Source organism: Demequina sediminis (genome assembly GCF_039545075.1).
GTDB lineage: Bacteria > Actinomycetota > Actinomycetes > Actinomycetales > Demequinaceae > Demequina > Demequina sediminis.
In genome coordinates this window covers 1-57,671 of record NZ_BAABRR010000007.1, presented here as the reverse complement: position 1 = coordinate 57,671, position 57,671 = coordinate 1, and the positions used below count along the sequence as shown (strand labels likewise).

49 protein-coding genes (1 of these 49 running past the window's edge) are annotated in these 57,671 nt (G+C 70.4%); 12 read left to right on the top strand and 37 right to left on the bottom strand.

Annotated features, from left to right (window positions below):
• Positions 1–1,774 carry the 3' portion of a glycogen debranching protein GlgX gene (glgX, locus tag ABEA62_RS07720; protein ID WP_345379454.1) on the top strand. The gene continues 377 nt to the left of window position 1, outside the view, so the window shows 1,774 of its 2,151 coding nt (coding positions 378–2,151); its start codon lies off the left edge, out of view; the stop codon is at positions 1,772–1,774.
• Between the two features lie 101 nt (positions 1,775–1,875).
• Here the strand turns inward: glgX and ABEA62_RS07715 are convergent, their stop codons facing one another.
• From ABEA62_RS07715 to ABEA62_RS07695, 5 genes are all read right to left on the bottom strand, one after another.
• Positions 1,876–5,520 carry a glycosyl hydrolase 53 family protein gene (locus tag ABEA62_RS07715; protein WP_345379452.1) on the bottom strand — a complete coding sequence of 1,215 codons (3,645 nt, stop codon included), beginning with the start codon at positions 5,518–5,520 and terminating at the stop codon, positions 1,876–1,878.
• Positions 5,521–6,036: 516 nt separating this feature from the next.
• Positions 6,037–6,930 (bottom strand): sugar ABC transporter permease, encoded by an 894-nt coding sequence (locus ABEA62_RS07710; protein WP_286215315.1) that lies wholly within the window; start codon positions 6,928–6,930, stop codon positions 6,037–6,039.
• A complete protein-coding gene (locus ABEA62_RS07705) occupies positions 6,930–8,543 on the bottom strand; it encodes an ABC transporter permease subunit (protein WP_286215313.1) in 1,614 nt (537 codons plus the stop codon). The genes ABEA62_RS07710 and ABEA62_RS07705 overlap by 1 nt, the downstream gene beginning before the upstream one ends.
• Before the next feature lie 95 nt (positions 8,544–8,638).
• Positions 8,639–9,886: a sugar ABC transporter substrate-binding protein gene (locus tag ABEA62_RS07700; protein ID WP_286215312.1), complete on the bottom strand. Its 1,248-nt coding sequence runs from the start codon at positions 9,884–9,886 to the stop codon at positions 8,639–8,641.
• A gap of 163 nt (positions 9,887–10,049) precedes the next feature.
• Positions 10,050–12,083 (bottom strand): beta-galactosidase, encoded by a 2,034-nt coding sequence (locus ABEA62_RS07695; protein WP_345379447.1) that lies wholly within the window; start codon positions 12,081–12,083, stop codon positions 10,050–10,052.
• A 360-nt stretch (positions 12,084–12,443) separates the two neighbouring features.
• Between ABEA62_RS07695 and ABEA62_RS07690 the strand changes: the two genes are divergently transcribed.
• Positions 12,444–14,444: an alpha-1,4-glucan--maltose-1-phosphate maltosyltransferase gene (locus tag ABEA62_RS07690; protein ID WP_345379445.1), complete on the top strand. Its 2,001-nt coding sequence runs from the start codon at positions 12,444–12,446 to the stop codon at positions 14,442–14,444.
• A 38-nt stretch (positions 14,445–14,482) separates the two neighbouring features.
• Positions 14,483–16,651, top strand: a complete 2,169-nt coding sequence (gene glgB, locus ABEA62_RS07685) for a 1,4-alpha-glucan branching protein GlgB (protein ID WP_345379443.1) — start codon at positions 14,483–14,485, stop codon at positions 16,649–16,651.
• Between the two features lie 473 nt (positions 16,652–17,124).
• Here the strand turns inward: glgB and ABEA62_RS07680 are convergent, their stop codons facing one another.
• From ABEA62_RS07680 to ABEA62_RS07670, 3 genes are read right to left on the bottom strand one after another with little or no spacing between them, the layout of a single operon-like run.
• Positions 17,125–17,994: a co-chaperone YbbN gene (locus tag ABEA62_RS07680; RefSeq protein WP_286215311.1), complete on the bottom strand. Its 870-nt coding sequence runs from the start codon at positions 17,992–17,994 to the stop codon at positions 17,125–17,127.
• A 19-nt stretch (positions 17,995–18,013) separates the two neighbouring features.
• Positions 18,014–18,991 carry a DUF8094 domain-containing protein gene (locus ABEA62_RS07675; protein WP_286215310.1) on the bottom strand — a complete coding sequence of 326 codons (978 nt, stop codon included), beginning with the start codon at positions 18,989–18,991 and terminating at the stop codon, positions 18,014–18,016.
• Positions 18,988–19,959, bottom strand: a complete 972-nt coding sequence (locus tag ABEA62_RS07670) for a hypothetical protein (RefSeq protein WP_286215309.1) — start codon at positions 19,957–19,959, stop codon at positions 18,988–18,990. Before ABEA62_RS07670 ends, ABEA62_RS07675 begins: the two co-directional genes overlap by 4 nt.
• Before the next feature lie 145 nt (positions 19,960–20,104).
• On the opposite strand from ABEA62_RS07670, the gene ABEA62_RS07665 reads away from it, so the two are divergent.
• On the top strand, positions 20,105–23,047 hold the full coding sequence (locus ABEA62_RS07665; protein ID WP_345379440.1) for a hypothetical protein: 2,943 nt from the start codon (positions 20,105–20,107) through the stop codon (positions 23,045–23,047).
• Positions 23,044–23,454, top strand: a complete 411-nt coding sequence (locus ABEA62_RS07660) for a hypothetical protein (protein WP_286215307.1) — start codon at positions 23,044–23,046, stop codon at positions 23,452–23,454. The genes ABEA62_RS07665 and ABEA62_RS07660 overlap by 4 nt, the downstream gene beginning before the upstream one ends.
• A 172-nt stretch (positions 23,455–23,626) precedes the next feature.
• Here ABEA62_RS07660 and ABEA62_RS07655 read toward each other — a convergent pair whose 3' ends face one another.
• From ABEA62_RS07655 to rpmE, 19 genes are all read right to left on the bottom strand, one after another.
• Complete coding sequence (locus ABEA62_RS07655; RefSeq protein ID WP_286215306.1) at positions 23,627–24,391, bottom strand: alpha/beta fold hydrolase; 765 nt, start codon at positions 24,389–24,391, stop codon at positions 23,627–23,629.
• A 28-nt stretch (positions 24,392–24,419) separates the two neighbouring features.
• A complete protein-coding gene (locus tag ABEA62_RS07650; protein WP_286216793.1) occupies positions 24,420–25,127 on the bottom strand; it encodes an alpha/beta hydrolase in 708 nt (235 codons plus the stop codon).
• A 52-nt stretch (positions 25,128–25,179) separates the two neighbouring features.
• On the bottom strand, positions 25,180–25,491 hold the full coding sequence (locus tag ABEA62_RS07645; protein ID WP_345379437.1) for a hypothetical protein: 312 nt from the start codon (positions 25,489–25,491) through the stop codon (positions 25,180–25,182).
• A gap of 70 nt (positions 25,492–25,561) precedes the next feature.
• A complete protein-coding gene (locus tag ABEA62_RS07640) occupies positions 25,562–27,013 on the bottom strand; it encodes a glycoside hydrolase family 1 protein (RefSeq protein ID WP_286215304.1) in 1,452 nt (483 codons plus the stop codon).
• A gap of 202 nt (positions 27,014–27,215) precedes the next feature.
• Positions 27,216–27,911 (bottom strand): endonuclease NucS, encoded by a 696-nt coding sequence (gene nucS / locus ABEA62_RS07635; protein WP_286215301.1) that lies wholly within the window; start codon positions 27,909–27,911, stop codon positions 27,216–27,218.
• Complete coding sequence (locus tag ABEA62_RS07630; protein ID WP_286215299.1) at positions 27,911–28,198, bottom strand: F0F1 ATP synthase subunit epsilon; 288 nt, start codon at positions 28,196–28,198, stop codon at positions 27,911–27,913. The genes nucS and ABEA62_RS07630 overlap by 1 nt, the downstream gene beginning before the upstream one ends.
• Positions 28,199–28,200: 2 nt before the next feature.
• A complete protein-coding gene (gene atpD / locus ABEA62_RS07625) occupies positions 28,201–29,733 on the bottom strand; it encodes a F0F1 ATP synthase subunit beta (RefSeq protein WP_345379434.1) in 1,533 nt (510 codons plus the stop codon).
• A gap of 17 nt (positions 29,734–29,750) precedes the next feature.
• A complete protein-coding gene (locus ABEA62_RS07620; RefSeq protein ID WP_286215298.1) occupies positions 29,751–30,647 on the bottom strand; it encodes a F0F1 ATP synthase subunit gamma in 897 nt (298 codons plus the stop codon).
• 3 nt (positions 30,648–30,650) lie between these two features.
• A complete protein-coding gene (gene atpA / locus ABEA62_RS07615) occupies positions 30,651–32,288 on the bottom strand; it encodes a F0F1 ATP synthase subunit alpha (protein WP_286215297.1) in 1,638 nt (545 codons plus the stop codon).
• A 46-nt stretch (positions 32,289–32,334) separates the two neighbouring features.
• Positions 32,335–33,147 (bottom strand): F0F1 ATP synthase subunit delta, encoded by an 813-nt coding sequence (locus tag ABEA62_RS07610; protein ID WP_286215295.1) that lies wholly within the window; start codon positions 33,145–33,147, stop codon positions 32,335–32,337.
• Positions 33,148–33,151: 4 nt separating this feature from the next.
• On the bottom strand, positions 33,152–33,709 hold the full coding sequence (locus tag ABEA62_RS07605; RefSeq protein ID WP_286215294.1) for a F0F1 ATP synthase subunit B: 558 nt from the start codon (positions 33,707–33,709) through the stop codon (positions 33,152–33,154).
• A gap of 9 nt (positions 33,710–33,718) precedes the next feature.
• The gene (locus ABEA62_RS07600) at positions 33,719–33,925 is read right to left on the bottom strand and encodes an ATP synthase F0 subunit C (RefSeq protein ID WP_234989227.1); all 207 of its coding nucleotides are present in this window, start codon (positions 33,923–33,925) and stop codon (positions 33,719–33,721) included.
• Between the two features lie 60 nt (positions 33,926–33,985).
• Entirely contained in the window at positions 33,986–34,732 is a 747-nt protein-coding gene (atpB, locus tag ABEA62_RS07595) for a F0F1 ATP synthase subunit A (protein ID WP_286216790.1), read from the bottom strand.
• Between the two features lie 189 nt (positions 34,733–34,921).
• The gene (locus ABEA62_RS07590; protein WP_286215293.1) at positions 34,922–35,329 is read right to left on the bottom strand and encodes a Cg1360 family ATP-synthase-associated protein; all 408 of its coding nucleotides are present in this window, start codon (positions 35,327–35,329) and stop codon (positions 34,922–34,924) included.
• Positions 35,326–36,537: an MraY family glycosyltransferase gene (locus ABEA62_RS07585; RefSeq protein ID WP_345379429.1), complete on the bottom strand. Its 1,212-nt coding sequence runs from the start codon at positions 36,535–36,537 to the stop codon at positions 35,326–35,328. The genes ABEA62_RS07590 and ABEA62_RS07585 overlap by 4 nt, the downstream gene beginning before the upstream one ends.
• Complete coding sequence (locus tag ABEA62_RS07580) at positions 36,534–37,178, bottom strand: L-threonylcarbamoyladenylate synthase (RefSeq protein ID WP_286216788.1); 645 nt, start codon at positions 37,176–37,178, stop codon at positions 36,534–36,536. Before ABEA62_RS07580 ends, ABEA62_RS07585 begins: the two co-directional genes overlap by 4 nt.
• A gap of 15 nt (positions 37,179–37,193) precedes the next feature.
• Positions 37,194–38,084: a peptide chain release factor N(5)-glutamine methyltransferase gene (gene prmC / locus ABEA62_RS07575; protein ID WP_345379427.1), complete on the bottom strand. Its 891-nt coding sequence runs from the start codon at positions 38,082–38,084 to the stop codon at positions 37,194–37,196.
• A gap of 27 nt (positions 38,085–38,111) precedes the next feature.
• On the bottom strand, positions 38,112–39,194 hold the full coding sequence (prfA, locus tag ABEA62_RS07570) for a peptide chain release factor 1 (protein WP_286215289.1): 1,083 nt from the start codon (positions 39,192–39,194) through the stop codon (positions 38,112–38,114).
• Positions 39,195–39,210: 16 nt separating this feature from the next.
• Positions 39,211–39,417 carry a 50S ribosomal protein L31 gene (gene rpmE, locus ABEA62_RS07565; RefSeq protein ID WP_286215288.1) on the bottom strand — a complete coding sequence of 69 codons (207 nt, stop codon included), beginning with the start codon at positions 39,415–39,417 and terminating at the stop codon, positions 39,211–39,213.
• Positions 39,418–39,754: 337 nt separating this feature from the next.
• Between rpmE and ABEA62_RS07560 the strand changes: the two genes are divergently transcribed.
• Positions 39,755–40,684 carry an endonuclease domain-containing protein gene (locus ABEA62_RS07560; RefSeq protein ID WP_286215286.1) on the top strand — a complete coding sequence of 310 codons (930 nt, stop codon included), beginning with the start codon at positions 39,755–39,757 and terminating at the stop codon, positions 40,682–40,684.
• A 111-nt stretch (positions 40,685–40,795) separates the two neighbouring features.
• Here the strand turns inward: ABEA62_RS07560 and rho are convergent, their stop codons facing one another.
• The gene (gene rho / locus ABEA62_RS07555; protein ID WP_425557996.1) at positions 40,796–42,652 is read right to left on the bottom strand and encodes a transcription termination factor Rho; all 1,857 of its coding nucleotides are present in this window, start codon (positions 42,650–42,652) and stop codon (positions 40,796–40,798) included.
• Between the two features lie 281 nt (positions 42,653–42,933).
• On the opposite strand from rho, the gene ABEA62_RS07550 reads away from it, so the two are divergent.
• The 3 genes from ABEA62_RS07550 to ABEA62_RS07540 are packed head-to-tail and all read left to right on the top strand — an operon-like array spanning position 42,934 to position 44,057.
• On the top strand, positions 42,934–43,161 hold the full coding sequence (locus ABEA62_RS07550; RefSeq protein WP_286215285.1) for a hypothetical protein: 228 nt from the start codon (positions 42,934–42,936) through the stop codon (positions 43,159–43,161).
• 53 nt (positions 43,162–43,214) lie between these two features.
• A complete protein-coding gene (locus ABEA62_RS07545) occupies positions 43,215–43,472 on the top strand; it encodes an SHOCT domain-containing protein (protein WP_286215284.1) in 258 nt (85 codons plus the stop codon).
• 57 nt (positions 43,473–43,529) lie between these two features.
• Positions 43,530–44,057, top strand: a complete 528-nt coding sequence (locus ABEA62_RS07540) for a GNAT family N-acetyltransferase (RefSeq protein ID WP_345379422.1) — start codon at positions 43,530–43,532, stop codon at positions 44,055–44,057.
• Here ABEA62_RS07540 and ABEA62_RS07535 read toward each other — a convergent pair.
• The 5 genes from ABEA62_RS07535 to ABEA62_RS07515 all read right to left on the bottom strand — a co-directional run bounded on the left by ABEA62_RS07535 (position 44,006) and on the right by ABEA62_RS07515 (position 50,629).
• Positions 44,006–45,937 carry an ABC transporter ATP-binding protein gene (locus ABEA62_RS07535; protein WP_286215281.1) on the bottom strand — a complete coding sequence of 644 codons (1,932 nt, stop codon included), beginning with the start codon at positions 45,935–45,937 and terminating at the stop codon, positions 44,006–44,008. The genes ABEA62_RS07540 and ABEA62_RS07535 overlap by 52 nt on opposite strands.
• Positions 45,934–47,664 (bottom strand): ABC transporter ATP-binding protein, encoded by a 1,731-nt coding sequence (locus ABEA62_RS07530; protein ID WP_286215279.1) that lies wholly within the window; start codon positions 47,662–47,664, stop codon positions 45,934–45,936. Before ABEA62_RS07530 ends, ABEA62_RS07535 begins: the two co-directional genes overlap by 4 nt.
• 12 nt (positions 47,665–47,676) lie before the next feature.
• Positions 47,677–48,282: a TetR/AcrR family transcriptional regulator gene (locus ABEA62_RS07525; RefSeq protein ID WP_286215277.1), complete on the bottom strand. Its 606-nt coding sequence runs from the start codon at positions 48,280–48,282 to the stop codon at positions 47,677–47,679.
• A gap of 98 nt (positions 48,283–48,380) precedes the next feature.
• A complete protein-coding gene (locus tag ABEA62_RS07520; protein WP_286215275.1) occupies positions 48,381–49,931 on the bottom strand; it encodes a hypothetical protein in 1,551 nt (516 codons plus the stop codon).
• Positions 49,932–50,023: 92 nt separating this feature from the next.
• Positions 50,024–50,629: a GNAT family N-acetyltransferase gene (locus ABEA62_RS07515; RefSeq protein ID WP_286215273.1), complete on the bottom strand. Its 606-nt coding sequence runs from the start codon at positions 50,627–50,629 to the stop codon at positions 50,024–50,026.
• 35 nt (positions 50,630–50,664) lie between these two features.
• Here ABEA62_RS07515 and ABEA62_RS07510 point away from each other — a divergent pair, with 35 nt between their 5' ends.
• Together ABEA62_RS07510 and ABEA62_RS07505 are read left to right on the top strand one after the other, a co-directional pair.
• The gene (locus ABEA62_RS07510; protein ID WP_286215271.1) at positions 50,665–51,468 is read left to right on the top strand and encodes a trimeric intracellular cation channel family protein; all 804 of its coding nucleotides are present in this window, start codon (positions 50,665–50,667) and stop codon (positions 51,466–51,468) included.
• Positions 51,469–51,715: 247 nt separating this feature from the next.
• Complete coding sequence (locus ABEA62_RS07505; RefSeq protein ID WP_286215269.1) at positions 51,716–52,612, top strand: endonuclease domain-containing protein; 897 nt, start codon at positions 51,716–51,718, stop codon at positions 52,610–52,612.
• Positions 52,613–52,797: 185 nt separating this feature from the next.
• Here ABEA62_RS07505 and thrB read toward each other — a convergent pair whose 3' ends face one another.
• From thrB to ABEA62_RS07485, 4 genes are read right to left on the bottom strand one after another with little or no spacing between them, the layout of a single operon-like run.
• On the bottom strand, positions 52,798–53,730 hold the full coding sequence (gene thrB, locus ABEA62_RS07500) for a homoserine kinase (protein WP_345379416.1): 933 nt from the start codon (positions 53,728–53,730) through the stop codon (positions 52,798–52,800).
• Positions 53,731–53,739: 9 nt separating this feature from the next.
• Complete coding sequence (gene thrC / locus ABEA62_RS07495; protein WP_286215268.1) at positions 53,740–54,795, bottom strand: threonine synthase; 1,056 nt, start codon at positions 54,793–54,795, stop codon at positions 53,740–53,742.
• A gap of 2 nt (positions 54,796–54,797) precedes the next feature.
• Positions 54,798–56,093 carry a homoserine dehydrogenase gene (locus ABEA62_RS07490; RefSeq protein ID WP_286215267.1) on the bottom strand — a complete coding sequence of 432 codons (1,296 nt, stop codon included), beginning with the start codon at positions 56,091–56,093 and terminating at the stop codon, positions 54,798–54,800.
• A 34-nt stretch (positions 56,094–56,127) separates the two neighbouring features.
• Complete coding sequence (locus ABEA62_RS07485; RefSeq protein ID WP_286215265.1) at positions 56,128–56,553, bottom strand: winged helix-turn-helix transcriptional regulator; 426 nt, start codon at positions 56,551–56,553, stop codon at positions 56,128–56,130.
• 107 nt (positions 56,554–56,660) lie between these two features.
• Between ABEA62_RS07485 and ABEA62_RS07480 the strand changes: the two genes are divergently transcribed.
• Positions 56,661–57,518, top strand: coding sequence for an NmrA family NAD(P)-binding protein (locus ABEA62_RS07480; RefSeq protein ID WP_286215259.1), 858 nt, complete (start codon positions 56,661–56,663; stop codon positions 57,516–57,518).
• The last annotated feature ends 153 nt before the right edge of the window (positions 57,519–57,671 follow it).

Sequence of the window (57,671 nt, the reverse complement as noted above, 5' to 3'; positions counted from 1 at the left end):
CTCCGCTCCGCTCATGCCGCGCTCGGTGGTCACCGAGAAGCCGTCCGGGCCCTGGCAGACTCCCCACCCGCGAGTGCCGTGGACGGACACGGTCATCTACGAGACGCACGTCAAGGGCCTCACGAAGACGATGCCGGGCGTGCCCGACGACCTGCAGGGCACCTATGCGGGCCTCGCCCACCCGGCCGCGATCGAGTACCTGACGTCGCTGGGCATCACCGCCGTCGAGCTGCTGCCCATTCACGCCTTCGCATCCGAGCCGCACCTCGATCACGCTGGCCTCAGCTCGTACTGGGGATACTCGACGCTCGGCTTCTTCGCGCCGCACGCCGCCTATGCCACGCGTGCCGCCCGAGAGGCCGGCGCGCAGGCCGTGCAGGACGAGTTCTGCGGCATGGTCGACCTCCTCCACCAGGGGGGCCTCGAGGTGATCCTCGACGTGGTCTACAACCACACCGCGGAGGGATCGAGCTCGGACCGCGTGCTGTCGTGGAAGGGGCTCGACAACCACGCGTACTACCGCAGCCAGCCGCACGCACCCCAGCACTACGACGACACGACCGGCACCGGCAACACGCTCGACTTCTCGCGCCCCGTCGTGGTGAAGATGGCGCTCGACTCGCTGCGCTACTGGGCCACTGAGATGCGCGTCGACGGCTTCCGCTTCGACCTCGCCGCGACGCTGGGCCGCACCATGCAGGGCTTCTCGACCGACCACCCCTTCCTGGTGGGCCTCACGACGGACCCCGTGCTCGGCGGCCTCAAGCTCATCGCCGAGCCCTGGGACATCGGTCTGGGCGGCTGGCAGGTGGGCAACTTCCCGCAGCCCATGTCCGAGTGGAACGACCGCTTTCGCGACTACACACGCTCGTTCTGGCTGCAGTGGGGCGCCGCCCAGTCCGGCCAGCGCCACCACCCCACCGCGCCCGAGCTCGCCACCCGCATCGCTGGCTCGTCCGACCTGTTCGGACATTCGGAGCCCTACGGCATGCGCGGGCCGATCGCGTCCGTCAACTTCGTCACGGCCCACGACGGCTTCACGGCCCACGACCTCACGGCGTATCACCAGAAGCACAACGAGGCCAATGGCGAGGACAACCGCGACGGCACGGACAACAACCGCTCGTTCAACCACGGCGTCGAGGGCGACACGGACGACCCCGAGATCCTGCACGCGCGGCGACGCTCGCTGCGCAACCTGCTGGGCACGCTGCTCATTTCCGCCGGCACCCCCATGCTGCTGGGCGGCGACGAGTTTGGCCGCTCGCAGGGCGGAAACAACAACGCCTACTGCCAGGACAACGAGATCTCGTGGTTCGACTGGAACCACGACGAGTGGCAGGTGAACCTGCGCGAGTCGATCGCGGAGCTGATTCGCTTGCGCCGTGCGCACCGCGTGCTCCGGCCGGGACGCTTCTATGACGGCGTCGACGAGGACCCCACCGACGCGCAGTTCCGCGCGGACTCCGCCTGGTTCCGCGTCGACGGCGAGCACGAGGACGAGGACTGGTGGGAGGATCCCGAGACGCGCGTGGTGCAGTTCATGCGTTCGCTGTCGATTCCCACGGAGGCCGATGCCCTGGTGGTCGTGAACGGCGCGAACAGGGACATCGAGGTCACCATCCCCGAGGACCAGGGCGCGCCGTGGCACCTTGCGTGGGACAGCGCGTGGGACTCGCTCGCCGAGCGCCCCGACGTCGAGGTCGCACCCGGAGCGGTTCAGCAGCTCGGGGCGCTGTCGCTCAGGCTGTACCTCACGCGCCCCCAGGGCTGAGCGACGCCCCCGCGGGGGCATCGTCCCCTCGCACCCCAGAGACGACACAGGCCGTGGCCCCGGGCAGAACCCGGGGCCACGGCCGTCGTGCGTGAGGCCTCCTACATCCCGGCGAACCGGTAGAGGAAGGCGGCCATCGCGTCGCGCTTGACGTGCGCCAGCGCGCGGTACTCGTCGCCAGCGGGGGTCTCCCAGCCGGTCGTGATGCCCGTGTCCGCCAACCAGGTGATCTCCGTGAAGAACTCCGTGCTGTCGGGGGTGACATCGACGAACGGCGACTGCGCGGGGTCCTCCCACGCGGGGCTACCCGCGAAGCGGTAGAGGAATGCCGCCATCGCGTCGCGCTTGACGTGCGACAGGGGGCGGTACTCGCGACCCGCGGCGGTTTCCCAACCGGTGGACAGTCCCTCCTGGTACATCCACACGATCTCCGTGTAGAACTCCGTCGACGTGGGCGTCACGTCCACGAAGGGAGACTCGGCGGGCAGCTCGACCTCGGGCTCGCCAGCGAAGCGGTAGAGGAACGCCGCCATCGCGTCGCGGGTGATGGGCGACAGCGGACGGAAGTCGAACGTTCCGTCGCCGTTGGCCCAGCCCGTCGTGATGCCCTCGCGAGCGAGCCACGAGATCTCCGTGAAGAACTCCGTCGAGTCGGGAGTGATGTCCGCGAGGTCGGGCACCGCCACCAGGGCGTCGATCGCCCCTGTCACGATCGCGGTGGCCTCGTCGACGGCATCCTGGTCGGGGGTGTCGGCGCTCAAAGCGATCCCGCCGATCTCGACCGCGAGGTCGAGCACGGCGAGCGACGGCACGGTGAAGAGGTCACGGTCGACCCCGCTCGCCGCGGCCAGCGCGTCCTCGAGCGCGGCGGTGTCAGCCGCCACGGCGTCGGTCCGCTCGAGCGTGAACTCGTCGTACCACGCGTAGTCCTCGGTGCCGCCGGCGCCGCGGACGCCCACGGTGAGGGTGCCCGAGTCGCCCACGGTCACGGAGACCGTCGGGTAGTCCCATGCGCCCCAGCCGGTGAAGGCGAACGCGTCCGTCTCCTCCGCGTCGCCGGACGTGGCGAACAGCTCACCCGTCAGCGCGACCGCGTCGGTCGCGGTGTCCTCGCCGTGACCGCCCGCCGACACCGCGTAGGTGCCGGGCGCGAGGCCCTCGAGGGTCTGGCTCAGGACGTACTCGTACGGGGTCGGACCCCACACGTTGAACGCCTGGCCGCCCACCGAGCTCCACTGGTCCGCGACCACGCCGTACGTCTCGGGATGAGGATCGGAGGGGAGGTCCCATCCGGTGGTGTCGCCGGTCTGGAAGCCGGGGTTGACCAGCCCACGCGCGGTGACCGTGATGGTCGCCGTGGCGAGCCAGCCACCCTCGGTGATGCCCGTGACGGTGTAGACGCCGGGGCCGGAGATCCAGTCCTGAGCGCCGCTCCACACGACCTCCTCCGAGACGGTCGAGTCGTCGTAGGCGACCACGTCGACCGTGCCGGGAAGGGTGATCTCGTCGCCCTCGACGACCGTCAGCTCGACGGGCGCCACGGTGGGGTCGGGAATCGTGCCGTCGCCCGGTGCGAGCGCGTCGATCGCCTGCTCGAGAGAGTCGGCCGCGGCGTCCACCGAGGCCTGGCTCGGAGCGGACGCATCCATGATGAACTCCGCCCGCGCGACCGCACGGTCCACCGCGAGCAGGGTCACGGCGGACCATGCGTCGCGGTCGAGCGCGGCGGCGTCGTCGAGGAGACCCTCGAGGGCAGTCGTGTCGGCCTCGACCACGGGGGTCTCGGCGACCAACTCGAACGCGTCGATTGCGCCCCACGAGCCGCCCGACAGGTCGAACGTCGCGGACACCGTGACGGTCGCGCCCTCGACCACGCTCAGGAGGTCGGTGCGGGAGGTGTGGTACGCCTGCCAGCCCTCGAGCAGGACGTCGTCGCTCACGGACGCGATGCCGGAGGCCGCCGTGATGTAGGCGGTGTCGCCGTCACCGGACTCGCCGTGCGCGACCGCGGTCAGGCGGTACGTGCCCGCCGGAACGTCGGTGATCTCCTGCTGGATCGTGAACTGGAAGTCCGCGCCGCTGTAGAAGTGGGCGGTGCGGCTGCCCTCGTAGACGTCGGACGTCGACGACGACGACAGCGTGTAGCCCGTCCCGGAACCAGTCCAGGGAGCGGCGCCGTCCTCGAAGCCGCCGTTGACGACGAGGTTCGCGCCCTCGCCCGCCGAGGCGAGCACCGTGACGGTGGCCGTCGTGGCATGGCCGCCGGACGTGGTGCCGGGAACCTCGTAGGTGCCAGGCCCCGTGATCCACTCGACCTTGGCGCCCCACGTGACGGTCTCGTCCTCCGAGGTGCCGTCGGTGTAGCTCACCGTGACGGAGGCGGGAAGCTCGATGGCCTCGCCGTCAACCACCGTGATCGAGGGCGACTGGATGGCGTCGACCTCACGCGGAGCAACCGTGCCGGTGCGGGCGTAGTCGAACACGCGCAGCGACTCGAGCGGGTTGCCCTCGAAGTCGAACATCGCCTGGTTGTCCCAGGCTGAGCCGCCAAACCAGACACCGGCATCGTCGGGGTCGTACTCGCCCGCGTAGGACGACGCCCAGCCCGAACCGAACTCCTCCCACAGCAGCTTGTTGTTGTCGAGCTCCTCCGGCGGGCCGACCGGCAGCCACGCGGGCTCCCAGTAGAAGACGCCGATTCCGGCCTCGCCCACGTTGACGGTCGCGTCGATCACGTCGCGCACCGCGAGGGCCTGACCCTGCACCGACGACGAGTACTTGTCGCTTGCGGTGGTCGAGCGAATGGTGTTGGTGTGTCCGTCACCGTCCTCGAGCGTGTAGTTCCAGGAGGTCTCGGCGACGATGACCTCCTTGTCGTACGCCGTGGCGACGTTCGACAGCTGGGTCGTGAGGTTCTCGAGCGTGCCGTGCCAGAACGCGTAGTACGAGCTCGCGAACACGTCGTAGTCGATCTCGTCTCCCGTGCCCAGGACGTTGTCAGGGCCCTTCGCCAGCTTGTCCGCGTAGCCCATGTAGGTGCCGCGCTCGGGGTTGGTGAAGTGGATCGCGATCTTGGCGTCCTCGCCCAGGGTGTCGCGGACGGCGTCCGCGCCGGCCTTGAACAGCGCGCCCGAGGCGGGCCAGTTCTCACCCGTGAGCTGGAGGTTGGTGGTCTCGTTGCCGATCTGCACCATGCCCACGTCGACACCCTGGTCGACCATGTACTGAAGGGTCTCGGCGGTGTAGTCGTACAGCGCGTCGGCCTTCTCCGCGGCGGTCATCCCCACCCAGGCCTTGGGCACCGGCTGCTGGCCGGGGTGCGCCCAGAAGTCCGCATAGTGGAAGTCCACGAACACGCGCATTCCGGCGTCGGTGGCGCGCTTTCCCATCACCGCGGCGCGCTCGGCGTCGACGTTACCGCCGCCGTAGCCCTCGCCCTCGGCGGTGAAGGGGTCGTTCCACACGCGAATGCGCGAGTAGTTGATGCCGGCATCGGCCATGACGTCGAAGACGTCGGCCTCATTGCCAGCGAAGTCCTTGAACGTGACGCCGCTCTCCTCGAGCGACAGGATCGACGAGGCGTCGACCCCGTTCATGAAGTCATCGGGCAGGTTTTCCACCTGCGGGACGGTGATACCGGCCTCGATGGGCTCGTCCGTGGCCGCGCTCGCGACCGTGGAACCCATGACGATGCTGCAGAGCGCCGCGGTCGCCGCGGCGGCCGTGGTCCTGAGGTTGAGTCTCATGCTTCCTTCCCTCGGATCGACGTTGATCTGCCGCCCGTGGGGGCCGGGCGGCGCCGGGAGCCGTCGTTGCTCCCGACCGGGTGGTGCGCGGGACCGCAGGAGCGGCTCCGCACGGGGCTCGGCGGAGGAGCGCGGTCCGATCGGCAGCGGTGCCGGCCGGGTTGACGCCCGAGGTCTCCGTCGAATCGCGAGACTGTGGCGTCTCGCGCACTCTGTGAGCGGTCCCAACATTACCCGCGCGGCGGGGCCGCGTGGAGGCCCGCACCAGGTTTGTAACCGTACTGTGACCGGTTCCACTTTTGAGAGGAGGCGAGTCCAGCTTGGCGGCGGCCCAGTCGATACGGTCCGCCACACGCCTTCGACCCTGGATGTCCCATGGCGCGCATCAACGTCACCACACCGACCAGGGATGTCCCCTTCCCCGCCCGGCGTGTGGCGGAGCCGCAGGAAAGCGCGCGTGTACACACAGCGAGGGCCCGGGGCGGCGCGCGCCCCGGGCCCTGCGATGCGGAGGACTCAGCCCTTGACGGATCCCGACGTCAGTCCGCCCACGATGTAGCGCTGCAGCGCGAGGAACAGGATCAGCACGGGAACCGCGGCGATGATGGTGCCCGCGGAGAAGATGCCCCAGCGCGCGGACAACTGGTCCGACACCCATTGGTACATGCCTACCGCGAGCGTCCAATTCTCGGAGGACACCAACACGATTCTCGCGAGGATGAAGTCGCCGAATGCCGAGATGAACGCGAGCAGCCCGACCACCGCGAGGATGGGCGACACGAGCGGCATGATGAGCTTCCAGAAGATCTGCGAGTGGCTCGCGCCGTCGATCTTGGCGGCCTCGTCCATGTCCTGCGGGATCGAGTTGAAGAAGCCGTACATGAGGAACGTGTTGGCTCCCAGTGCGGTGCCCAGGTAGACGCAGATCAGCGCGAGCTTCGAGTTGATACCCAGCGCGGGCACCACATTGCCGAGCGCGAGCAGCAGCAGGAACACCGCGACGAAGGCCACGGTCTGCGGGAACATCTGCAGGATCAGCAGGCTCGTGAGCGAGAAGCGCCGCCCCTTGAAGCGGAAGCGCGAGAACGCGTACGCAGCCGCGGCGCCCATGAGCACCGCGCCGATCGCCGCCGCGGAGCCGATGATCAGGGTGTTGCCCACCCAGGTCCAGAACAGCGTGTCGTTGAGGTTGGCGTAGTTCTGGAAGCTGATCGAGCTGAAGAGTGCGGACGTGCCCGCGAGGCTGCCACGCTCGTCAAGCGAGGCGGACAGCACGAAGACCAGCGGGAACGCGGCGTAGAAGATGATGACCGCGGCGACCGGATAGCGCCATCCGACCTCGAGCCACCAGCGCGAGCGGCGCGTGGGCTGGCGACGGCGAGTGGGGGCGGGAGCTGCTGACGTAGCCATTAGAACTCCTCGAGCTTCTTGGTCTGACGGAAGGCGATCGCCGAGACGGCACCGACCACCACGAACACGACGATCGACAGCGCCGCGGCGAGGCCGTAGTCGGCGCGGCCGCCCGCGACACCGGAGATCTGATAGATCGCGGAGATGAGGATGTCGGTACTGCCGAGCGGCACGCTCGTATCGGTGAACCGTGGCCCGCCGTTGGTGAGCATGTAGATGATGGTGAAGTTGTTGAAGTTGAAGGCGAACGATGCGATCGCGAGGGGCGCGGTCGACACCAGCAGCAGCGGGAACTGGATGGACCGGAACTGACGCCAACTACCCGCGCCGTCGATCTTGGCGGCCTCGAGGGTCTCGCCGGGCATCGACTGCAGCGCGCCGGTGCAGACCAGGAACCAGTAGGGGTAGCTGAGCCACAGGTTCACGAACAGGATCGAGAACTTGGCGAGCCACGGGTCACCCAGCCAGTTGATGTTGGCCCCGAAGAAGAACCAGTCGTTGATGATGCCGAACTCGGAGTTGAGCATGCCTCGCCACAACAGCGCGGAGAGGAAGGCCGGGAAGGCGTACGGGAGGATGAACAGCGTCCTCAGGACCTTCTTGCCCTTGATGCGGTCGTCGTTGAAGATCAGCGCGAACAGGAGGCCGAGCAGGAAGCTCGAGATCACCGTGAGGATGGCGAAGGAGAACGTCCACGCCGTGACCTTGAGCAGCGGGCCGGCGTAGTCGGGGTCGGTGACGGCCTTGACGAAGTTGTCGAAGCCGACGTTGACGTAGAAGCCCACCGGCAGCGACGAGCCGTCGTCACCGCGGAAGGTGCCGAACTCGTCGGCGGTGTACACCACGCCGGTCTCGGTGTTGGTCAGCGTGCCCGCGCCCTCGTCCCAGACGAGCGACGAACGGTAGATCGACGCGGTCGACCCCTCGCGGGTGCGCAGGGAGCCCTCGTCGGCATCGTCCGACACCGGCACGCGCAGCGACGTGACCTCCTGAGCGAGCTCCTGGTCGCTGAGGAGCTCGGCGCGAGGCACAACCTCCCAGCCGGGAACCTCGGTGGGGCGGCCCGAGTCGTCGAGGGCGGCGCCGTCGACCACCTCGAGCGGCTGCTCGGCGGTGCCCACCTGGACCTCGCCGTCGACACCCACGGCGAAGCCAAGACCTCCGTCGCCGCGAACCACGGCGAGCGGGTAGATCGGCGAGTCGGCCACCTGGCGCTCGTCCTGAATGAGCGCGGACTCGACGGCCTGCTCCTTCGAGACGTTGTGGCCCGCGCCGTAGTTGGTGCTCGCGACGTAGGCCGTGTAGGCCATCGTGAACACCTGGAAGATGAGGAGGAAGACGAGGCCGGGGTAGATGTACTTGAGCGGCAGCATCCGCTTCGAGAAGTACACGACGTCGGCCGCGATCAGCAGGACCACGGACGCGGTCAGGATTCCCCAGGCCTCGGCGTTCCACGCCGACAGGATGACCGACAGCCCGAGGGCGTTGACGAGCATCATGAGCAGGAGCTTCACGAGGAAGCCCCAACCCATGCCCTGGATCTGGCGGGCGTACGACTCCCGCGGGGGCTTGGGCTTCACCGTCTCCGGCGACGCATCCTGACCGGTGGTCATTGTCTCTCCTCAGAGTCTCGACAGTCGAAATGGCGCGTGAGGCGCCGATGCCGTGGGGCGAGACACGAGGTGCCCCGCCCCACGGCGGTCAGGAATTAGCCGGCGAGCGAAGCCGACAGGTCGTCAACCATCTTGGTCCAGGTCGCCGCGGGGTCGGCGCCCTTGATGATGGCGGACTGAGCCGCGTTCCAGAAGTCCCACACCGAACCCATCTGGGGGATGTTGGGCATCGGGACACCCTGGTCGGCCGAGGCCTGGAAGCCCTCGATCGCGTCAGGGAACGGCGCGGACGCGGTGTCCACACCCTCGAACGCGGGCAGACGCGGGTCGGCGTCGTAGAGGGCCTGCATCGCCTCGGGGGTCGCGACGTAGTTGGTCAGGAACTCGTTCGCGAGCAGCGCGTTGGCCGACTGCGAGGAGACGTAGAAGCCCTGGACACCCACGAACGGGGCAGCGGCCTGGTCACCGGCCGGCGGGACCGGGTTGACCTTGAAGTTGACGTCGGGGAAATCGCCGAGCGCCCACGGACCCTGGACGGTGTACGCGCACTCGCCCGAGTTGAAGAGCTCGTTGTTGATCGCGTAGTCGATCGTGGTCGAGATGTGGCCAGCGCCGGCCTCGCCGTTCTCGGCAAGCCAGGTCGCGAACGCGGTACCGGCGTCGCCACCCATGCCGACCTCGGACGTGTAGGAGCCGCCGTCCTGAACGAACACGGGGGCACCGAACGAGGTCTGGAACGGGTACATGAAGTAGCCGTCACCGGTCTCGCCGTTGGTGGTGATGCAGAATGCACGCTCGGCACCGGAGTCGATGCCGCGCTGGATCATGTCGTCCCACGACGTCGGGGCCTCCTCGCCCACGAGGTCGACGTTCTGGATGAGAGCGATCGCCTCGAGCGCGTAGGGCATGCCGTACAGCTGGCCCTCGTAGCTCATGGCGTCGAGGCCCACCTGGGCGAACGAGCCGGCGGTGGCGCCGAGGTCGACGGTGTTGACGACACCGCCCTCGATGAGCGCGCCCAGCCAGTCGTGGGCACCAATGGTGATGTCCGGGCCCTCGCCGGTCGGGACCTGAGCGAGGAAGTCAGCGCGGATGTCCTCGAAGTTCTTCTGGACGAGCGTGACGGTCGAGCCGGTCTCGGCCTCGAAGGTCTCGGCCGCCGCGGCGACCGCGGGCTCGCGGTTCTCGTCGACCCAGATGGTGAGCTCGCCGCCGGCAATTGCCGGGGTGGACTCGCTCGCCGAGGGCTCGGGGGTCGGGTCGGTGGTGCCGCCCGAGGAGCAGGCGGCGAGCAGTGCGACCGAGGTCGCCAGAGCGGCGGCCATGCCGATCTTCTTGCGCATGGGAATTTCCTTCCAGAGTGGGGCCACATTGCGCGCCTCTGGTGAGATCGCGTCTCTGCGACAGGTTACTTCCGATTCGGTCACCCTGCCGGGCTGACCAGGTCTTCAGTTGAATGGGAGGGGCTGGGAGGGATGCCGGCGCAGCCCGGCTTCTCCCCTGGGATCAGCCCCCGTCACCGCCGGTGTCGCGCGCGGTGCGGACGACGGCGACGCCGCCTCCCTGCACCTCGAGCTCGCCATTGGTCTCGTCCCCGGTGAGCAGGTCGAGCCCTGCCACCGGATACCGAGCTGCGTCGTCGCCGTGGTTGATGGCGACAACGAAGTCGTGGTGTGCGCCGTGGCGCGTGACAACCTCGAGCGTGTCGGGACGCGCAACGGGCGAGACGCCCGCATCGGCGTAGACCGCCTCGAGGACGGAGCGCAGGCCGGCCACGTCGAGCCGGGTGCTCACGTACCACCCCACGCCCTGGCCGTGAGTGTGACGCGTGATCGCGGGCTTGCCCGCGGCGGGGCCGGACACGTACTCGGCCTTCACCTCGGCTCCGGCGAGGATCAGGTCCTCCTGCCACACGTCGGCCGGCACCTCGCGCGCGTGGCCGTCGGTGAAGCGCACGGCGGCGGTGTCGCCGGGGCGCATCGGCAGGAACTCCTCGACGGTCACGCCCAGCGCGTCCTTGAGGGGGGCCCCGAAGCCGCCGGCGTGGACGGCATCGTGCTCATCCACGATCCCGGAGAAGAAGTTCACCAGCAGCGTGCCACCGCCGGCGACGTAGGCCGTGAGGTTCGCCGCCGCCTCGGCGGTGAGCAGGTACGAGGCGGGTGCCACGACGAGCTTGTAGCGCGACAGGTCGTGCGTGGGGTGGGCGAAGTCGACGGTCACGCCGTCGCGCCACAGTCCCTCGTAGTAGGCGCGCATCCGCTCACGGAACTGGACGTCGTCCGACGGCCGCCACTCGAGGTCCTGGGCCCACAGCGACTCCCAGTCGTAGAGGACCGCGACGTCCGCCCTGACGACGGAGCCGCGCACCTCGGCGGCGTCCTTGAGGTGGCCGCCGAGCTCGACGACCTCGCGCCACAGGCGCGAGTTCGTGCCGGCGTGGGGAATCATCGCGGAGTGGAACTTCTCCGCGCCGGAGCGCGAGGCGCGCCACTGGAAGAACATCACGGCATCCGCACCGCGCGCGAGGTGCGTGAGCGAGTTGCGACGCATCTCACCCGCGCGCTTGGCGACGTTGTGCCCCTGCCAGTTGACGGCCGAGGTCGAGTGCTCCATGAGGATCCACGGCTTGCCTCCCGCGACCGAGCGCGTGAGGTCCGCGGCGAGCGACAACAACACGTGAGCGTCGGGGTCTGGCGCCCAGAGGTAGTGGTCGTCCGACACCACGTCCACGAGCTGCGCCCACTTCCACAGGTCGACGTTCCACGACTGGTGCGCCATGAAGTTGGTGGTGACGGGCTGCGAGGCGTGCTCGCGAATCGCGTCACGCTCGATCACGAAGCACTCACGGAGCTGATCGTCGGTGAAGCGTGCCCAGTCGAGCTTCATGGCCGGGTTGACGGTGGTGGGGGTGGCGGCGGGCGCGACCACGTGCTCCCAGTCGTCGTAGTGCTGGCCCCAGAAGGCCGTGCCCCACGCCGAGTTGAGTGCCTCGAGCGTGCTGTAGCGGCGCTGCAGCCAGCCGCGCCATGACGCGACGGCACGCGGCGAGAAGTCCTCGCCCACCGGCACGCCGTACTCGTTGTGGACGTGCCACATCACGACGGCGGGGTGGTTGCCATACCGGCGAGCGAGCTCGCCCGCCATGCGGGCGATCGCCTCGCGGTACTCGGGCGAGGCGTGCGAGGCCATGCCGCGCGAGCCGAACCCCATGACAGTGCCGTCCTTGGTGACCACGCGCGACTCGGGGTACGCGTGGAAGAACCACGCCGGGGGCGACACGCTCGGCGTGCCCAGGTCGACCGCGATGCCATTGGCGTGCAGCAGGTCGAGGAGCTCGTCCATCCACGCGAAGTCGTAGAGGCCCTCCTTGGGCTCGAGGAGCGCCCAGGAGAAGATGCCGACGGAGACCAGGTTGACGCCAGCCTCGCGCATGAGGAGCACGTCCTCATCCCACGTCGCGCGCGACCACTGCTCGGGGTTGTAGTCCCCGCCGTAGGCGAGGCCCTCGATGCGGGGCCAACTCGCTGCTGCCGTCATGACACTCCTTTGGGCTACCCACGGGCAGCCGCCTTGTGGCGGACCTCTTCGGCCGCCCCTACTGGGACCGTTCACAGTTCTACATCGCAGAAACACGCCGCGGCAAATCGAGAAGGACCCCGTTACCGCTTTGTGACGCTCCGTTATAGAACTGTGACCGCACACAACCCCCTTTGGATGCAAGCGGTTACATCTCCTGCGGACCACAGTACCCCGAGTCCGTTGAGGAACGCGACATCGTCAGCAAAATGTGACCTTCGCGTGCGTGACACCGCCGTGTGCGCGGCACGAACCGACCGCCTCGAGCGCCTCGCGCTCCCCTTGGTACACAAGCGCGTGCAATCCGAGTAGGTTCGGACCATGGCCCGATCCCCAGAGACGTCTGTCGGTCGCATCCCCATCGTGGGGGTCCAGCCTTCGCTTGAGGAGGGACGATGGCCCGCGCGGGCCGTCGTGGGAGAGGCGGTCCCCATCACGGCGACCATCTTCCGCGAGGGCCACGATGCCGAGGGCGCGACCGTGGTCGTCACCCGGCCCGACGGGCGACGCGAGCGGCTCCCCATGCCCCTGCACGACTGGGGCACCAGCCTCTACCGCGCGGCCTTCATCCCGCGCCACGAGGGGCTCCACCACTTCCGCGTCGAGGCATGGTCCGACCCCGTCGCGACGTGGCTGCACGCCGCGGAGGTCAAGATCCACGCGGGGGTCGACGTCCAGCTCATGCTCGACGAGGGCGTCGCGATTCTCACGCGCGCACTCACGGAGGTGCGCCGCGCGCCGGCCAAGCAGGCGCTGCTCGAGCAGGCCATCGCGGCCCTCACGGACGGCCGCCTCGCGCCGGAGGCCCGCCTGGCCCCCGCATCGTCCCCCGAGCTCAAGGCTGTCCTCACCGCCGCCCCCCTGCGCGACTGGGTGACCACCTCGCGCGAGTATCCGCTCCTCATCCAGCGCGAGAAGGCCCTGGTCTCGGCGTGGTACGAGATCTTCCCCCGGTCGGAGGGCGCGAAGCAGAACAAGCGCACCGGCGAGTGGACCTCGGGCACCTTCGCGACCGCGGCGAAGCGACTCCCCGGGATCGCGGACATGGGCTTCGACGTCGTCTACCTCACGCCCATCCACCCGATCGGGGCGACGCACCGCAAGGGCCGCAACAATTCGCTCAAGGCCGAGCCAGGCGATCCCGGCAGCCCGTATGCGATCGGCGCGGCCGAGGGCGGCCACGACGCCCTGCACCCCGAATTGGGGACGATGCGCTCGTTCAAGGCCTTCGTGAAGCGGGCCAGGGAGGTGGGCCTCGAGGTTGCGCTGGACGTCGCGCTGCAGTGCTCGCCGGACCACCCCTGGGTCACCGAGCACCCCGAATGGTTCACCACGCGACTCGACGGCACCATTGCCTACGCCGAGAATCCCCCGAAGAAGTACCAGGACATCTACCCCCTCAACTTCGACAACGACCCCGAGGGCATCTATCACGCGATCCGCGACATGCTCGAGGTGTGGATCCAGGCCGGCGTCACCCTGTTCCGGGTCGACAATCCGCACACCAAGCCGCTGACCTTCTGGGAACGCCTCCTCAGGGAGATCGCGGAGGCCCACCCGGAGGTCATCTTCCTGTCCGAGGCCTTCACGCGGCCGGCGATGATGCACACCCTCGCGAAGATCGGCTTCCACCAGAGCTACACGTACTTCACGTGGCGCCAGAACGCCGAGGAGATGGGCGAGTACCTCGAGGAGGTGTCGGGCGACGCGTCGTTCTACATGCGCCCCAACTTCTGGCCGACGACTCACGACATCCTCACCCCCGACATGCAGCACGGCGGGCCCGCGATCTTCCGCATGCGCGCGGTCCTCGCCGCGACCGGCGCGCCCTCCTACGGCATCTACACCGGCTACGAGTTCGTCGAGAACGTGCCGCGGCCGGGCGTCGAGGAGCAGATCGACAACGAGAAGTACGAGTTCAAGCCGCGCGACTGGGCGGACGCGGACCGGTACGGGATCGCGACGCTGCTGCGCACGCTCAACCAGGCGCGCCGCGATCACGTCGCGCTGCGCAGGCTGCGTGGGCTCCGCGTGCACCCGACGACCAATCCCCAGCTGCTGTGCTTCACGCGTCACGTGCCCGCCGCCGAGTCGCCCACGGGCACGTCGGACACCGTGATCGTCATCGTGAGCTTCGACCCCCATCACGTGCAGTCGGGGGTCGTGTCGCTCGACCTCGCCGCGGTGGGGATCGAGGACGATGCCCGGCTCACGGTCGATGACCTCGTGGGCGGCGCGACGTACACGTGGGGCAAGGACTTCTTTGTCCGTCTGGATCCCGCGGTCTCCCTCAGCCACGTTGCCGTGGTGAGGCACACATGACGTCCACGCATCTACGACCCACAGACAGGTGGTGACCCATGCCCAAGAGGCTTGATCAGGCGGTCCTCGAGGACATCGCGCGAGGCATGCACCACGATCCACACACCGTGTTGGGACCCCACCCCCACGCAGATGGCGTGACGATCCGCGTGCTGCGGCCTCTCGCCGAGTCGGTCGAGATCGAGACGCTCGGGGGGCGCTTCCCCGCCGAGCACGAGCACCAGGGGATCTGGGTCGCCGACCTTCCGGGCACCGAGGTGCCCGACTACCGGGTGCACGCGACCTACGACGGCGTCGCGTCGGTCGCGGACGACCCGTACCGCTTCCTGCCGCTGCTGGGCGAGCTGGACCTCCACCTCATCCGCGAGGGTCGTCACGAGCGACTGTGGGAGGCGCTCGGCGCGAACGTGCGCCGCCTCGACTCGGTCTTGGGCGACGTCGTGGGCACCGACTTCGCGGTGTGGGCACCGAACGCGCGCGCCGTGCGCGTCGTGGGCGAGTTCAACCACTGGCAGGGCGCGGCGCACGCGATGCGCACGCTCGGGTCCTCGGGCATCTGGGAACTGTTCATTCCCGGGATCGAGTCGGGCACCGCATACAAGTTCGAGATCCTCGACAAGAACGGCCACTGGCGCCAGAAGGCCGACCCCATGGCCCGGCGCACCGAGATCCCGCCGGCCACCGCATCGGTGGTCGAGGAGTCGACCTACACCTGGGGCGACGCTCAGTGGCTCGAGAGCCGCGCGGGCACGCAGCCCCACCGCAGCGCGATGAGCGTGTACGAGGTGCACCTGGGCTCGTGGCGCCAGGGTCTCGGGTACGTCGAGCTCGCGGACCAGCTCACGGCCTACGTCACCGAGCTCGGATTCACGCACGTCGAATTCCTGCCCGTGATGGAGCACCCCTTCGGCGGCTCGTGGGGCTACCAGGTGTCGGGCTACTACGCCCCGACGTCGCGATTCGGCTCCCCCGATGAGTTGCGCTACCTAATCGACACCCTCCACCAGGCGGGCGTGGGCGTGATTCTCGACTGGGTGCCCGGCCACTTCCCCAAGGACGAGTGGGCGCTCGGGCGCTTCGACGGCACGCCGCTGTACGAGCACCCCGACCCGCTCCGGGGCGAGCAGCCCGACTGGGGCACGTTCATCTTCGACTTCGGGCGCGCCGAGGTGCGCAACTTCCTGGTCGCGAACGCGGTGTACTGGCTGCACGAGTTCCACGCGGACGGTCTCCGGGTCGACGCGGTGGCCTCGATGCTCTACCTCGACTACTCGCGCGAGGCGGGTCAGTGGCGACCCAACGTCCACGGCGGCCGCGAGAACCTCGATGCGATCGCCTTCCTGCAAGAGACCAACGCGACGGCGTACCGCAACGCGCCGGGCATCGTCATGATCGCCGAGGAGTCCACGGCCTGGCCCGGCGTCACCGCGGCCACCAACCAGGGGGGCCTCGGGTTCGGGCTCAAGTGGAACATGGGCTGGATGAACGACACGCTGCGCTACATGGGCGAGGAGCCCGTGCATCGCTCGTATCACCACCACACGGTGACCTTCTCGCTCATGTACGCGTTCTCGGAGCACTTCATGCTGCCGCTGTCGCACGACGAGGTCGTGCACGGCAAGGGCTCGCTCGTCGACAGGATGCCCGGAGATCACTGGCAGAAGATGGCCGGCCTGCGCGCGCTGCTCGCCTACCAGTGGACGCATCCGGGCAAGCAGCTGCTGTTCATGGGCTGCGAGTTCGGCCAGTATGCGGAGTGGTCCGAGGGGCGCTCGCTCGACTGGTGGCACCTCGAGGACCGCCTTCACGAGGGCGTGCGACGGATGGTGGGCGATCTCAACCGCCTCTACCGCGACACTCCCCCGCTGTTCGAGCGCGACTCGGATCCCGGCGGCTTCCGATGGATCGAGGCCGACGACGCCAAGCACAATGTGCTCGCGTTCCTGCGCGGCGACGAGTCGGGCGAACAGGTCGCTGTCGTGGTGAACTTCGCCGGCGTGCCCCACGAGAACTACACGCTCCCCCTGCCCCACCCCGGGGCGTGGGACGAGGTGTTCAACACCGACGCCGAGGCCTACGGCGGCTCCGGCGTGGGCAATCTGGGCCGCGTCGAGGCCGTCGCGCGCGAGCGGCACGGCTTCCCCGCGGTCGCGCAGCTGCGCGTGCCCCCGCTCGGCGCGGTCATCCTCAGGCGTCCCCGGGGTTAAGAGGGCCCGTACGGCGCTGTACCACTGCTGCTGCGCCCGTCCTGTCGGCTCCGCCACACGTTTTCGCGGCTCCGCCACACAGGTCCCGGCGTGTCGCCGGCGAGTCGCGCCCGCAAAGGCCGCAGAGGGACGATGCCGGGGTGGGTTGTGTGGCGCAGCCGCAAGAGTGCACGGCGGCCAGACTGCAAACCCTTGACCGCCCGTATCGGCTGCGCCACACGTTTTCGCGGCTCCGCCACACAGGTCCCGGCGTGTCGCCGGCGTGTCGCGCCCGCGGAACCTGCTGAGGGCCGATGCCGGGGCGGCTTGTGTGGCGGAGCCGCAGAACAGCGCGGTGTGGCGGAGCCGCAGGACAGCGCGGTGTGGCGGAGCCGCAGAACAGCGCGGTGTGGCGGAGCCGCAGGACAGCGCGGTGTGGCGGAGCCGCAGAACAGCGCGGTGTGGCGGAGCCGCAGGAGAGCGAGTGGAGACTGCTAGTACAACGCGGAGGCGAGCGCCTGGCGCGCCCTGAGCACGCGAGGGTCGGCGGGGTCGACCACGTCGAACAGCTCGAGCAGTCGTGCCCTGACGCGCTCGCGTTCGTCGCCCGCGGAGGCCCGCACCAGGTCGATGAGTCGACCGAAGGCGTCGTCGAGCTGACCGCCGATCACGTCCAGATCCGCGACAGCGAGCTGCGCGTCGACGTCGTCCGGTCGCTCGGCCGCCGCGGCGCGCACCGCCGCCAGGTCCGCGAGCCGCGACCGGGCCATCAGCCGCACCTGGGCACGACCACTGCGCGCCTCGCCGTCCTTGGGGTTGTCGCGGAGCGCGCGGTCGTAGACCGCCTCGGCCCCCTCGAGGTCGCCGCGCTCGATCGCGTCGTAGGCCTCCTGGTGGAGCGGAGGCACCGCCGGCTCGGCGGGCGGCTCGGGCGCGCTCACGCCCGCCGCCGCTCCCATCTGCTGCGCCGCCTGCACCACCTGCGCGATGAGATCCGTGATCTGCTCACGCGTCGCGGCGCCCTGGAACAGCGGCGCAGGCCTGCCGCCGATGAGCGCGACGGCCGCGGGCACGGACCTCACCTGCAGGGCCTGGGCGATCACCGGCTGGGCGTCGACGTCACACGCGGCAAACGTCACGCCCACCCGCCCGGCATCCTCCGCCAGCGCCTTCGCGATCTCCTCGCTCTGCGGGGAGGCCGCGGCAATGAAGGCGATGACGACCGGCGTCTCGAGTGAACGCTGCGCGAGGTCCTGAAACTGGGCCTCGTCGATCGTGGCGAGTCCGGACTCGGCGCGGCGCGAGCGCGCGGCGAGCGCGGCAAGGTCGACGGCGCCGCGCAGCGGGCCGGTGGGGTCAGTCATGGGTCTCCTTGAGCAGGGGCTACTTGGCCTGGACGCGGACCAGGTGGTGGTCGGCGGCCACCACGGCGGGCTTAGCCTCGGGATCGGCCGGGATGTGAATGACGACGAAGTCGCTATAGGTATGCGTCACGGCCGCCTTGAGGTCACCCTCCACCAGGGCCTTGTCCGCGGCGGAGATCGACACCGTGGCGCCGTTCTTGACGGCGAGCCGCGACGTGATGCTCAGCGGCGCGAACACCAGCGCGCCGCCGTCAGCCGTGGCCATGGCGAACGTGTCGTCGAGGCGCGCCTCGATCGTGTCCTTGAAGCCGCCGTCGCCCTTCTTCGCCGCGGCGTCGAGCGCCTTGCGTGCCTCGAAGAGCCGCTCGCGGTACGTGTCGGCCTCGAAGGACTCGGCGACATCGCTTCCGGAGCCCTCGGTGAGCAGCGTCACGTAGTCGTTGACCGCCTGCTCGGGCGTGACCGCAAGGGTGTCGGTGTCGAGCGGGAGCTGATTCGATCCCGTCGCGGTGCCTGGCATCGCGGGCAGCGATGCCCCCGGAATCATGTGCGCCCAGTTCACGAGCGCGTAGTCCGCGTCGATGTCCTCCTGCACCCACATGAGCACCACGGGCGTGGAGTCCTCGGCGGCCTCGGAGACGCCGACCATGATGCGCGGGAACACGCCCTCCGCGCTCACGTACACGGCCTGCATCGTCCCGGGCAGCTCGGTCACGGCGCCCTCATCGCCCGCCTCGCTCAGCGCGTACTGCACGCCGCGAATGGTCGCCGCGGGGTCGGCGACCCTCGCGGTCAACAGTGACGCGTCGAGCGCCTCGTCCGCGGCCGCGAGTTCGGCAAAGGTCGCGGGGACGATGCGGTCCACCTGGGTCTGGGTGATGGCGGCGGGCTCCTGCACGGCAGGGGCAGTCACGACATCGGGCACCGGTGGGGTGCACCCGCCAAGCACGGCGAGCGACGCGACCGCCACGGTCGCCGCAAGGGCTGACCTTCTCATGCGCGGTCCTCCTTGTCGTCGTTGCCTTGACCCTCGCCCTGCTCACGTGCGGCGCGCGCGGCGTCTGCCGCGGCATCGTCCGCCCGTGGCGACGGGACCACGGGGACCTCACCGGTCCAGTCCTCGGCGGGCGCGGCAACCACGGGAATGCCGTTGGTCGCGGTCGCCGCCTCGCGACGCTCGCGGCGGCCGCCCGGTACGGCGGGCTCCGACGGGCGGCGTGCGGCGACCGAGGACTCGACCTTCGATCCCGCGGTGCGCATGTCGATCACGAGCGACACCAGGGCGACGAGTCCGAAGAAGGCGAGCACCCCGCCCCACCACTTGAGCGGGCCCACCCAGCCGTCGTTGACGACGCGCTCGATGCTGAACTCCACGCTCTCCAGCGGTTCGCCGTCGACCGACTCGACGACCAGGACGAGCCCGTCGGGGATCTCGCTCGCGGCGAGCGTCAGGGTCGACGAGCCGGTCCACGAGTCGCGCCAGATGTCCGCGAGTGCGGGCTCGGGCGTGGGCGACGCCGAGGCTGAGGGCGACGAGGAGGGCGATGCGGAAGGGCTCGCGGAGGGGCTGGGCTCCGGCGAGGCCGAGGCACTTGCGGACACGCTCGGCGAGGCCGAGGGCGAGGCCGACGGGTCGACGGCGGGCGCCTCGGTCACGAACGGCTCGACCGTGAGATCCTCCCAGGTCACGATGCCCGTCACGGCGGTGACGTCGCGGGTCGCTGCCCAGAGCTCGACGTCCTCGGCACGGCCCGCGTACGCAGCGATGTCATCCGTCCCCGCAATCGTGACCGAGCCGTCCGCCACGGTCTCCACGAGGTCGGGGCCGATCACGAGGACGGCAGTCTCCAGGCTCGCGCGCGGGGTGCCGACGGCTTCGGGGCGCATGGCGTCGGCGATGAGACCGCCGATGAGCAACAGCAGCCCGAGCGCGCCTGCAATGAGCGCGGTGGTGCGCAAAGTCACGTGGTTCTCCGATCGTCTCGCCTTTCACTCTACGAGACATGCACCGAACGCGGCTGACGCCAACTTTGTTCCACGCACCGCACGAGCATTACCCTGGGGGACGAGCGCACGACCCGCGGCCGTGGGCGTCGCGACGAGGAGAGCCATGCCCGAAGAGATCCTGCCGTTCCCGCTCGCGATGCGCGGCTACGACCGCGAGGCGGTCGCCGCCCACATCGCCCGGCTCGAGGACGCGGCGCGCGAGCAGGCCGCCGCGGCTGAGGAGGCGCGGCGAGAGGCACAGCAGGCTCGATCGTCGCTCGACGAGGCGCAGAAGGCGCTGCGGGAGTCCGAGCAGCCCACGTATAAGGGCCTCGGCGCGCGCGTCGAGCAACTCCTCCGCTCCGCCGAGGAGCAGTCATCCGATGTCATCGCGAGGGCCACGACGCACGCTCAAGACACCGTCGCTCGGGCGAATGTGGCCGCGCAGCAGCTCCGCGCACGCGCGGACAACGAGGTGGCCGAGATCCTTGCGCAGAGCAGGCGCGAGGCCGACGAGATCAAGACCCAGGCCGAGCACGCCGCCGCGGGGATGCGCGAGGCCGCCGAACGCCAGGCGGGCGAGGCGCTCGAACGCGCCCAGCGCGAGGCGGAGCGGGTGCGGTCGGCCGCGGAGGCCGAGGCCGCCGAGCTGCGCGCCACCGGCGAGCGCGAGGCCCACACCCTGCGCGCGGGAGTCGAGCGCGAGACCACCGAGCTGCGCGTGACGAGCCAGCGCGAGGCCGCGGACCTGGTCGATGCCGCCCGCGCCGACGCCGAGCAGAAGCTCGCGCACGCGCACCAGGAGTCGAACCGCCTTCGCGATGAGGCCGCGAGCTTCCTCGCCGCCGCTCACGCCGAGGCCGACGAGCTCGCCGAGGCGACCCGCATCGAGACCGAGCGCCTGAAGTCCGACGCCGCGCGCGTGGTCGCCGAGTCGCGTGAGGAGGCCGCCGCGACGCGCAAGGCGGCCGAGTCCGCTGCCGCCCAGCTCCGCGCCGAGGCCGAGAGGGAGGCCGCCAACGCGCGCGCCGTCGCCGAGGCGGAGGCCTCCGACATGCGCATCTCCGCCGAGAGCGATGCGGCCACGATGCGCAACGACGCCGCCGCCGCTCTCGCGCTTGCCGGCGAAGAGGCGCAGGAGACGCGCGAGGCCGCGGACGCCGCCGCCGCCGAGGTCACGCGTCGCGCCGCCGACGAGGCGGCCCAGATGAGGACCCTCGCCGATCGCGAGACGGGTCAGCAGCGTCGCGAGGCCGACGCCTACGCCGCGGACCTGCGCCACGCCGCCGAGGAAGAGACCGCGCAGCTGCGCCACGCGGCCGAGCAGGAGATCGCCGACCTGCGCGCCGCCGCCGAGCGCGACGCCACGCAGCTCAAGGCGGCGTCGCACGCCGAGTCGACTGAGCTGCGCGAGAGCGCCGAGGCCTACGCCGCACAGCTGCGCCAGGAGACCGAGGCATGGGTCGCTCACCTGCGCCAGGAGACGGAGACCTGGGCCTTCACCGAGCGGCGGGACGTCGAGGCCGAGGTCACGGCGCGCCGCCAGGAGACAGAAGGCTGGGCCGCTCAGCTCCGTCAGGAGACCGATGCGTGGGTCACGCAGGCGCGTCAGGAGGCCACCGCGTGGGCCGCCGACCACCGCCAGGAGGCGGAGTCCGAGGTGGCCGCGCTGCGGCAGGCGGCAGCGACGGAGACGGCAGCACTGCGCCAGGCCGCCGAGGCGGAGACGGCAGCTCTGCGCCAGGCCGCCGAGGCGGAGACGACCGCATTGCGCCAGGCCGCCGAGGCGGACACGACCGCGCAGCGTCAGTCGATGGAGGCCTGGGTCGCGGCGCAGCGTCAGGCGACGGAGGCCTACGACACCGACACCCGCCGCGAGGCCGACTCCTACGGCGCCGAGACGCGCCGCGAGGCGGACTCGTACGCCGTCCGCGAGCGTCAGGCTGCCGAGGTCTACGCGGCCGAACAGCACCGTTCCGCCGACGCGTACGCCGCGCAGCAGCGCCGCGACGCGGACGCCTACGCCGCACAGCAGCGCCGCGATGCCGACTCCTACGCGGCACACGTGCGCGACGCGGCCGACGAAGAGGTCACGCAGCTCAGGGACGAGGTCGCCGCCGAACTCGCCGCGCTGCGCGCGCAGGTGACGGCCGAGACCGAGGCCCAGCGCGCCGAGGCCGACGCGCATCACAAGGAGGCGCGCCGTCAGGCCGCCGAGCTCCGCCGTGCGGCGGAGGAGGAGGCGGGAGCCCTCAAGGCGACCGCCACCACCGAGGCGCTCCACCTCCGCCAGTCCGCCGAGTCCGAGACCGCGGACCTGCGCGGCGCAGTCAACGCCGAGATCGCCGAGCTCCGCTCGACGACCGACGCCGAGGTGGCGCGGCTCACGCGCGAGGCAGAGTCGGTGCTGGCGAAGGCACAGCAGCAGGCTTCGGCGCTGCGCGCAACCTCCGAGCGCGATGCGAAGGACGCGATCGCAAACGCTCAGGCCGAGGCACAGCGACTGCTCGAGACCGCGACGGTCGAGTCGACCCGCCTGCGTGAGGAGGCCGCCGCCGAGGCCGAGGCCGCGCACGAGGACGCCCGCCGCACGCGCGAGGACCTCGAGCTCGAGATCGTCACCAAGCGCGACCAGTCAGAGCGCGAGCTCACCCGCCGCCACGAGGAGGCGAAGGCGGAGACCGCGGCCATGGTCGACGACGCGAAGCGCCGTACCGCGGAGGCGGAGGAGCGCCTCAGCATGACCCTCGAGCGCGCCGAGAACGTACGCCGCGAGGCCGAGGCGCACTCGCAGACGCTGCTCACGAACGCGCGCAACAACGCGGACGAGATCGTGTCGGACGCGCGCGAGCACGCCGAGGCGATCATCTCGGAGGCCGTGAGCGACGCCGAGCGCGAGCGGACGATGGCCGCCCGCGAGGTCGACGAGCTCAACCGCCAGCGCGAGTCCATCACCACGTACCTCGACGACCTCCGCGGCCTGCTCACGGCGGACCCCGTCGGCAACCTCGCTCGCGCGAGCCGCCTCCAGGCGGAGCACGAGGCGACGGGACAGCCGGAGGCATGACCGAACCCGACCGCGACGACAGGCTGGCGATGGCGGATGCGCTTGAGCGCCGCCGCCAGGCGGAGTCGCGGGAGGCGGCGGTGCTGATCGCGCAGTTCGCGCGCGACGCGGCGGCCGCGGGAGTGCGCGCCGAGGTGCTCACCGCCCGCTCGTACAACGGGCAGTCGCGCGTGCGCACGCAGGTGACGGGGTGGTACCTCAAGCGGGACCGGTCGGTCGGGGTCGGCACGGACGGCCTGTTCTACGTGCTGTCGACTCCAGTTGGCCTGCGTGAGCGCCTGCGAGGAGCGACCCTGTCCCCCGCCGACCCGCCGCTCGAGCTCGGCCGGGGAGCACGCGACGGCGAGTCGCTGCCGCTCGTCGAGGCCCTGCGTAAGCGCCTCGATGCGGGTTCCGACTGGCGCTGACCGGTCCGCCGCACGGGCGTGGCAACGGGAGGCACCCCACGCCCCCCTCGTGGTGAGGTGCCTCCCGCACACGCCATCGTGACACGGGTCGAGCGGGCAGGCCAGGCCCTACCGAAAAGTTCACAAACCGGTAACGCCGCCGTGATCGAGCACCGCGTGTCAGCGCGGGCGGCTACCTCCGCGCCGCCACCGCGAGGACCTCCTCCACGAGCGCGGATACCGCCTCGGGCGCCTCCATCGCGCACAGGTGCCCCACGCCGGGAAGCACCGCGGCCGTGACGCCGAGCGCGTCCGCCATGACCGCCGCATCGTCCCTTCCCACGATCGCGTCGAGCTCTCCCACCGCGACCGCGGCCGGCACGTCGAGGCCCCTCAGGACCTCGGTGCGATCGGGTCGGGACGCCATGGCGCGCTGGCCCCACGCGATCCCCTCGCCAGCGTGTCTCGCGACATTCGCGGCGACCGCGTCGACGAGCGCGGCACGTGCGTCACCCCTGGTACCCACGAGCGTCTCCGCGACGCCACGCGGATCGGGGTGCCCGGGAGCGCCCTCCACCTGAGCGGCGAGCGACAGGCGCTTCTCGCGCGCGTCGTCGGTGTCAGCGGTGGACTTGGTGCCCAGCAGGACCAGCCCCGCGACGGCCTCGGGATGGCGCTCGGCGACCGCCATCGCGACGTAACCCCCCATCGAGCATCCGGCCCACACCGCGCTGTCGTGACCGGTGACCTCGCGCATCGCGAGTACCGCGGCGTCGGCGATGAGGTCGAGGCTCGGCTCCTCGTCGGGCAGTGGCATGTCGCCGATGCCAGGCACGTCGAACGTGATGATGTCGCCGGGGGCGTCGGGTAGCGCGGAGAGCAACGGCTCCCACTGGGCGCGGTCGACGGGAAAGGCGTTGAGCAGGACAAGGGGCGTGCCATCGGGAACGATGCTCACGGAGGACTCCTTCGCGTCGCGGCTGATCTCATTCCCCCATGTCGGGCGGCACCGCGTGCGGGAGCGGCGCGCGGTCGGGGGCGACCCTCGAGACGATCTGGTCGAGGACGAGTGCCACGAACCTCTCCCCGACCCACAGGTGCTTGGCCTCGGGAACGTCCACGAGCTCGAGTTGGGTCAGCGGTGCGAAGCGCTCGCGCGCCTCGTCGGGGCGCAGGAAGTCGTCGAACTCGGGGACCAGCGCGGTGACGGGGCGACCGGTAGCCGCCCAGGCCCGCAGGTGCTCCTCGCGAGCGCGGTGGAGCGGCGGCGAGAGCAGGATCGCTCCCGCGACGTCGAGGTCACTGCCGTGCATGAGCGCGAGCTCCGTGCCGAAGCTCCATCCGACGAGCCAGCGATTCGGGAGCCCGCGCGCGACCGCGAAATCGACGGCGGCGCGCACGTCCGCGGCCTCGCCCACACCCTCGTCGAACGCGCCGTCGGACGTCCCGCGCGGCGACGACGTGCCGCGCGTGTTGAAGCGCAGCACCGCGACGCCCGCGAGCGCGGGCAGCCGCCAGGCAGCCTTGCGGAACACGTGGGAGTCCATGAAGCCCCCGTGAGTGGGCAGGGGGTGCAGCGTGATGAGCGTCGCGGTCACGGGACCGTCAAGCGGCAGCGCAAGCTCGCCCACGAGAGTCAGCCCGTCCTCGGTGCGCAGCTCAATGTTCTCGCGGTCGGCCCGCAGGACCGTCATCGAGCGCAACTCGACAGCCTCTCCCGCCGCGACCACGGCATCGTCCCTCTCGTCAGCCACGCGACCTCCCGAACGTCTCCCAGCACGCGGTGTGCCAGTGCCTGCGGCGCGAGGCCGCCTCCTCCTCGCCGAAGAGCCCCCCGGACGGCCACGCCACCACGTGCTGCAGGTCGCCGGGAATCTCCCGCGAGCACCCGGGACAGGTGTAGGCCTTGTCGCTCGGACGCGGCACGGCGACGAGGTACTCCTCGCCGCGCGGCCCACGCTCGACGCGTGCCGGGCCGCCGGTCCGCAGCCGGTCCGCGTCGAGCTCCGGGTGCGGCTGACCGTACGGGCGCTTGGATGAGCGACGTCCGGACGGCATGCGCCCAGTCTACGGACTGACGCAGGGGCCGAAACCGGGCCGGTCCTCGCGGCAGCCGCGCGGACCGCGGTCAGTACGTGCGGGCCGGCGTCTCCGTGACGGACTCGAGCTCTGCGAGCGGCAGCAGGGAGCGGCGGCGCAGCGTCTCGCGGTACCAGTACGCGGAGTCCTTCCACGTGCGGACCTGGGTGTCGTAGTCGACCCGCACGATCCCGAAGCGCTTGGCGTAGCCCTGCGCCCACTCGAAGTTGTCCATGAGGCTCCACGCCATGTACCCGCGCACGTCCACGCCCTCCTCGATCGCGGCGAGCACCGCGCCGAGGTGGTCGTGGAAGTAGGACACCCGCTCGTCGTCGCGCACACGACCCTCACCGTCCAGGACGTCCTCCCACGCGCCGCCGTTCTCGGTGACGTAGAGCGGCTTGCCCGTCTCCCGCTGGATCTTCACCAGGTGAGCGTGCAGCGCGCCCGGATCGACGTTCCAGCCCATCGCCGTGCGCTTCCCCGGCGGGGGCATGAACTCGATCTCCTCGTCCCCCGGCCACGGGGAGTTCGCGCCGGCCTTGTGCCCGTCGGCCAGGGTCGCGACCTCGGACACCGCGGTCGACTTCCGCGGGTTGTGACGCACTACGTGAGAGGCGTAGAAGTTGACCCCGAACCAGTCGACGGCGCCCTTCATCTCCTCCAGGTCGCCGTCCTTCACGAAGGACCAGTCCGTGAGGTGCGCGGTGTTCGGGCGCAGGATCGCGGGGTACGTGCCGTGGATGAACGGCTCGTGGAACATGGTGTTGGCCAGCGCGTCGATGTGCGCGGACGCGGCCTGATCCGAGGGGTTCGACGGGTCCCACGGGCGCGGCGTGTGCGAGTTGTTGACGATCCCGACCTGCAGGTCGGGGTGTTCCGCCTTGATCGCGCGGTACGCCCGCGCGTGGGCGAGCAGCAGGTGGTGGGCCGCGATGAGGCCCTCCTCGTCGCTCGCATGGCCCGGCGCGTGTGCTCCAGCTCCGTAGCCCACGAACGAGCTCACCCACGGCTCGTTGAAGGTCGCCCACACGTCGACAGCGTCGCCTAGCTCGCGCGCCATGCGCGTCGCGTAGACCACGAACGCGTCCACGGTGTCGCGGCTCAGCCATCCGCCGTTGTCCTCGAGCGCCTGCGGAAGGTCCCAGTGGTACAGCGTCACGAGCGGGCGAATGCCGCGCTCCACCAGCCTGTCGACGATTCCGCGGTAGAACGCGATGCCCTCGGGGTTGAAGTCCCCCGTCCCGGTCGGCTGCACGCGCGGCCACGCGATCGAGAAGCGATACGCCTGCAGACCCAGGTCGACCATCATGTCGATGTCCCGCTCCCACCGGTGATAGTGGTCGCATGCGACATCGCCGTTGTCGCCGCCCACGACCGTGCCCGGTGTGTGCGTGAACGTGTCCCAGATCGATGGGCCGCGGCCGCCCTCGGCCACCGCGCCCTCAATCTGGTACGCGGCGGTGGCAGCTCCGAACAGGAAGGAGTCGGGAAAAGTCATGGCGAGAGCCTAGCCGAAACGATTCGAGGCGCGTGCCTCCTCGATGGGCGGCCGCGCTGCTGCGCGTCGATCCGCCTCGATTCCCGCACCTCTCCGCCCCTCAACCGCGCTGTGAGGTGCTCAGTGCCCGGAATCGTCCGAAACGGGCACTGAGCACCTCCCCAGGCGCAGGGCGCGCGGGCACAGTCGGGCGCGGGGCGAGTCAGAACAGTCGCGAGCTGAGGTCCTCATTGCCGCGCATCGACTCGTAGTCGAGCACCAGGCAGCGGATGCCCCTGTCCTCCGCGAGCACCCTGGCCTGCGGCTTGATCTCCTGCGCCGCGAACACGCCCGTCACGGGGGCCAGCAGCGGGTCGCGGTTGAGCAGCTCAAGGTAGCGCGTGAGCTGCTCGACGCCGTCGATCTCGCCCCTGCGCTTGATCTCGACGGCCACGGCCGCGCCCGAGCGATCCCGCGCGAGGATGTCGACGGGGCCGATCGCGGTCATGTACTCGCGCCTCACGAGCGTGTGGCCGTCTCCGAGCAACGCAATCTGTTCCGCCAGGAGCTCCTGGAGGTGCGCCTCGACCCCGTCCTTGATGAGGCCGGGGTCGACGCCCAGCTCGTGCTCGGTGTCCGCGAGCACGTCGTGGAGCTCGATCTCAAGACGGTCGTCGGTCTTGTCGTGCTGGACCACCCACACCTCGGCGACCCCGCGCGCGGCGGCCTCCTCGGAGACGGCCACCACGCGCATCGTGCACGGCGGGCTCATCCAGTTGAGCGGCTTGTAGGAGCCGCCGTCGGAGTGCAGCAGCACCGAGCCATCCGCCTTGACCATGATGGCGCGCGTGGCGAGCGGCAGATGCGCCGACAGCCGCCCGGTGTACCGGGCCGCGCAGCGCGCGATCACCACCCGCATCAGGACTCGGCCGGGGCCGTCTCCTGGTGGTCCTCCACGGGCTCGACGACGACGGTCACGACGTCGTGGTCGAAGGACAGGAAGCCGCTCTCGATGGGGAACTCGGCGTCGCCATCGGCACCGCCACGCACCCGGACCACGCCGGACTTCAGCACGGAGAGCACGGGCTCGTGGCCGGTGAGCAGGCCGATCTCGCCCTCGACGGTCGGGGCCACGAGACGCTCCGCCGTCCCCGACCAGAGCACCTGGTCGGGGGCGACGACGTCGACAGTCAGGGGGCCGGCCATGATCAGCCGATCTCCTTCTGGATGCGGGCCCAGTTGCGCTCGAGGTCCTCGAGGCCACCGATGTTAAAGAAGGCCTGCTCCGAGATGTGGTCGTAGGCACCGTTGACGAGCCCCGAGAACGCCTCGACGGTCTCGGACAGCGGCACGGTGGAACCCTCGACGCCCGTGAACTGGGTCGCCATGTAGGTGTTCTGCGAGAGGAACTGCTGGATCTTGCGCGCGCGGGCGACGATGATCTTGTCCTCTTCGCTGAGCTCGTCCACACCGAGGATCGCGATGATGTCCTGCAGCTCCTTGTTGCGCTGGAGGATCGACTTCACCGCGTTGGCGGTGTCGTAGTGGTCGCGTCCCACGTAGCGCGGGTCGAGGATGCGCGACGTCGACGTCAGCGGGTCGACCGCCGGGTAGAGGCCGCGCGACGCGATCTCACGCGAGAGCTCAGTCGTGGCGTCGAGGTGAGCGAACGTCGTCGCGGGAGCGGGGTCCGTGTAGTCGTCGGCGGGCACGTAGATCGCCTGCAGCGAGGTGATCGAGTGGCCGCGCGTCGACGTGATGCGCTCCTGCAGCTGGCCCATCTCGTCCGCGAGGTTGGGCTGGTAGCCCACCGCGGACGGCATGCGGCCGAGCAGGGTCGACACCTCGGAGCCCGCCTGCGTGAAGCGGAAGATGTTGTCGATGAACAGCAGCACGTCCTGCTTCTGCACGTCACGGAAGTACTCCGCCATGGTCAGCGCGGACAGCGCCACACGCAGACGCGTGCCCGGCGGCTCGTCCATCTGACCAAAGACAAGGGCGGTCTGCTTGATGACGCCCGACTCGGTCATCTCCTGGATGAGGTCGTTGCCCTCACGCGTGCGCTCACCCACACCGGCGAACACCGACACACCGTTGTGGTTGTTGGCGACGCGGTAGATCATCTCCTGGATGAGGACGGTCTTGCCCACACCGGCGCCTCCAAAGAGGCCGATCTTTCCACCCTGCACGTACGGGGTGAGCAGGTCGATGACCTTGATGCCCGTCTCGAACATCGCGGTCTTCGACTCGAGCTGGTCGAAGGCGGGGGGCTTGCGGTGGATGGGCCAGGTCTCGTTGACCTCGATGACCTCGCCCGGCTCCGCGTTGAGGACGTCGCCGGTCACGTTGAACACGTGGCCCTTGGTGACGTCACCCACCGGCACCGAGATCGGCGCGCCGGTGTCGGTGACCTCAGCGCCACGGACCAGGCCGTCCGTGGGCTTGAGCGCGATGGCGCGCACCAGGTTGTCGCCGAGGTGCTGCGCGACCTCGAGCGTCATATGCAGCACGCCCTCGTCCTCGCCCTGCGCGGACAGGTCGATGTCGACCTTGAGCGCGCTGTAGATGTCGGGGATAGCGTCGGCCGGGAACTCGATGTCAACAACCGGGCCGATGACGCGGGACACGCGACCCACGACGGGTCGCTCCTGCGCGTCCTTGGCGGGAACCGGCGCCTCCGCGGCCGGCGACTCCTGCGTCACGGGCGCCTTGGCCTTGGCGGTCTTGGCGGTGGGGGTCATGGCTCTCTCGCTTCCGGTCACGAGGCCGCGAGCGCATCGGCGCCCGAGACGATCTCGCTGATTTCCTGGGTGATCTCTGCCTGACGCGCCTGATTGGCGAGTCGGGTGTAGTTACGGATGATGTCCTCGGCGTTCGAGGTCGCGGTGTTCATCGCGCGCTGGCGGTTCGCGAGCTCGGAGGCCGCGGACTGCAGCAGGCTCGCGAAGATGCGCGACTCGATGTACCGCGGCAGCAGCGCGTCGAGCACCTCCTCCGCGGACGGCTCGAAGTCGTACAGCGGCTCGATCTCGCCCGGCTCGGCCTCGACCACGCCCTCGACGATCTCGAGGGGGAGCAGTCGGATGACGCGGGCCTCCTGCGTCACCATCGAGGTGAAGCGGGTGAAGACGATCTGAATCTCGTCGACACCGCCATCCTCCTTGGACGCGGCGAAGCGATCAAAGAGCGCGCGCGAGATCTCTCGTGCCGTCTCGCGCGTGGGGGCGTCGGACGCTCCCACCCACGAGCCGGCGAGCTCGCGACGACGGAACGCGAAGTACGAGACCGCACGGCGGCCGGCCGCAAACTGCACGACCTCCTTGCCCTGCGCCTCGAGACGTCCCCGCAGACGCTCCGACTCGCGGATGACGTTCGCCGAGTAGGCGCCCGCCATTCCGCGGTCGGCGCTGATGACAAGGATCGCGACGCGGCCGGTGTCGTCACGCTTGCTCGTCAGCGGGTGCTCGACGCTGGAGTGCGCCGCGACCGCGCTGATGGCACGCGTGATGGCCCTCGTGTACGGCATGGCGTGCTCGACGCGCGAGCGTGCCTTGCCGATGCGCGAGGCGGCGATGAGTTCCATCGCACGGAAGATCTTCTTGAGCGACTGGGTCGCCTTGATCCTCTGGCGATAGACGCGTTGCTGTCCGGCCATCGGCTACTTCTTCTTCTTCTCCGCGACGATCTGCTCCTGCTCGACCGCGACGGACTCGCCGTCGTCGACCGTGGAGTGAGTCGTCAGCGCGGTGTTCTCGGACTCGAGGAACGTCGACACGTAGTCGTCAACGTGGGTGCTCAGCGCGGCCTCGTTCTCGTCCGACAGCTGACCGGTGGTCGCGATGTCATCGAGAATCGAGGTGTTGCGGCGCAGGTGGTCGAGCAGCTCGCGCTCGAAGCGCAGCACGTCGCCCAGCGCGATCTTGTCGAGCTTGCCCTTGGTGCCCGCCCAGATGGACACGACCTGCTCCTCGACCGGGTACGGCGAGTACTGGGGCTGCTTGAGCAGCTCCATGAGGCGCGCACCACGCGTGAGCTGCTGGCGGGACGCCGCGTCGAGGTCGGACGCGAACATCGCGAAGGCCTCGAGCGAGCGGTACTGGGCGAGGTCGATCTTGAGCGTTCCCGAGACCTTCTTCATGGCCTTGACCTGCGCCGAGCCACCCACGCGGGACACGGAGATGCCGACGTCGATCGCGGGACGCTGGTTGGCGTTGAACAGGTCGGACTGGAGGAAGATCTGTCCGTCCGTGATCGAGATGACGTTGGTCGGGATGTAGGCCGAGACGTCGTTGGCCTTCGTCTCGATGACGGGCAGGCCGGTCATCGAGCCGGCGCCCATCTCGTCCGACAGCTTCGCGCAACGCTCGAGAAGGCGGCTGTGCAGGTAGAACACGTCGCCGGGGTACGCCTCGCGGCCCGGCGGGCGACGCAGCAGCAGCGACACCGCACGGTAGGCCTCGGCCTGCTTCGACAGGTCGTCGAAGATGATGAGGACGTGCTTGCCGTCGTACATCCAGTGCTGACCGATCGCGGAGCCCGTGTAGGGCGCGAGGTACTTGAAGCCGGCGGGGTCGGACGCGGGAGCAGCGACGATGGTCGTGTACTCGAGCGCGCCTGCCTCCTCGAGAGCGCCACGCACGGCGGCGATGGTCGAGCCCTTCTGACCGATCGCGACATAGATGCAGCGCACCTGCTTCGAGGGGTCGCCGGTCTCCCAGTTCGCCTTCTGATTGATGATCGTGTCGATCGCGATCGCGGTCTTGCCGGTCTGGCGGTCACCGATGATGAGCTGGCGCTGGCCGCGGCCGATCGGGATCATCGCGTCGATGGCCTTGAGGCCCGTCTGCAGCGGCTCGTGCACGGACTTGCGCGCCATCACGCCGGGGGCCTGAAGCTCGAGGGCGCGACGGCCGGTGGTCTCGATCTCGCCGAGGCCATCGATCGGCGTGCCCAGCGGGTCCACGACGCGTCCCAGGTAGCCGTCACCGACGGCGACCGAGAGAACTTCGCCCGTGCGGTGCACCGGCTGGCCCTCCTCGATACCCGTGAACTCGCCCAGCACCACGACGCCGATCTCGCGGACGTCGAGGTTGAGCGCGAGGCCCAGCGTTCCGTCCTCGAAGCGCAGCAGCTCGTTCGCCATGCAGCCCGGCAGCCCCTCGACCTGCGCGATGCCATCGCCAGCGAGGGTCACGCGACCCACCTCGTCGACCACGGCGCCCGTGGGCTCGTAGGACTTCACGTAGCTGTCGAGTGCAGCCCGGATCTCGTCGGGGCTGATCGTCAACTCTGCCATGCCATCTCTCCTGTCAGTACCGCGGTGCGGCATTGGTGCGTCGGCGCTAGCCGACGAGTCGTCGTCGTGCGTCGTCGAGTCGAGACAGGACGGTGCCGTCCACCACCTCGGACCCAACCTGGACTCGGATGCCGCCCAGGACCTGGGGGTCCACGGCGACGTTGATCATGACCTCGCGGCCGTAGGCATCCGACAGGATGCCGGCGAGGCGCGTGCGCTGGGCGGCGCTGAGCTCAACAGCGGCCGTGACGTGCGCGAGCAGGCGGTCGCGGTGCTCCGCGGCCGACTCAAGCAGAGCATCGATCGCGGGCACCAGGCGGCGGCCGCGCGGCGTGCCGACCACGCGCTCCATGAGCGCCTGGGTCGTGGGCAGGAGCTTGCCGCCCAGCACGCCCTCGAGGAGAGCGAGACGCGTCTCCTTGGTGGCCGCCCTGTTGCTCATGGCGGTGAGCAGGTCGCGGTTCGCGAGCAGCTGACGCTGCACGCGGAACAGCTCCTCCTGCACCGCCTCGAGCGTGCCCTGGCTCTGCGCGTACGCGAAGATCGCGCGCTCGCCCGCGTCGTCGATCGCTTCCGCGAGGTCTTCAACGGTGATCCACCTCGCGGACACGAACCGCGCCAGCACGTCCTGGACCCTCGGGTCGAAGGACGAGAACACGGCCCGCACCAGCCCGGCCTTGTCGTGGCCTGACCGCGACGGATCGGTGAGCGCACGGCGCAACGAGCCGGAGGCGTCGAGCGCCTCGACCGCGGCGAACAGCTGCTCGGCGAGGACCAGACCCTGGTCCCCTCCCGCCGTCACCACGGGCTCGAACTCGCGCAGCACCGCGTCACGCGACTCCTGGCTCGTTCCACGCATGTGCTTAGCCCTCCGCCTTGACCGTCGACTCGAGGTCGTCGAGGAATGCGTCGATCACGCGCTGCTGACGCGCATCGTCCGCGAGCGACTCCCCCACGATGCGGGACGCGAGCTCGGTGGCGAGTTCGCCCACCTCGGCCCGGAGCGCGATCACCGTCTGGTGACGCTCCGCCTCGATCTGGCGCTGCGCGGTGTCGATGATCCGCTCCGCATCCTTGCCCGCGCGGCGACGCGACTCGGCAAGGATCTGAGCAGCCTCGACGCGCGCGTCCTCGCGGATGCGGGCAGCCTCGGCTCGCGCCTCGGTCAGCTGCGCCGTGTACTCCTCGAGTGCTGCGGCGGCCTCGGCCTGAGCCTTCTCCGCCTTCTCGATGCCACCCTGGATCAGCTCGGCACGCTCGTCGAGCACCTTCTGCAGCTTCGGCAGGAGGATGCGCGTGAACACCACCGCGATGATCACGAAGATGACGAACGACCACAGGATGTCGTACGGCGCGGGGATGACCGGATTCTGGTTGCTCCCCTCCTCCGCTGCGAGGGTGAGTGAAGTGAGAATGCTCATGAGCCGCGTTTAGAAGACGAAGCCGGCGACGAAGCCCAGGAGCGCGAGCACCTCGACGAACGCGACACCGATGAACATGGTGGTGCGCAGCTGGCCGGCAACCTCGGGCTGGCGCGCCATGCCCTCGACGGTCTTGCCGATCAGGATGCCCAGACCGATGCCGGGGCCGAGCGTGGCGAGGCCGTATCCGATGGTGGCGAGGCCTGCGATGTCCAGTTCCACGATATTTCCTTCCGTAGGTACTGCGGGAGGCCCGTGCCTCCGCAGGAGTAGTGGTTAGTGCTCCTCTTCGAGGGCCATGTTGAGATAGACCGCCGAAAGCATGGTGAAGACGTAGGCCTGCAGCAGCGCGACGAAGACCTCGAACAGCGTGAACGCGAAGCCGCCCAGGAACGTCAGCGCACCCGCGGCCTTGATCGCGCCCGAGGCCTCGAAGAAGAGGTACTGGGTGCCGGCGAAGGCGACGACGAGCAGCAGGTGACCCGCGATCATGTTCGCGGTGAGTCGCAGCGCGAGAGTGAACGGGCGCAGGAAGAAGACCTGCAGGAACTCGATCGGCGTGAGCAGGATGTAGATCGGCCACGGCACGCCCGCGGGGAACAGCGACGTCTTGAGGTAGCCGCCGAGCCCGTGCTTCTTGATGCCGACGCCCAGGTACATCACGTAGACCCACAGCGCCATGATGATCGGCAGCCCGATCACGGACGTTCCCGCGATGTTGAGGAACGGGATCACGCCGGTGATGTTGAAGAAGACGATCGCGAGGAACAGCGTCGTGAGGAACGCGACGTAGGGGCGAGCCTTGTCCTTGCCGATCACCTCCTCGGCGATCTGCACGCGCACGAAGTCAAGGGCGTACTCGATGAACGACTGGAAGCGGCCGGGCACGACACGCGCGCGGGCGGCCACCACCCAGAACACCACGATGAGCGCGACCGCGGCGATCACGCGAACCAGCGTGATGCGGTTGAACTCGAAGAGGGTGCCCTCCCACAGCAGCGCCTCGGGGAAGAACTCACCGATCGTCGGCGCGTGGAAGCCGTCGGAGCTGAAGAGCCACTGGAAGAAGTTCTGAGACTCGCCCGAGCCCTCGGCCTCTGCGCCGACGGCCGCTGCCAGTAGGTTGGTCACGAAAGCTCCTGTGATCTGCTGGGGGGCAGGACGATGCCCCGCCCCGCGACTGGTGGACAGCCTAACCTATGGAATCCGGGACTAAGTACCCGGATCGACATACGGCACGCGCGACCGGCGCAGGCTCATCATGTCGATGCCGAGCGACAGGATCAGGCCCACCACCACGGTGATTCCGAACATGGGCCTGTGGAAGCCGTCGATGCCCGCGAGGACCACGAGCGCGATCACCACGAGCACCATCTTGCCCAGCCACGAGAACAGCACGATTCCCGCCATCGCCTGGGGCGATTGGCGGTGCGAGACGAGCATCGCGACCTGGGTGGGGATGGCGCCCAGCGCGGCCACGGCCGCGCCAGCGACGCCGGCGATCAGGCCGGCGCTACCCACCACCAGCCAACCCACGCCCGCGGCCACCGCCGCGAGCGCGACGAGCGCGATCACCGTGGTGCGCATCGCGCGCCGATAAACCTCTGCCTCGGGGGTCATGCGTCCTCCTTGGACGTCGTCGGGGTGCCCACGGCATCGTCCTCACGGACGCTCCTGCCCTCGGGGGTCGCCCGTTGAAGCGCGAACACGGCGTGACCGGCACGCCGCCACTGGCGCGAGAAGAACCGCGCGAAGCGCGGGGACAGCGTCACGGCCGCGGCTCCCGCGATGCCGAGCACGATCGCGACCGCCGACAGCCACGGCGGCAGGAAGACCACGGAGACCGTCCCGAAGGACAGCACGGCGGTCCACAGGTACAGGACGGTCACCGCCCAGCGGTGCGAGTGCCCGCGGCGCAGCAACAGGTGATGGAGGTGGTGCTTGTCGGGCGAGAAGGGCGACTCCCCCCTCGCCGCGCGACGGATCACGGCGGCCGTCATGTCGATGAGCGGGACCGCGAGCACCATGATCGGCAGCATGATCGGAATGAAGGCGGGGATGCGCTCTCGCTCCGAGATCACCGCGGGGTCGATCTGACCCGTGACGATGATCGCCGCCGCCGCGAGCATGAGGCCCAGCACCATCGAGCCGGAGTCGCCCATGAAGATGCGCGCGGGGTGCACGTTGTGCGGCAGGAAGCCCAGGCACGCGCCCACGAGCAGCGCGACCACGATGGTCGCGAGGGACGAGTAGTCGCCCGGCGACGCCGACCTCGCGAGCAGATACGTGTACGTGAAGAACGCGAGGCCGCCGATCGCGATCATGCCCGCCGCGAGTCCGTCCAGGCCGTCGACGAAGTTGACGGCGTTCATCGCGATGACCACGACAAACACCGTCGCGATGAGCGAGACATACGAGCTGCCGATCGTCACTCCGGCGATCGGGACGGTGACCAGCTGCACGCCTCCCCACGCGAGCACGAGCCCCGCGAGGAACTGGCCTCCGAGCTTGGCCATCCAGTCGAGGTCCCAGATGTCATCGGCCATGCCCAGCGCACACACGATCGCCGCCGCACCGAGCACGGCCCAGGGCTCGCGACCCGCGGCGAACACGGGATCGAGGAACGGGACGGCCGAGGCCACCACCCCCGCGACGGCGAGTCCGAGGAAGATCGCGATGCCGCCGAGCCTCGGGATGGGGGTGGTGTGGACGTCGCGCTCGCGCACCGCCGTGATCGCGCCCACGCGGAACGCCAGGTGGCGCATCGCGGGAGTGGCGACGTACGCGACGAGCGCCGCGATCGCCATCAGGGTGAGATAGACCTTCACCCGTCGGCACCCTCGAGGGCTTCCCCCACGAGGGACGCCAGGGTCTCGCGAGACACCCCGCCCTGGCGGACGATGCGCAGGCGAGGGCCCGTGGCATCGACGATGGTCGAGGCGACGCCGAGTGGGCTGTCACCTGCGTCGAGGTACACCGCGACGGCGTCACCGAGCTGCTCGTGCGCCTCGAGCGCCGTCGTGGCGGCGGGCTCGCCGGTGCGGTTCGCGCTGGTGACGGCGAGCGGCCCCGTGCGGCTCAGCAGGGCGAGGGCGGAGGGATGATCGGGCACGCGCAACGCCACGGTGCCGCCGGTCTCCCCCAGGTCCCACGCGAGCGAGGGCTGGGCGTGCACGATCACCGTGAGCGCGCCGGGCCAGCAGGATTCCATGAGCGTGCGGGCGGCGTCGGGAACGTCGCGCGCGAGCCCGTCGACGGTCCTCACGCTCGGGATCAGCACGGGCGGTGGCATCTGCCTGCCGCGGCCCTTCGCCGCGAGGAGCGCGGCGACGGCGGGAGGCTGAAAGGCATCGGCCCCGACCCCGTACACGGTGTCGGTGGGAAGCACGATCACCGCGCCGCGGGCGACGGCGTCGACGGCGGCGTCGAGCGACGGGCCCCAGGTTTCGGGGTCGCGACAGTCGAGAATCACGGCGCCAGTCTGTCAGACCCCGACGCGGGTCGCCACGAGCATGCGGTCGCGACCGGTGAGATCCGTGAGCGTGCGGACGTCGCCCCACCACTCCGACGACTCGGCGTACGCGCGCATCGCGGCGCCCTGGTCGTCGCCGTGCTCCATCACCACGACCCCGCCCACGCGCAGCAGCCGCTGTGCCTCGTCGAGGATCGCGCGCGGGACGTCGAGGCCGTCCTCGCCGAGCCCGTAGAGGGCCTGCGGCGGGTCGTGGCGCGCGACCTCGGGGTCACGGGGCACGGCGTCGGTCGGCACGTACGGCGGATTCGACACCACCACATCCGCACACGCGTCGAACTGACGCAGGCAGTTGCGGGCGTCCCCATAGACGGTCCGCAGTCGCCTGCGGACGTCGGTGGGCTGATAGCGGGCGTTGAGGCGCAGGTAGACGAGCGCCTCTTCGCTCGCCTCGACCATCGCGACCTCGGCCTCGGGGATCTCGGTCGCCACGGAGATGCCGATCGCCCCCGAGCCGGCGCACAGGTCGGTCACGCGCACCTCGCCGCGTAGCTCGAGCGCAGCGCGCGCGGCGGCGATCGCCACGCCCGCCACGACCTCGGTCTCGGGGCGCGGGACGAACACGCCGGGGCCCACCTGAAGCTCGAGCGAGCGGAAGTAGGCCTTGCCTGTGATGTGCTGGAGCGGCTCACGCTCGACGCGACGCGTGACACGCGCCTCGAGGAGGTCGAGGTCCGCGCCGGGGGGCCATTCGTCGTCGCGCGCGGCCGCGGTGCGGATGTACGACGGCTGGAGTCCTAGTGTGTGGGCGATGAGCACGATCGCGTCGTGCTGGGGTGAGGGAACGCCCGCCTCCTCGAGGCGGCGAGTGGTGTCGCGCAGACGCGCGCCGACGGTGGGCACGATGGGTCTCCCGCTCTCCTCGGCGCCTTACTCCGCGGAGTCGAGGCGGGCAGCCTCGTCCGCGTCGATCGCAGACTGAATGACCGGCTGCAGGTCGCCGCCGAGCACCTGGTCGAGGTTGTAGGACTTGTACCCCGTGCGGTGATCCGCGATGCGGTTCTCGGGGAAGTTGTAGGTGCGGATGCGCTCCGAGCGGTCGACGGTGCGGATCTGCGACTTTCGCATGTCCTGCGCCTCGGCGTCCGCGGCCTCCTTCTGCGCGGCGAGGAGTCGGGCGCGCAGGATGCGCAGCGCCGACTCCTTGTTCTGCAGCTGGCTCTTCTCGTTCTGGCAGCTCACGACGATTCCGGTCGGCAGGTGCGTGAGGCGCACCGCCGAGTCTGTCGTGTTGACCGACTGGCCGCCAGGGCCGGATGAGCGATAGACGTCCACGCGGACGTCGTTCATGTCGATCTCGACCTCGGAGACCTCCTCGACCTCCGGGTAGACCAGCACGCCCGCGGCGGAGGTGTGAATCCTGCCCTGCGACTCGGTCGCGGGCACGCGCTGCACGCGGTGCACGCCGCCCTCGTACTTGAGCTGGGCCCAGACGCCGTTTTCCGGCTCGACCGCCCCACGCGACTTGATCGCGACGGAGACGTCCTTGTATCCGCCCATGTCGGTGTGCACCGCCTCGAGGACCTCGGCCTTCCAGCCCTTCGTCTCCGCGAAACGCAGGTACATCTTGAGCAGGTCGCCCGCGAACAGCGCGGACTCCTCGCCGCCCTCGCCGGACTTGATCTCGAGGATCACGTCGCGTGCGTCATCGGGATCGCGAGGGATGAGGATGCGGCGCAGCCGCTCGGTCTCGGCCTCGACGGCCTCCTCGAGGGCAGGCACCTCGGCCGCCATCTCGGGGTCGACCTCCGCCATCTCGCGGGCCGCGTCGAGGTCGTCGCTCGCGGCCTGCCAGGCACGATGTGCCGCGACGACGCGGCCGAGCTCCGCGAACCGACGCCCGAGCGTGCGCGCTCGCGCCCCGTCCGCATGCACGGAGGGGTCGGCGAGCTGACGCTCGATGTCGGTGTACTCGTCCAGCATCGGCTGGACGGCGGCGAAGGCCTCGGCCACGTCGTCGGGCGGGTGACTACTTGTTGCCGTAGCGGCGCTCGAAGCGCGCCACGCGACCACCGGTGTCCATGATCTTCTGCTTGCCGGTGTAGAACGGGTGGCAGGCCGAGCAGACCTCGACGCTGATCGCGCCGGACGTCACGGTGGACTTGGTCTCAAACGTGTTGCCGCAGGTGCACGTGACAGTGGTGGCCACGTACTCGGGGTGGATGTCCTTCTTCATGATCTCCCTTAGAGGTGCCGCCGGGTCCGCACGCGTACCTCGCGCTCGGTGAACCGGCTGGCCAGCGTTCTATTCTGCCACGGCTGTCAAGGGCGACGCGACGCGCGTCCTGGACAGGGCATCGTTCCCTCTCCGCGACTCTGCTCCGTCGCGCCCGCCCCCATTGTGCCCACCCCGCCGCACCCGCCCGGGACATCACTCCCCCATCGCGCGTCGCGAGGTGCTGAGTGACCGTTCGGACCCGATTCGGGCACTCAGCACCTCGCAGGGCGCGGCGGTTCTCCACAGATCCGGACAGGCGGCTGCGTCTTCACCCAGATCGGGGTTGCCTGGCCGCATGCGACCCTTGCCCGACCCGGCATCGTCCCGGATGTCGATCTCCGACTTCCTGGGCACGAGCGCCCACGCGTACACGCGGGCCGAGCTCGTGGGTCACTGGTCGCGCCGCCAGCTCGACAGGGGCCTCGGCGAGGGAGGTCTCACTCGGCTCTTGGCGGGCGTCTACTGCGGCACGGCTCACGCGGGCGACCCGACCGTCCGCGCCGAGGCGCTCACGCTGTGGCAGCCGCGCGGCGCGGTGACCGGAGCATGCGCGCTGCATCTGTACGCGCGGTCGCTGCCGAAACCCGATCGCCTGGACTTCGTCGTACCGCACGGTCAGCGCCTCAACGCGCCGCCCTGGGCTCGACTGCACCAGACCGGTCCCCCGCGGTGGACCACCCGCGCGGGCGGTCTGAGGAGCGTCCCGATAGCTCGGGCGCTGCTCGACGCGTGGCGGTACTCGCCGCCCTCCGCGCGTCGGACAATTCTGTGGGAGGCGCTCTGGGAACGGGTGTGCACGTGGCGCGAGCTTGCCCGCGAACTCGAGCGCACTCCACGTGTCGCGGGCCGTCGAGATCTCGAGCGGGTGCTCGGCTGGTTCGCGGAGGGCGCGACCACCCCGCTCGAGGTGCGGGCCAAGCACGAGACCTTCGTCGACGCGCGCTTCCGCGACTTCGAGTGGCAGCAGACCCTGGCGCTGCCGACGCGCAACGCCACACCCGACATGCTGCATCGGCGCACCAAGGTCGCGGTCGAGCTCGACGGCGACCGCTACCACTCGACCCGCGCCGCGCGCGATGCGGATCGGGAACGCCGGACGGACCTCGTGGCCGCCGGGTACGCCGTGCTGGGTTTCGGGTGGAACGACATCGCCCTCAGACCAGAGTGGTGCCGCGAGCGGGTGCTCACCACGGTGGCGGGGCGGCTCGGCATCCGCAGCTCGTGAGGCGCCCGCGGATAGCAGAGCGCCCCGTGAGGTGCTCAGTGCCCGAAATCGAACGAATCGGGCACTGAGCACCTCACGGGGCGCATCGCGGGAGTCCGCGCAGCGGCGGCGCTACTTCTCCTCGTCGGTCCCCGGCGTGGTCTTCGCGACCTGCATGAGGAACTCGGCGTTGGTCTTGTTCTCCTTGAGCTTGCCCAGGAGCAGCTCGATGGCCTGCTGCTGCTCGAGCGCGGTGAGCACGCGACGCAGCTTCCACATGACCTTGAGCTCCTCGGGGCTCATGAGGATCTCCTCGCGGCGCGTGCCCGACGCGTTGACGTCGACGGCCGGGAAGATGCGGCGGTCCGCGAGCGTGCGCGAGAGCTTGAGCTCCATGTTGCCCGTGCCCTTGAACTCCTCGAAGATGACCTCGTCCGCCTTCGAGCCGGTCTCGACCAGCGCGGTCGCGAGGATCGTGAGCGAGCCGCCGTTCTCGATGTTGCGCGCGGCGCCGAAGAAGCGCTTGGGCGGGTACAGCGCCGACGAGTCGACTCCGCCGGAGAGGATGCGGCCCGAGGCCGGCGCGGAGATGTTGTACGCGCGGCCCAGGCGGGTGATCGAGTCGAGCAGCACGACCACGTCGTGACCCATCTCGACCAGACGCTTCGCACGCTCGATCGCGAGCTCGGCGACCGTGGTGTGGTCGTCGGCCGGACGATCGAAGGTCGAGGCGATGACCTCACCCTTGACCGTGCGCTGCATGTCCGTGACCTCCTCGGGGCGCTCGTCGACGAGCACGACCATGAGGTGAACCTCGGGGTTGTTGGTGACGATCGCGTTGGCGATCGACTGCAACACGAGCGTCTTGCCCGCCTTGGGAGGCGACACGATGAGGCCGCGCTGGCCCTTGCCGATGGGTGCGACCAGGTCGATCACGCGGTTGGTCATGTTGCGCGGCTCGGTCTCCAGGTGGAGACGCTGCTGCGGGTACAGCGGCGTGAGGTCGCCGAACGACGGGCGGGTGCGCGCCTCCTCGGGGGCGATGCCGTTCACCTTGTCGACGCCGGCGAGGGCGTTGAACTTCTGACGCTGTCCGCGCTCGCCCGGTCGGGGCGGGCGCACGGTGCCGGTGATCGCGTCGCCCTTGCGCAGGCCGTACTTCTTGATCTGGTTCATCGACACGTACACGTCGGACTTCCCGGGAAGGTAGCCGGTCGTGCGGATGAAGGCGTAGTTGTCGAGGATGTCGACGATGCCGCCGACGGGGGTCAGCTCCTCGTCGTCACGGGCATCGTCCTCATCGAACTGCTGGGGGATGTCGAGCACGTCGCGCTCGCGGCCACGGTTGCGACCGCGCCCACGGCCGCGGCGACGGCGCCCGCTGCGGTCATCATCGTCCAGGTCCTGCTGCGCGTCGCCCTGCTGGGGCGCGCGCTGCTGCTGCGCGTCGCCCTGCTGAGGCGTGCGCTGCTGGCGCTGCTGGCGGCGCTCGCCGCCGTCCTCGCCCTGCTGCGCTCCGCGCTGCGGGCGGTCGCCTCGAGGCAGGTCGAGCTCGATCGCCTCCTTGGCGCGGCGGGCGCGGGACTCGGGGTCCTCGGCGGCCTGGTCGCGCGCGGGCTCGACGGGCTGACCGGCGAGGGCGACGGCCTCCTTGGCGCGGCGAGCACGCTCGTCGGAGTCGTGCTCGGCGGTCGACTGGGGCGCGGACTGGGGAGCCTCGGCGCGACGGCTGCCCTGACGGCGCGCGGGGCGCTCGGCGGGGGCCTTCGCGGGCGCCTCGGCCTCGGTCGCTGCAGCCTTCGTGTTCTTGGTGGCGCGAGGCTCCTTGGCCTTGACCACGCCGCCGTTGCGGATGGCCTCGATGAGGTCCGCCTTACGCATGCGGGCGGTGCCCGAAACCCCGAGCTCGGCGGCGAGCGCCTGCAACTGGGCGAGCTTCATGGCGGAGAGGGTGGCGCCCTGATCGACTGCCACGGTCGTGTCTGTCACGTACTTTCCTTTCCTCGCACGAGCCCCTGTGGCTCCAGAAGTGCGAGATCGTCCACGTGGGTACGGCTGACGGGAGACATCATCGGCAGACGCCTGCAACGTGGATTGCGTTCGTCCGGGGCGTGAGTGCCATCCGGAGGAAGCGGGTTAAGGCTATCACCGCAGGCCAGGCCGCACAATCGAGCCGGATTCCGGAGGCGTCGGGCCCTCCTGTTGCCCTGGAGGCCCAGCGGGCCTCGCCTCCGAGAAGGGCCCGCCGCGCTCCGCCACGGAGGCTCACCATGACGCAGAGACCCATCGAGATCGTCACCCTCGGATTCGCGCATGGCCGCTTCGACGGCTCGATCCTCCCGGAGCTGGAACGGTTGGTCGAGTCCGGCACCATCTCGATCGTGAACGCGATCGTGGTGCGCAGGAACGGTCCCGATGAGGTGGAGATCGAGGAACTTGAGGAGCTCACCGACGACGACGCGGTCACCGCCCTCGACGCCGTGCGCGCCGAGGCATAGCAGAGGGAGGGGCGATCATGCGCAGAGCGGGCCGGCCAGGATTGATAGGGACGATGGCGCGGACGGCGGTCATCTCGGGCACCGCTCAGGCGGTGAGCGGGAACGTCGCGCGGGGACAGCACGCGCGGTGGGAGGCCGATGCGCAGGGTCAGCAGTCGCAGGCGGCACCTCAGGCGGCGGCCCCGGTCGCGCCGGTCGCGCCGGCGGGCGACGACCTCATGGCCCAGCTCACCCAGCTCGCGCAGATGCACGCCGCCGGAATCCTCACCGAGGCCGAGTTCGCCGCCGCGAAGGCCACGTTGCTGTCCTGACACCGCCCCGCCGCTGGCGCTCGCCCACGGGTGAGCGCCCGATGCTACGGTCCGAGAATGGCTGAGAACTCCCCCTTCACCCGCATCGTCATGACCGCGAAGGTCCGCGACATCCTGGACGCCGCGCAGCCGTGGCCGACCATCCGAGCGATCACGTCGGAGGACATCCCGTGGCTCGCGAACGCGGCGTTCGAGAGCTACCCCCGCCGCGGGCTGCACCGCGATTGGGACGCCACGGTGGCGGTCACGCAGGAGATCTTCAGGGGCGAGTGGGGTCCCTACATGCAGGTCGCCTCGCCCGCCGCGCTGAGCGAGGACGGCGAAATCCTGGGCGGGGTCACCACGGTGCTCCGCCTCGCGCGCGAGGACGCCCCCGACCACCCGTATGTGCTGAACTGCCTCACGCTGCCGGATCACCGGGGCCGCGGTGTCGCGAGCGGCCTGCTCGCCGCGACGGCGCGCGCCGTCGCGGCGGTGGGTGAGACGCAGGTGAGCCTCACCGTCGACGAGGACAACGCCGACGCGCGGCGACTCTACGACCGGCTCGGCTTCGCCGAGGTCTCGCGGGGTCCCTCCGCCGCCTGAGGATCCACCAGCGGCTCGGCCTCGTCGATCGGCGCCGCAAACTGCGCCTCATAGAGCCGCGCGTAGGCGCCGCCCGCCGCGAGCAGCTCGCGGTGCGTGCCCTGCTCGACGATCGCCCCGTGCTCCATCACCAGGATGAGGTCCGCATCGCGGATCGTGGACAGCCGATGCGCGATCACGAACGCCGTGCGGTCCTTGCGCAGCTTCGCCATCGCATGCTGCACCAAGAGCTCGGTGCGCGTGTCGACCGAGCTCGTCGCCTCGTCGAGGATCAGCACCTGCGGCTTCGCCACGAAGGCGCGCGCGATCGTCACCAGCTGACGCTCTCCCGCGGAGAGATTGGTGGCATCGTCGTCGAGCACGGTGTCGTAGCCGTCGGGCAGCGAGTGCACGAACCTATCGACGTATGCGGCCCTGGCCGCCTCGAGGATCTCCTCCTCCGTCGCACCGGTGCGCCCGTAGGCGATGTTGTCGCGGATGGTCCCGCCGAACAGCCACGTGTCCTGCAACACCATGCCGGTCCGCGCGCGGAGGTCGTCGCGAGTCATCGCGGCGATATCCGTGCCGTCGAGCGTGATGCGTCCCCCGTCGAGCTCGTAGAAGCGCAGGATGAGGTTGACCAGGGTGGTCTTGCCCGCACCGGTCGGCCCCACGATCGCGACCGTGCGCCCGGGCTCGACCGTGAGCGAAAGATCGTCGATGAGCGGCTTGTCTGCCACGTAGCGGAAGGACACGTCCTCGAAGACCAGTCGACCGTGGTCGCCCTCGGGAGACTGCGCCGGCACGGGATCGGCGCCCTGCTCCTCGGAGTCGAGGAGCTCGAACACGCGCTCGGCCGAGGCCACGCCGGACTGCACGAGGTTGGCCATCGAGCCGAGCTGGCTGAGCGGCTGCTGGAACTGCCGCGAGTATTGGATGAAGGCCTGCACGTCGCCGAGCGTCATGGTGCCGCTCGCGACCCGCAGCCCGCCTACGACCGCGATCGCGACGTAGACCAGGTTCCCCACGAACATCGTCGACGGCATGATGATGCCCGAGATGAACTGGGCCCCGAAGCTCGCCTCGTAGAGCTCCTCGTTCTTGCGCGCGAACTCCTCCTGCGCGCGCCGCCTGCGCCCGAACACCTTGACGAGCGCGTGCCCGGTGTAGCCCTCCTCGATGATCGAGTTGAGCTCTCCCGTGTGCCGCCACTGCGCCACGAACCGCGGCTGCGACCGCTTCGCGACCTGCGCGACGATCACGAGCGTGAGCGGGATCGACAGGATGGCGATCCCTGCGAGCAGCGGCGAGATCCACAGCATCATGCCCACGATGCCGATCACCGTGAGCACCGAGGTGAACAACTGACTGAGCGTCTGCTGCAGGGTCTGCGAGATGTTGTCGATGTCGTTGGTGACGCGGCTCAGCAGGTCGCCGCGCTGATGGCGGTCGAAGTAGCTGAGCGGGAGCCGGTGGATCTTGTCCTCGACGCGCGCGCGCAGCCGGTACACGGTCCGCTGCGTCACGCCGTTGAGCACGAGCCCCTGAACGAGCCCCAGGATGGCGGACGCCACGTAGATCACGACCACCCACCACAGGATCCTGTGGAGGCTGTCGAAGTCGATTCCGGTGCCCGAGATGAAGCCCTCGAAGATCACGGTGGTGGCGTTGCCCAGGATCTTGGGCCCCACGACGGACAGCGCGACGGAGCCGGCTCCGAGTACGATGACGGCGATCACGAGCCATCGCTCGGGGCCGAGCAGGCGGGCCAGGCGCGCCGCCGATGGACCGAAGTTGCTGGGCTTCTCGACGGGAGCGCCGATGCCCGGGCCCATGGGGCCGTGGGCCCGCTGGGGTGGGCGGGGCGTGGCGCCGCCGCGGCCCTGAGTGGTCGCGCTCATACCGCCTCCTCCGCTCGAAGCTGGGTACTGACGATCTCCTGATACGTGGGCGAGGTCTCGAGGAGCTCGGCGTGGGTGCCGCGGTCGACGATGCGCCCGTCCTCCATTACCAGGATCTGGTCGGCATCGACGATGCTCGAGACGCGCTGGGCGACGACGATCAGGGTCGCGTCGGTCACCTCGCGCGCAAGGGCCGCGCGCAGGCGCGCGTCGGTCGCCGTGTCGAGCGCGCTGAACGAGTCGTCGAAGATGAGGATGTCCGGCCTGCGCACGAGCGCCCGGGCGATCGAGAGGCGCTGACGCTGCCCACCCGACACGGTGGTGCCGCCCTGGGCGACCTCGGACTCAAGACCCTCGGGCATCGCGCGCACGAAGTCCTCGCCCTGGGCGATCGCGAGCGCGTCCCAGAGCTCCTGGTCCGTGGCATCCTCGCGCCCGAACCTCAACGTCGAGGCGACGGTGCCCGCGAAGAGGTACGGCCGCTGCGGGACGAGCCCGACGCGGCCCCACAACGACTCGAGGTCGGCGTCGCGCACGTCGACGCCTCCCACGCGCACGGTGCCCGACGACGCGTCGTACAGGCGTGGGATGAGGCTCACGAGCGTGCTCTTGCCCGCGCCGGTCGAGCCGATAATTGCCGTGGTCGTGCCCCGCCGCGCGGTGAACGAGATGTCCGCGAGGACCGGCTGCTCGGCGCCGGGGTACGTGAAGGTCACGTTCTCGAAGACCACCTCGCCCGTGCCCGGGACCTGGACCCCGGCATCGGCCTCCACGACCGTGCTCGACGTCGAGAGGACGTCGGTGATGCGATCCGCCGCAACGGCGGCGCGCGGCACGAGCACGAACAGGAACGTCGCCATGAGCACCGAGAACAGGATCTGGATGAGGTACGCGAAGAACGCGGTGAGCGCGCCCACCTGCATCTCGCCCGCCGCGATGCGCTCCGCGCCGAACCACATCACCGCGACAGAGCCGAGGTTCACCACGAGCAGGACCAGCGGGAACATCGAGGCCATGAGGCGGCCCGCCTTGATCGCCGACTCCGTGACGAGCGCGTTAGCGTCCGCGAAGCGCTCGCGCTCAACGCCCTCGCGCACGAAGGCCCTCACGACGCGGATGCCGGTGAGCTGCTCGCGCAGGACGCGGTTGATGCCGTCGATGCGGGTCTGCATGCGCCGGAAGTGAGGCACCATGCGCCACACGATGAGCGACACGATGATCAGCAGCAGCGGGATCGCGACCGCCATGATCCACGACAGCTGCACGTCCTGCTGCAGCGCGAGCACCACGCCGCCGATCGCCGTGAACGGCGCGGAGATCAGCAGCGTCGACGTCATGAGCACGAGCATCTGGACCTGCTGGACGTCGTTGGTCGAGCGCGTGATGAGCGAGGGTGCGCCGAACCGCTGGACCTCGGCCTCCGAGAAGGTCGACACGCGTTCGAAGATGTCGCCGCGCAGGTCACGCCCGACGCGCATCGCGATCTTCGCGCCAAAGTAGACCGCCGCGATGGTGCACGCGATGCCCACGAAGGACAGGATCAGCATGAGACCGCCGATCCTCCAGATGTAACCCGTGTCGCCGACCGCGACGCCGTTGTCGATGATGTCGGCGTTCAGGGTCGGCAGGTAGAGGTTGACCATCGATTGAGCGAACTGGAAGACCACCACTCCGAGGAGCAGGTTCCAGTACGGCCTCACGGACGAGACCAGCAGCTTCCAGAGCATCGCGGCCCCCTTCTAGGCGTCGGAGGCGTCGTGGGCGACGCCGTGCAGGATGAAGTCGGCGAGCGCGGACGGGTCCGAGCCTGCACCGGTGGCAAGGAATGGCATCGACGTGCCGAACACGAGGATGCGTAGGTAGTCGACCGCGGCGGGGACGCTCACGCGCAGCCGCTCGCGGTCGGGCTCGAGGAGGCGCACGACCACGTCGGTGGCCTCGCCCAGGGGCGGATGACGGTGGCCGTGGTGATCCGCGGCCTTCGCGCGCGCGTGCTCGCGAGGCCCGAGCGCGGTCATGAATCTCACGACGCTCCCCACGCGGCTGTGGAGCAGCATCACGATCTGCTCGATCTTCACCTCGAGCGGCTGGGCGGGGTCGATCGCACCCAGCATCGCGAGGGTGTCCGCCGGATCCATGACGCGCTCGACCGCGCCATCGATGAGCGCGTTCTTGTCGGGGAACGCGCGGAAGACCGTGCCCTCGGCGATGCCTGCCGCGTCCGCGATCTCTCGCGTCGTGACGTCCGCGCCGCGCTCGAGGATGAGCGGAATCGCCGCGTCGAGAATCGACGCGCGGCGGTCGTCTGGCGACATCGGGGCGGCCCGGCGGGCCTTGGTGGTCATGCGCATCAGGCTAAGTGAGTGAGGACTCACTCCGCAAGTCGCGTGGGGACGATGCGCGGCGCGCCGCCCCCGGTCGGGTCGCGGCCGCGCGGCGGTCGTTAGTCGTGCTCGGTCAAGTCGTACGCGGCGAGCTGCCCCTCCTCCACGACGACACCGATCCGCCGCCCGTCGACCTCCCCGACCGTCGCGGCACCCTCGATGGCCGCCCGCGACCACACCGCGTCTCCCGCGTCGGCGCTCCCCGCCGCGGAGCCGCCCGCCGTAGCGCCGCGGCAGGGCCGCGCCATGAGCCCCGACCTCACCGGTTCGCGATCCCCCGACAGCGACGCGTACTCGGCATCGGCACTCCAGCGCACCTGGGTACACGCGACCGTGCCCTCGCCCAGGGCCGTGAAGGCGCCAGTCTCGAGGTTGATCGCCCCGACCACGCCCGCCGACTCGGCCAGGAGGGTCCCCGGTGGCGAGGCGTACCCGTGGCCACCCTCGCGCGAGTGCAGGACCGCGTCGGGCAGCTCCGCCTCCCACGCGAGGTCCGACGCGCGCGCACCGGCTCCCGCGATCACCAGGTCGCCCGGATCCTGGACCCATTCACCGCCGCGCTCGGCCACGAGCGCGAGATCGCCCGAGCACAACACCTCGGCGTGACACCACAGCCGGCCGTCGCGCCGCGCGAGCACCTCGCCCGTCGCGAGGTCGAGGCTGAGAGCGGTGAAGTCCCGCACCTCCACCCGCTCCGTGGCGTCGGGGTCGACTCCCAGGCTCGTACTGAGGTGAAGCACGTCGCCGGTGGGATCCTCTCTCACGGTCGCGGCCGCGAGGGAGCCGAGCACCGAGCCGCCAGGCTCGAGGTCATCCACCGGGAGTCGCCACAGCACCCGCCCGTCGTCGCCCCTCCTCACAAGCGCCTCCGCGCCATCATCCGCGATCTCGGCCTGAACCCCACCCGCGAGGACTCGCGCCTCGGCCACGCCGTCATGAATCCCGGACTCGTCGAAGGGCTCGGCGGCGAGCGTCGCCGGATCGATCCTCACGGTGCTCCACGTGCGGGTGAGGTCCGTCGAGACCCCCAAGCAGAGTCCTCCGGCTCCTGGACAGACCCAGGACTGGCTCATCCAGGCGCGGGGCAGTTCCGCGAGTATCGTGCCCGTCGCGGGATCGAGGATCGCACCCGTGTGGCCCGAGCCACCGTCGGCGGACTCGCGTTCCGCGGGACCCACGTTGAGGACAACGGTGTCCCCCTCGGAGGTCTCGAACGACGTGAGGTCTCGCTCACGCGCCCCCACCAGCGCTCCCCTGCTCGAGGCCCGCCTCCACCGCACCTCCCCCGTCTCCAGGTCAATCCCCTTGAGGACGTCCGGATCGCCCAGGTGGTCGACGGCCACCACCGTGCCGTCGTGGATCGCGACCGGGCCGCCGAACTCGCCGTACGAGGTCCACAGCGGCTCGAGCCGGTCGAGCATCGCGCCCGCGAGATCGTAGGGCCGCTCGCTGCGCTCCTGGGCGACCTTGGCGGGGCCGCGACCCGGCCCCGCGGTCGCGCTCGCCGAGGCGTCGCCCTCCCCTGCCCCGCCCCCGCCCGCCGCGGTGCACCCGGCGAGCACCAGCATCGTCCCCGCGACCGCCCCGCACCATCCCGGTGTCACCGCCATGGCTCCCCCTCGTGTCGACCTGCCTCCGGACGCTAGTCCGAGGCGCGACCACGCGAGGGCGATCGCCCGAATCTGTGGATAACCCGCCGCCGCTAGGTGAGGCGGCGCGCGAACGTCACCGTGGCATCGTCCTCACTCGCTGGCACGAATCCCACGCGGGGGTAGAACGACTGCGCGCACGCGTTGGCGCGCTCGGCGACCAGATGCACGCCGCTCACTCCGAGCGACCCGAGCAGCGCGCACGCGGCCTCGATGAGTGCGCGGCCGGCGCCGCGGCCCTGCTGGTCGGGTAGCAGGTCGATGTGGAGGTGGGCAGGGTAGGAGGCGAGCAGCGGGCTCAGCATGCGTCGGGGGTCCGCGGCGGCGGCGAGGAGCCAGTCGTCGGACGCGGTGCGACGGGGATGCCCGCCCGCCCGCTCGGGCCACCATGAACGGACGAACCACTCCTGGAAGGCCGCGGTGTCCGACGTGCCGAGCACGTAGCCTCGGGTGCCGCCGCCCACGTCCCACACGAGCGCGAAGCCGCCGGGGCCATGGAGATAGGGCGTGGCGTAGACGTCAGCGAGCACAGTGTCGTCGCCAAAGACGCCCGAGGCGTCGTCGCCCCGGGCGCCCGTGAGCAGGCAGATGCGCGGGATCGCGCCGTGGTCCCGCCGCTGCGCGGGGCGGACGGTCGGCTCGGCCGGGACGGACGGCATACGCCGAGTGTAGGACCGTCACCTACGCTGGTGAGGTGCGTCCGGAAGTCCTCGAAATCCCCCTGTTCGTCAACCTGCTCGCGGTGTTCGTTGGCGCGCTCGGCGGCACCATTCGCGCCGGCGAGGACGACCACACGGACCTCATGGGGGTGCTCACTCTCGCCGCGGCGATGGGATTCGGGGGCGGGATCATCCGCGACGTGCTCCTGGGAAATCTGCCGCCGGCCGCGTTCCGCGAGCCGCTCTACCTGGTCGCCGCCGCAGCGGCCGCGGGACTGGGCATGCTGTTCCTCTACTACCTCAAGAAGCTGGGCCGCTTCCTGTGGTGGCTCGACACGCTGATCATCGGCCTATTCGCGTGCGTGGGCGCCAATGCCGCGCTCATCGCGGGGCTGGGGCGGCTCCCGACGGTCGTGATCGGGACCATCGGGGCCGTGGGCGGGCTGATCCTCACGGATCTGCTCCAGGCCAGGCCGTCGTCGATCATGTACGCGGGGCCGCCCAACGCGGTCGCGGGGATGGCGGGCGCTCTCGTGTACGCGCTGGTCTACACCGGAACGCAGCCCGTGGTCACGACCGCGCTTGCGGTGGCCGCGACGTTCGTGGTGCGGCTCACCGGGCCGCTGTTCCACCTCGAGGTTCCCCAGCCGCGCAAGCATGCCTATGACCTCCGTGCCGCCCGCATGGAGACCGAGGCCAAGCGGGCAGCGAAGGCCGCGCTGCGCGCCGCTCGGCTCGAGGAGAAGGCGATGCGTCTGCGCGACAAGCGAGCGCGAGCCCGCACGACGGAAGAGGGCGCGGACCTCGACGCGCCGCCGGGCCCCACGGGTCACGCCTGACCTAGGGCGGGTCGTGGTGCGCCCCTCCCGCCGCACACCACCCCCACGACCGCGTCCCTCCCCACCCCCACGACCGCATCCCTCCCCACCCCCACGACCGCATCCCTCCCCACCCCCACCGCCTCGCGCATAGAATCTTGCGATTTCACGGCCCAAAAGAGCTCTCGCGCATCACGTAGTGCGATCTCATCCACAGATTCGCCCGGGGCGGCGCGACCGGCAGCGCCTCGGCGCTATGCAAGTTCTCATGACACCTCGCACGCACCTCCCCGCCGAACTCCACCGCAGCCCGCGCACCTATTCATGGGCGGAAATGGTCGCGATGACCACCCCTCACCACGTGCGTGCCGCGATCGCCGCGCAGGAGGTGGTCGCGGTCCTGCCGGGGCGCTTCGCGTCGACTCCGCACGCGTGGTCGTTGGTGACGCGTGCGCACGCCGCCACCGCGTCGGGCGCGGGCGTGCTGACCGGGGCCGCCGCACTCTTCGCATGGAACGGACTTCGCCGCCCGCCCGACCACGCGCTCATCGCACTTCCGCGCGGGCATCGCCTCGCCACCCGCGAGTGGCTCATGACCTTCGCCCCTGTCACGGAGGTGCCCATCGCGGGGACCTGGGGAGATGTTCCGGTCACGGATCCGGCACGAGCCGCCCTTCACGAATGGGTGCGGGGCCGACCCGGACACCCCACGGGCACCATCATCGAGGCGTTGCGCCGCCGCGTGGTCTCCACCGACTCCATCAGGCTGCTGCTCACGGACACGTACCGCGTGCGGGATCGCTCGGGATTGCACCGGGTCCTCGACGCCTTCGATGCGGGCGCCCACAGTTACCTGGAGTTCGAGGCGCTCACGTCAACGTTCTCGGGTCGCGAGTTCGCGCACTTCATCCGCCAGCACAGCGTGCGGGCGCGCCAGCACACGTACCACCTCGACATGTACGACCCCGCTACCCAGACCGCGGTCGAGCTGGACGGCGGCGAGTTCCACGCCGCTGGCGAGGATCGTGAGCGGGACCTCGAACGCGATGCGGACCTGGCGACCATCGGGATCCTCACGGTGCGGCTGTCGTACCGCCGCGTGATGGAGACGCCGGGATGGTGCCGGCGCACGGTGAGGGCCGTCCTGCGGACGCGATCGCACTAGACGATGCACGTGGGCCCTTTTCGCCCCAAGATTCACAAGATCCTATGCGCCAAGCGGAGGTGGAGCGGGGAGGTGAAGCGGGACGGAACGGGGCGGTGAGGCGGAGGATGCGCCGTAATGGGGGCGGGGTGGAACGGGGAGGCGGGGTGAGGCGGGACGGGAGGTGACGGCGCGGATCCGCGAAACTACAGCCGCACGCCCATCGCGCCGGGCACCCGCTCGATCGTGTGGACACAGCGCCACGACTCGCCGCCCACGCCCTCGGCCCAGGCGGGAACGCCCGACTCGAGGCCGGCGGCCGCCAGGTCCGCGCCCAGCACCAGCACCGACGGCCCCGCACCCGACACCACGGCGGCGAGGCCGCGGTCGCGCAGCGCGCGCAGCATCGACGTGGCCGGTCCCAGCACGTCCGCGCGGTAACCCTGGTGGAGTCGGTCGTCAGTCGCGGCGAGCAGGTCCTCGGGACGCCCCGCGAGCGCGTTGACCAGCAGCGCGGCACGGGCCACGTTGAACGCGGCATCCACGTGAGGAACCTTCGCGGGCAGCACCGCGCGCGCCTCCTTGGTCGGCAACACCGAGGACGGGATGAGCACCGCAGTCTCGATCTCGTCGGCGAGCTGCAGCGGGCGCGCGTGCACGCCCTCCGCGTCCTTCCATGCGACGGTCGCGCCGCCGTAGATAGCCGGCGCCGCGTTGTCGGGGTGACCCTCGAACGCGTTGGCGAGCACCAGGGTCTCCTCGAGAGACAGGGCGTCGGGTTCAGCGATGAGGGCGCGCGCGGCGACGATGCCCGCGACGACGGCCGCCGCCGAGGAACCGAGGCCACGGCCATGGGGAATGCGGTTGATCGCCCTCATGTGGAGGCCGGTCTGGGACGCGCCGACGTGGTCGAGCGCCGCGCGCAGCGCCTGCACCACGAGGTGGGACTCGTCGCGCGCGAGCGTCGACTCGCCCTCGCCCTCGATCTCGATGGTCACCTCGGAGGACGCGAGCGCACGCACCTCGACCTCGTCCGCGACACCCAGCGCCATGCCGAGCGCGTCGAAGCCCGGCCCCAGGTTGCCCGCGGTCGCGGGAACGGAGACCTTGACGTGGTCGGCGGCGAGCCTCATGGCCATGGCGCCGGCCTACAGCCCGAGCGCCGCCGCGGCGGCCTCGACGTCAACGGGGATGACGGTGGGCTCGACCTCGCGGCCCGCGAGCGCGGTCGCGGTGTCCTTGAGTCCGTTGCCGGTCACGGTGCACGTGATGGTCGCGCCGCGCGGGACCTCTCCCAACGCGGCGGCCGCGAGTAGGCCCGCGATGGGCGCGGCGGAGGCGGGCTCGACGAACACGCCGACCTCGTCAGCCAGTCGAGCCTGAGCGTGAAGGATCTGCGCGTCCGAGACGGCGCGGATCCAGCCGCCCGACTCGTCGCGCGCCGCGACCGCGAGGTCCCACGACGCCGGCTTGCCGATGCGGATCGCGGTCGCCACGGTCTCGGGGTCCTTGATGGGGTGGCCGGCCACGAACGGCGCCGCGCCGGCGGCCTGTACGCCCCACACGCGAGGGGTGCGCGTCGCGCCGTGCGAGAGCGCCTCGCGGAAGCCCATCCAGTACGCGGAGATGTTGCCCGCGTTGCCCACGGGGAGCATGTGGATGTCGGGGGCGTCACCCAGCTGGTCGACGATCTCGAAGGCCGCGGTCTTCTGGCCCTGCAGGCGGTACGGGTTGACCGAGTTGACCAGCGCGATCGGGTAGTCCTCGGACAGTGAGCGCACGATCTCGAGGCACTCGTCGAAGTTGCCGTCGACCTGCACCAGTTCGGCGCCGTGCACGATCGCCTGCGCCATCTTGCCCGCCGCGATCTTGCCCTGGGGGATCATCACGACGCAGCGCAGCCCCGCGTGAGCGGCGTACGCGGCCGCGGAGGCGGACGTGTTGCCCGTCGAGGCGCACACCACGGTGTGGTCGCCGTCCTTCACCACCTGCGTGATCGCGGAGGTCATGCCACGATCCTTGAAGGACCCGGTCGGGTTCATGCCCTCGACCTTGACGAAGACCTCGGCCCCGACCTCGGCGGAGATCGACGGCGCGTGCACCAGCGGCGTGCCGCCCTCGCCGAGCGTGACGATCCTGTCCTCGGCCGTGAACGGCAGCCGGTCCAGGTACTCGTTGATGATCCCGCGCCACACGTGTGCCACCGCTACTCCCCCTCGATCCTCAGGACGGACTTCACCGCGGCCACCGCGTCGCTGCGGCGCAGCCCCTCGACCGTCGCCCGCAGGTCGCGCTCGGGCGCCGCGTAGGTCGACAGGATCAGCCCGGCATGCGTCTGGCCCGGCACCTGCCTCACGATCTCGATGCCCACGCCGTGCTGCGCGAACACCTCGGCCACCGCGGAGAGCACGCCGGGGCGGTCCTCGACCGCCATGCGCACGCAGTACCGCGTGAGGGCCGCCTCGATCGGCAGGACGTCGTGCACCGCGTAGTGGGACTCGCGCGGACCCTTGCCCCCGTTCGCGCGGTGGCGCGCCACGGAGACCAGGTCGCCCAGGACGGCCGATGCCGTGGGCGTCCCTCCCGCTCCCTGTCCGTAGAACATGAGGCCGCCCGCGGACTCGGCCTCGATGAAGACGGCGTTGAATGCGCCGTGGACCCCCGCGAGCGGGTGGTCGGACGGCACCAGCGCGGGGTGCACGCGCACGGCCACTCCCTCGGGCGTCCGCTCGGCGATGGCGAGCAGCTTGATGACCTGGTCGGTCTCGCGCGCCGCGATGACGTCCTCCGCGGTGATCGCGGAGATGCCCTCGCAGTAGACGTCCTCGAGCGCCACCCGCTGGTGGAACGCGAGAGAGGCGAGGATCGCGGCCTTGGCCGCGGCATCGTGCCCCTCGACGTCCGCGGTGGGATCCGCCTCCGCGTAGCCCAGCTCCTGCGCCTGCTTGAGCGCGACGTCGTACGACAGCCCGCGCCGCGTCATCTCGTCGAGGATGTAGTTCGTGGTGCCGTTGACGATCCCGAGGATGCGCGTGATGTGGTCGCCCGCGAGCGACTCGCGCACGGGTCGCACCAGCGGAATCGCACCCGCGACGGCGGCCTCGAAATAGAGGTCGACGTTCGCCGCGTCGGCCGCCTCGTAGAGCTCGGGCCCGTGCGCGGCGAGCAGCGCCTTGTTCGCGGTCACGACCGAGGCTCCGCCAGCGATCGCCTCGAGGATCAGCGTGCGCGCGGGCTCGATGCCGCCCATGAGCTCGACCACGACGTCGGCCCCGGCCACGAGCGCCGACGCATCCGACGTCAGCACCGTGGCGGGCAGGTGCGGCCCGCGGTCCTTCGACGTGTCGCGCACGTACACTCCGGCGAGCTCGAGCGGCGCGCCCACGCGCGCGGCGAGGTCGGGCCCCTGCTCGGAGAGGAGACGCACGACCTCCGAGCCGACGGTTCCTGGGCCGAGGATGGCGATTCTCACGGGCTTCGCGGGGTCTGACACGGCACCCACTCTAGCGGCGGCGGGGAGGGGACGATGCGGGGGCTCAGGGAACGCGGCGATAGGACGCCCGGGCGCGTTCGACCTGCGCGGTCGAGCCCTCGAAGAGGTCGGCGAGGGCGCGGAGCCGCGCGGCCGCCTCGGCGCCGAGCTCCGTGAGCGAGTAGTCGACGTGCGGGGGAATCGCGCTGCGCACCTCGCGCACGAGCAGCCCGTCACGCTCGAGGGACTGCAGCGTCTGGGAGAGCATCTTCTCGCTCACCCCCTCGACGCGGCGACGGAGTTCGCCGAACCGGTGCGGGCTCTCGCCGAGCGCGAGCAGCACCAGCGACGCCCACTTGCTCGTGACGTCCTCGAAGACTGCCCGCGACGTGCACGCGGCCGCGAAGACGCTCGTGACGAGCTCGGGCGACGGACCCGGCTCGGAGCCGTGGCCGGCCGGCGGCTCGAGTCGCGGGGCGGCGGAGGACATGACTCGAGGATACGCCTCCTCGCTCGGGAATACACAGCGCTAACTCAGAGTTAGTGCATGGCGAACGGTGCGCAGTGCGCCGCGTCACCCTCTCGGAAGGAACAGCCATGACTACCATCGCCGTCACCGGAGCCAGCGGTCAGCTCGGCCACCTCGTGGTCGACTCGCTCATCGCGCGCGGGGTCGCCCCGTCGAGCATCGTCGCGATCGCACGCACCACCGCCAAGGCCGCCGACCTCGCCGAGCGCGGAGTCGACGTGCGCCACGGCGACTACGACCAGCCCGACACGCTCGACGCCGCCCTCGCCGGCGTGGACCGCCTGGTGCTCGTGTCCGCGTCCGAGGTGGGTAAGCGCGTCGCCCAGCACGCCGCCGTCATCGCCGCCGCCGAGCGCGCGGGCGTCGGACGCATCGTCTACACATCCCTGCTGCGCGCCGACGCCACGTCCAACCCGCTCGCGCCCGAGCACGCCGCGACCGAGCAGGCCCTCGCCGCCTCCCCCATCCCCGCGACGGTCCTGCGCAATTCCTGGTACCTCGAGAACTACACGGGCCAGATCCCGACGTACGCCGCGACCGGCACGGTGCTGGGCGCGACCGCCGGGGCGACCATCGCCGCCGCCTCCCGCGCGGACTACGCCGAGGCCGCCGCCGCGGCCGCGCTCGCCGAGGACGCAGGAGGCACGTACGAGCTGGCCGGCACGCGCTTCACCCTCGACGACCTTGCCGCGGCCGTCGCGGCCGCGACGGGCACGCCCGTCGCCCACTCCGACGTGAGCGTCGAGCAGCTCACCGCCACGTTCCAGGAGGTCGGCATGGACGCGGGCACCGCAGGCTTCTGGGCCGCGGTCGACGCGTCGATCGCCAAGGGTGAACTGGACACCGACAGCGACGCCCTCGAGCGCCTCATCGGACGTCCCGCGACCTCGCTCGCCGAGGCCGTCGCGGCGGCTCAGTCGCACTAAGGGCGCGGCTCTGCGCGAGGCACCGCCTCACGATCGACCGTCGCGGGGGGGGGGGGGGGGGGGGCCCCCCCCCCCCCCCGCCCCCCCCCACCCGCCACGAAGCGGCGGGGGGGGCGGCGGCCCCCGAACCGCGCCTCAACCCTCGCCACCCCC

What these genes read in the sequence shown, in the direction of transcription:
- ABEA62_RS07715 (WP_345379452.1), bottom strand. Translation starts at nt 5,520, where the DNA reads ATGAGACTCAACCTCAGGACCACGGCCGCCGCGGCGACCGCGGCGCTC.
- ABEA62_RS07710 (WP_286215315.1), bottom strand. Translation starts at nt 6,930, where the DNA reads ATGGCTACGTCAGCAGCTCCCGCCCCCACTCGCCGTCGCCAGCCCACG.
- ABEA62_RS07705 (WP_286215313.1), bottom strand. Translation starts at nt 8,543, where the DNA reads ATGACCACCGGTCAGGATGCGTCGCCGGAGACGGTGAAGCCCAAGCCC.
- ABEA62_RS07700 (WP_286215312.1), bottom strand. Translation starts at nt 9,886, where the DNA reads ATGCGCAAGAAGATCGGCATGGCCGCCGCTCTGGCGACCTCGGTCGCA.
- ABEA62_RS07695 (WP_345379447.1), bottom strand. Translation starts at nt 12,083, where the DNA reads ATGACGGCAGCAGCGAGTTGGCCCCGCATCGAGGGCCTCGCCTACGGC.
- ABEA62_RS07690 (WP_345379445.1), top strand. Translation starts at nt 12,444, where the DNA reads ATGGCCCGATCCCCAGAGACGTCTGTCGGTCGCATCCCCATCGTGGGG.
- glgB (WP_345379443.1), top strand. Translation starts at nt 14,483, where the DNA reads ATGCCCAAGAGGCTTGATCAGGCGGTCCTCGAGGACATCGCGCGAGGC.
- ABEA62_RS07680 (WP_286215311.1), bottom strand. Translation starts at nt 17,994, where the DNA reads ATGACTGACCCCACCGGCCCGCTGCGCGGCGCCGTCGACCTTGCCGCG.
- ABEA62_RS07675 (WP_286215310.1), bottom strand. Translation starts at nt 18,991, where the DNA reads ATGAGAAGGTCAGCCCTTGCGGCGACCGTGGCGGTCGCGTCGCTCGCC.
- ABEA62_RS07665 (WP_345379440.1), top strand. Translation starts at nt 20,105, where the DNA reads ATGCCCGAAGAGATCCTGCCGTTCCCGCTCGCGATGCGCGGCTACGAC.
- ABEA62_RS07660 (WP_286215307.1), top strand. Translation starts at nt 23,044, where the DNA reads ATGACCGAACCCGACCGCGACGACAGGCTGGCGATGGCGGATGCGCTT.
- ABEA62_RS07650 (WP_286216793.1), bottom strand. Translation starts at nt 25,127, where the DNA reads ATGACGGTCCTGCGGGCCGACCGCGAGAACATTGAGCTGCGCACCGAG.
- ABEA62_RS07645 (WP_345379437.1), bottom strand. Translation starts at nt 25,491, where the DNA reads ATGCCGTCCGGACGTCGCTCATCCAAGCGCCCGTACGGTCAGCCGCAC.
- ABEA62_RS07640 (WP_286215304.1), bottom strand. Translation starts at nt 27,013, where the DNA reads ATGACTTTTCCCGACTCCTTCCTGTTCGGAGCTGCCACCGCCGCGTAC.
- nucS (WP_286215301.1), bottom strand. Translation starts at nt 27,911, where the DNA reads ATGCGGGTGGTGATCGCGCGCTGCGCGGCCCGGTACACCGGGCGGCTG.
- ABEA62_RS07630 (WP_286215299.1), bottom strand. Translation starts at nt 28,198, where the DNA reads ATGGCCGGCCCCCTGACTGTCGACGTCGTCGCCCCCGACCAGGTGCTC.
- atpD (WP_345379434.1), bottom strand. Translation starts at nt 29,733, where the DNA reads ATGACCCCCACCGCCAAGACCGCCAAGGCCAAGGCGCCCGTGACGCAG.
- ABEA62_RS07620 (WP_286215298.1), bottom strand. Translation starts at nt 30,647, where the DNA reads ATGGCCGGACAGCAACGCGTCTATCGCCAGAGGATCAAGGCGACCCAG.
- atpA (WP_286215297.1), bottom strand. Translation starts at nt 32,288, where the DNA reads ATGGCAGAGTTGACGATCAGCCCCGACGAGATCCGGGCTGCACTCGAC.
- ABEA62_RS07610 (WP_286215295.1), bottom strand. Translation starts at nt 33,147, where the DNA reads ATGCGTGGAACGAGCCAGGAGTCGCGTGACGCGGTGCTGCGCGAGTTC.
- ABEA62_RS07605 (WP_286215294.1), bottom strand. Translation starts at nt 33,709, where the DNA reads ATGAGCATTCTCACTTCACTCACCCTCGCAGCGGAGGAGGGGAGCAAC.
- ABEA62_RS07590 (WP_286215293.1), bottom strand. Translation starts at nt 35,329, where the DNA reads ATGACCCCCGAGGCAGAGGTTTATCGGCGCGCGATGCGCACCACGGTG.
- rpmE (WP_286215288.1), bottom strand. Translation starts at nt 39,417, where the DNA reads ATGAAGAAGGACATCCACCCCGAGTACGTGGCCACCACTGTCACGTGC.
- ABEA62_RS07560 (WP_286215286.1), top strand. Translation starts at nt 39,755, where the DNA reads ATGCGACCCTTGCCCGACCCGGCATCGTCCCGGATGTCGATCTCCGAC.
- ABEA62_RS07550 (WP_286215285.1), top strand. Translation starts at nt 42,934, where the DNA reads ATGACGCAGAGACCCATCGAGATCGTCACCCTCGGATTCGCGCATGGC.
- ABEA62_RS07545 (WP_286215284.1), top strand. Translation starts at nt 43,215, where the DNA reads ATGGCGCGGACGGCGGTCATCTCGGGCACCGCTCAGGCGGTGAGCGGG.
- ABEA62_RS07540 (WP_345379422.1), top strand. Translation starts at nt 43,530, where the DNA reads ATGGCTGAGAACTCCCCCTTCACCCGCATCGTCATGACCGCGAAGGTC.
- ABEA62_RS07535 (WP_286215281.1), bottom strand. Translation starts at nt 45,937, where the DNA reads ATGAGCGCGACCACTCAGGGCCGCGGCGGCGCCACGCCCCGCCCACCC.
- ABEA62_RS07530 (WP_286215279.1), bottom strand. Translation starts at nt 47,664, where the DNA reads ATGCTCTGGAAGCTGCTGGTCTCGTCCGTGAGGCCGTACTGGAACCTG.
- ABEA62_RS07525 (WP_286215277.1), bottom strand. Translation starts at nt 48,282, where the DNA reads ATGACCACCAAGGCCCGCCGGGCCGCCCCGATGTCGCCAGACGACCGC.
- ABEA62_RS07520 (WP_286215275.1), bottom strand. Translation starts at nt 49,931, where the DNA reads ATGGCGGTGACACCGGGATGGTGCGGGGCGGTCGCGGGGACGATGCTG.
- ABEA62_RS07515 (WP_286215273.1), bottom strand. Translation starts at nt 50,629, where the DNA reads ATGCCGTCCGTCCCGGCCGAGCCGACCGTCCGCCCCGCGCAGCGGCGG.
- ABEA62_RS07505 (WP_286215269.1), top strand. Translation starts at nt 51,716, where the DNA reads ATGACACCTCGCACGCACCTCCCCGCCGAACTCCACCGCAGCCCGCGC.
- thrB (WP_345379416.1), bottom strand. Translation starts at nt 53,730, where the DNA reads ATGGCCATGAGGCTCGCCGCCGACCACGTCAAGGTCTCCGTTCCCGCG.
- ABEA62_RS07485 (WP_286215265.1), bottom strand. Translation starts at nt 56,553, where the DNA reads ATGTCCTCCGCCGCCCCGCGACTCGAGCCGCCGGCCGGCCACGGCTCC.
- ABEA62_RS07480 (WP_286215259.1), top strand. Translation starts at nt 56,661, where the DNA reads ATGACTACCATCGCCGTCACCGGAGCCAGCGGTCAGCTCGGCCACCTC.